The following is a 55578-nucleotide window of genomic DNA, read 5'->3' on the forward strand; positions in this document are numbered from 1 at the left end:
CTGGGTCGATTTCCCGGCGCCCTCGCCGCCTTCGAAGGTGATGAACCGACCGCGTGCCACGCGGCCAAATTGGCCGGTTCGCCGGCTTTGTCCAGCGCCCTAGAAGGGCCGAACGACGCGGGCCTCGGCGAAGCCGTAGGAGGCCACGCGGTCGCGCACGCTCCAGGCCTCGCCCTCGTCGGCGCCGCCCGCCAGCATGACCCGATAGAGCGTCACCCCGTCGGCGCGCTGGACCGGCTCGATGGTGGCGTCTCCGGCGCCGGCCAACTGGTCGGCGACCCGCCGGGCGTTGTCATGGTCGGAAAAGGCTCCGGCCTGGACGCGATAGAGGCCCGAGGCGGCGGCCTTGGCCGGTTGGACGGCGGCGATAGGCGCCAGCGGCGTGGAGCTCACCGCGATCGGGGCCGCCAGGCCGCTATAGGGGATCGGCGCGGCCGGCAGGGTCGCGCTGGGCGCAGGCGTTCCCGTGTAGGACGCATAGCGCAGGCCTGCGTCGGGCGGGCCAAGTTCGGCGGGGCCCACATACCGCACGCGGACATTGGCCGTGCCCTGGCGGTCATAACCCAACTGGCGCGCGGCCTCCCGCGACAGGTCGATCACTCGCCCGCCGACGAACGGCCCGCGGTCATTGACCCGCACCTTGATCGCCTTGCCGTTGTCCAGGTTGGTCACCTCGACGATGGACGGCAGCGGCAAGGTCGTGTGCGCGGCCGAGGCCACGGTCATGTCGAAAATCTCGCCATTGGCGGTCGGCTTCATGTGGAAGGCGTCGCCGTACCAGGAGGCGATCCCCTGCTGGTCGTAGGACGGCTCTTCCTTTGGCGCGTACCAGATGCCGGCCACCTGATAGGGCGCGCCGATCTTGTAGCGGCCGCCCGCTCCGTTGGGCGTGTTCGATGTGTTCGGCGTCGCGATCGACGGCGCGCCGGGGCCGCTCGGCCGCGCGGCGTAGCGCGGATGCGGCGTGGCGCAGGCGGCGAGCGCCGCGCTCCCCATCAGCACCAGGGCCAGGTTTCGCGCTTGGATGTGATCGTGGATGCGGATCATGACCGCCCTTCCCTGTGTCGAACGCTCCCCAGCGCCGTGCTCAGGGGCGAAGATGGGCGCAAGGGTTTGAGCCAGGGTTAAGGAACGCGGTTAATCCGTTAAGGCTGTCGCCCCCCATTGGAGGTCGCCGCCCGGCCCTGCTATAGGCCCGGGTCCGGATGGGTGGCCGAGTGGTTTAAGGCAGCGGTCTTGAAAACCGCCGTGGGTGAAAGTCCACCGTGGGTTCGAATCCCACCCCATCCGCCACGATCGCGCCGGCCAACCCACGCGATCCGTCTCTGTCGCAACAACTTCAACGTGCTAATCTAGTCTCGGCTCGAAAGACCGGGGCAAGGGCACGCACATGGACCTTCAGTCGACGGGTATCGAACGCTGGATGGAGGCCGCGCCCGCAGCGGCTTCGTTCGCGGCTGTCGGCGGACCGCCGATGGCGAGGCGCTTCAAGTTCCTGACCGCCGACGGTCAGAGGGCGACGCCGCTCGAGCAGGAGGCTCTGCTCGGAACCAACGACCTGGTGGAGGCGAGCTTCCTCGCCCGCTGCGCCACCGTGATCGGCTGCATCGGGCGCGTGCGGTTCCACACGGCCAAGGGCCGGGGCTATGCCACCGGCTTCCTGATCGCGCCCGGCCTGATGATGACCAATCATCATGTGTTCGGCGACGAGAGCGCCGCCCAGGGCGCCAGCCTAGAGTTCGGATACCAATACGACATCGCCGGCCAGATCCCGCCGACCGAGGAATACGACATCCAGCCCGGCGTGTTCTTCGCCGCCGACAAGGACCTGGACTTCGCGGTGGTCGCGGTGGCCCCGAGCTCGACGACCGGGACGCGGCTCGACCGGCGCGGCTATCTGCGGCTCAACCCGGAGTCCGGCAAGGCCGCCAAGGGCGACTTCGTCACCATCATCCAGCACCCCGACGGCGAGCCCCTGCGCATCGCCCTGCGCGAGAACGAGGTGCTCAACCTGCTGCAGGATCCGCCGGTCATCTGGTACCGCGCCGACACCGCGCACGGCTCCTCCGGCGCGCCGGTGTTCAATGACAGCTTCCAGATCGCGGCCCTGCACAGTTCGGGCCGGATCAAGCGCAACGAGGCCGGTGAGTTCCTCCGCACCAACGGCGAATGGGTCGCCGACCTGGGGGGCCTGGGCGAGGGCGACGTGGTCTGGGAGGCCAATGTCGGCATCCGGATCAGCAGTATCTGCGCCGAGCTGCTGCGCCAAGCCAAGGCGCGGTCGCCCGCCCATTGCGCGACGCTGGAGAAGGCCATGCAGGGCGGAGACGTCCTGGCCGCGGCGATCGACCGGATCAAATCACACGCCGCTGAAGGCGAGGCCAAACGGGGAGACGAAGGCATGGGGCAGTCTGATGGGCGCGGCGCGCCAAGCGTCTCGCGCGGGAGTGACCTCGTCATCCCGCTTCAGCTCAGGATTTCGCTGGAGATCGGCGGCGCCGTAGCGGCCCCGGCGACGACGGTCAGCGCGCCGCAGGGTCTCGTCAACGACCTTGAGGTCGAGGCGATCAAGATGCGTATTCCGGTCGTCCATGACGGGCTCAGCCAACGCAAGGGCTTCAACCGCAAGTTCCTGGACCTCGCGGGCGGCAAGAGCGCGCCCGCCCCGGCCCTGACGGCCGTGGGCGAGGCGCTCGTCGCGCCCCTGCTCGACGGCTCGGGGATGGAGGTGAAGTACCACAAGTTCTCGATCTGGATGCACAAGGAGCGCCGGCTGGCGCTCCTGACCGCCGCCAATGTCGACTGGCGGGCCCGCAAGGCGGTGGTCGACGGCCAGAAGACCAACCGCAAGACCCTGGCCGGTTTCCCGCCCACGGGCGTGTTCGCCGAGCAGTGGGTCACCGATGCGCGCATCGCCGCCGGCCACCAGCTTCCGGACATCTTCTACACCGAGGACAACCAGGCGTTCGACAAGGGCCACATCGTGCGGCGAGACGACGTGGCCTGGGGGAACACCTTTCTCGATATTCAGAAGGGCAACGGCGACACCTATCACGTCACCAACTGCTCGCCGCAGACCAGCGTCTTCAACCAGGGCGACGACGGCGTCGACAACTGGGGCGACCTGGAATCCCACGTCCAGAAGGCAGCCAAGACCGACCAGGAGAAGGTGGTGATCTACGCCGGCCCGATCTTCACCCCGACCGATCGCTGGTTTCGCGGCAAGGACGACAGCGGCCCGCTGCGCGTCCAGATCCCGAACCGGTTCTGGAAGGTGGTGGTGAGCAAGGGCGAGGCCGGGGTCGAGGCCTATGGCTTCGTCATCGAGCAGGACGTCCGCGCCATCACCGAGACGGAGTTCTTCGTCACCGAGAACTGGATCGGCGAGATGAAGCGCATCTCCGAGATCGAAGACGCCCTGCGTGGCTGGGTGTCGCTGGAGGCCCTGAAGCCCCACGACCAGTTCGACAAGGTGCAGGCCCAGGCCTGAGAAGCCTTGTTCTCCGTACGCGTAGTTCCAGATTGGCGCCGCCCCTTCACGCGCGGCGCTATCTGCTGCGACGTACCTAAATGTACATCCCTCAACCAAGACGATAAGTTTTGCCGGCCCAGACCTCTAGATGAGGAAGCTGTGCATGAGGGGTAAGTGATGAGGCTACTGAATCTTGCTGCTATTGCGGCTATCAGCGTGAGTCTTGGTGGCTGCGCTTACAACGCTCCGGTGGGCGTTTCGCCAAACTTGAACGTCTATTCGTCGTACGGCGAAAAGGTGCCCGGGCGGTTTGCATTGTTCGTCGATTCAGAAGCCTTCAACACGACGGTTCGACCAACTGGATTGAACTGCGCCGCACACAGCTTTCCTTTGGATCTCCGCCAGTCTTTCGAAGCGTCGACGGTATCGACCATGCGTCAACTGGTCGACGAGGTCCAAGTCGTCGAGCGGCCAATTCCTGCTACCCAGCTGGCCGCCCAGGGCTTGGCGGGGCAAGTGACCGTTTCTGCGGAAACAGTTACCGCGCGCGTCCAGGTGATTTCTGGATTCTGGAGCTCTACGGCCGACTCGGTGGTCGAGTTGTCAGCGGGCCTTCTTGTGGACAGCCCTACAAGCCGTGTTCTGGGAACGACTGCTCAGGGGTTTGGAAATGCTCAACAGGATGCGGGCGCTTTCTGCGGCAACACCGCGAATGCCATTGGGGTTGCGACGGAAAAGGCCATGCGACAACTCCTCGGTCAGTTGGGAGAACGGATGAGCAATTCAGAACGTTTGCGCCGCGTGGCCATTGCGCCCGCCAACCCGACCGCCCCGCGGCTTCCCCAGGAGGTCCGCGAAGCCACCCCCGTTCTTGCGGCGTCACCACCTAAACCCCGCAAGGGCGGGTGCGTGCGAGTAACGACCGATCCGTCTCAAAACCGCTGCTAAGAGATCGCCCAGTGGTTGATATGGCCATGCCAAGGACGGTCCCGGCGCCCCATAACGCCCAACCTGTGACGTCGCTTCACGTCCGCTGGGCGTCGCGGCTCAGCTCCAGCCCCGGCATTCCGCCGTCGACGCGCCATTCCTCCAAGAGTTTGACGAAGGCGATGGAGCCCTTGCCGTAGGCGCCGTTGCGGATGGCCAGCTCCGAGGGCTTGCCCTCGTTGTTGTAGTAGCCGGGGGTGCATTCCTCGGCGAACTTCTGCCGCATGACCGCGGCGTCGAGGATGGTCTGGACCCAGGCCGCCTCGGCCTCGGCTTCCGCCTCGATCCGGGTCACGCCGTCTTCCAGGCAGCGGCTGATGATGTAGGCCGCGTGCTTGCTCTGCTCGTTCAGCAGGTGGGGATAGTTGGCGGTGAACCCCGACTGGATGTTGCTGAAGATCAGGCAGTTGGGGAACTCGCGCACGTGCATGCCGTGCAGGGAGGACGCCCCGTCCGCCCACTTCCGGGTCAGGCTCAGGCCGTCGCGACCAATGAGTTCGTAGCCGGCGCGACGGGAATATTCCGTGCCCACCTCGAACCCGGTGGCGTAGATCAGGCAGTCGATCTCGTACTCGACGCCGTCGACGACGACGCCCTTTTCCGTGATGCGCTCGACCCCCTGCCCCTGCGTGTCCACCAGCTTCACGGTCGGACGGTTGAAGGTGTCGAGATACTCGTCGTGGAAGCAGGGCCGCTTGCAGAACTGGTTGTAGTAGGGCTTCAGCGCCTCGGCGGTCGCCGCGTCCTGGACGACGGAATCCACCCGGGCGCGGATCGATTCCATCTTCTGGAAGTCGGCGAGCTGGACGAGCGCGCCCGGATCGGCCGGCGCGGCCCCTGCCCCGCCGCCTTCGGCCATGCGCTTGCGCGCGATCAGGCCCAGATTGCGGATGATGTCGGTCCAGCCGTCATTGACCAGGTCCTCCTCGGCGAAACCGCCGGAGACCAGGATGTTGAAGTTGTCCATCCGGTGCTGCTGCCAGCCCGGCGGCAGGCTCTTGGCCCATTCCGGATCGGTGGGCTTGTTGGCCCGCACGTCGATGGACGAGGGCGTGCGCTGGAAGACGTACAGCTGGGCCGCCGTGGCGCCGACGTGCGGCACGCACTGCACGGCCGTGGCCCCGGTGCCGATGATCCCGATCCGCTTTCCGGCCAGGCCCGTCAGGCCGCCGTTCGAATCCCCGCCCGTATAGGCGTAGTCCCAGCGGCTGGTGTGGAACGAGTGGCCCTTGAAGGTCTCCACGCCGGGGATGCCGGGCAGCTTGGGCCGGTGCAGCGGCCCATTGGCCATGCACACGAAGCGGGCCTTCATCCGGTCGCCGCGGTTGGTCTCGATGACCCAGCGCGAGGCGTCGTCGTCCCAAGCCATGCCAGTGACTTCAGTCTGGAAGCAGGCGTTGTCGTAGAGCCCGTACTTCTCCCCGATGGCCCGGCTGTGGGCCAGGATCTCAGGCGCGCGGGTGTACTTCTCCTTCGGCACGTAGCCGATCTCTTCCAGCAGCGGTAGGTAGACGTAGGACTCGATATCGCAGGCCGCGCCGGGATAGCGGTTCCAGTACCAGGTGCCGCCGAAGTCCCCGCCCTTCTCGATGACGCGGAGGTCCTTCACCCCGGCCTCGCGCAACCGCGCGCCGGCGAGCAGGCCGCCGAAGCCGCCTCCGATCACCACCACCTCGACCTCGTCGGTCAGCGGATCGCGGGTGAAGCCCGGCTCGACATAGGGATCTTCCAGGTAGTGGGCGAAGGCCCCGGCGATCTCCTGGTACTGGGCGTTGCCGTCGGCGCGCAGGCGCTTGTCGCGCTCGGCGCGGTACTTGGCGCGCAACGCCTCGGGATCGAACCCCAGATCGTCCGGCGTTGTCCGCGCCTTATCTTCGATCGCACCCGAATCCGCCATGAACCCCTCCCTCGACATACCGGATCATCTAAAGTCAGATTGCCCGTGGGGAATGCAAGGGGCGTGCACGCCACGCGCAGACGCCAGCATTTTCCGGGACTTCCGTCGGGTCCACGTGGCGCGGATCGCACGGTTCCTCTACCGTCGCTGGGACGCCTGCGCGAACGCGGCGACGGAACGGCCGACGGACGCCTCGACGCGGCCGCGGGAACGATACGGAGGAAGAGATGCACTACAAGGAGCTGAAACAGGCCTGGGCCGAGCTCACCGCGCCTGGCGCGCCGTTCGAGATCGCTCCGGTCGAGGTGCGCGGGCAGATGCTCCGGGCCTTCCGCCACGCCCCGCCCTCCGTGCGCGAAATCTGGCTCTCGACCCTGCAGTTCGCCGACCGCGACTACCTGATCTACCAGGACGAACGCCTGACCTACGGCCAGGCCCACGCCAAGGTGAACGCCATCGCCGCCTGGCTGACCGCACAGGGCGTCGTCCCGGGCGACCGGGTGGCCATCGCCATGCGCAACTATCCGGAATGGATGCTGATCTACTGGGCCTGCGTGTCGCTGGGCGTCGCCGCCGTGGGCATGAACGCCTGGTGGGTGACCGAGGAGATTGCCTACGCCGTCAAGGATTCCGCGCCGAAGGTGATCTTCACCGACTCCGAGCGCCTCCCCCGCATCCTGGAACGGCCTGAGATCGCGCAGGACACCCTGCTGGTGGCCGTGCGCACCGATCCGGTTCCGGCCGGGGTCATCCCCTGGGCCGATGTCCTGGCCAACGGCGGCGACATGCCCGCCGTGAGCGTCGATCCCGACGCCGACGCCTGCATTTTCTACACCTCGGGCACGACCGGATTCCCCAAAGGCGCGCAGCTCACCCATCGCGGCTGCGTGGCCAATCTGATGAACTTGATGTTCTCAGGCCAGGTCCAGGCGCTGGCGACCGCGCGAGCCACCGGTGTCATGCCCGACCCAGACGCTGCCCCGCCTACTCCGGTAGGCTTGATCACCACGCCGTTGTTCCACGTCACGGCCAACAACTGCGCCGCCTACGCGATCAGCGCCGGCGGCGGGAAGATGGTGCTGATGTACCGGTGGGACGCCGGCGAGGCCCTGAAGCTGATCGAACGCGAGGGCGTCACCGCCATGAGCGGCGTGCCGACCATGGCGCGCGAGCTGATCTCCCACGCGGATTTCGCCACGACCGACACCTCCAGCCTGATGACCCTGGGCGGCGGCGGCGCGCAGCTCCCGCCGGACCTGGTGGGCAAGATCGACGGCCAGGTGAAGACCGCCCGGCCCAATACAGGCTACGGCATGACCGAGACCTGCGGGATCATCACCGCGGTGGCCGCCGACTTCTACGTCGACAAGCCCTCGAGCTGCGGCCCGGCCATGCCGACCTTCGAGGTAAAGGTGGTCGACGACGATGGAAACGCCTTGCCCTCCGGCCAGGTCGGCGAGCTTTGGGTCAAGGGCACGCCGGTGATCAAGGGCTACATCAACCGCCCCGACGCGACCGCCGAATCGATCAGCCAGGGCTGGCTGAAAACCGGCGACGTGGCCCGGATCGACGATGACGACTTCATCTTCATCGTCGACCGCAAGAAGGACATGGTCCTGCGTGGCGGGGAGAACGTCTATTGCGCCGAGGTGGAGGCCACGATCTTCCGCCATCCCGCAGTGGCCGAGACCTGCGTGTTCGGCGTTCCTGACGCCCGTCTCGGCGAGGAGGTCGGGGCGGCCGTGGTGTTACGGCCGGGCGAGGTGCTCAGCGCGGCGGACCTCCGCGCCCACTGCGCGGCGATCAGCGCCAAGCACAAGATCCCGCGCTACCTGTGGTTCCTCGACGATCCCATTCCCCGCAACGCCAGCGGGAAGTTCCTCAAGCGGCAGCTTCGCGAGACGCTGGCGGTCGAGGTAGCTGTCTAGCAAACGATTGGCCGCGGGACGGATGACCCTGAACAAGCTAGTCCTTGGCGTTCAGGGGATCGTGCACGACGCGGTGCGCGGCGAATCGCCCGTCAGGCTTGTATTTCGGGCCTGCGGCGGCGACTGTCTCTCTGGGCGTTCAGGGCGCAGCTTCGGCGGCGTCTGAGTTGAGTACATCCTGTCGAGTTCGCTCGCGTGGGAAGGGGCGGTCTTGGATCGAGAATCGGACGTCAGAGGTGAGGTCGTCATCGCGCGGCTGCACGCCCTGGTCCGCGCGGGCTACCGGCCGGATGTTGGCGTGGAGCGCACCAAGGGCGCGGTCACGTTCAAGCATCCGCGCAAGGCCGCCGAGGTCACCCTGTGGGGCGACGGCCGCGTCGTCGACGGCGCGCCCTCGTTCATCGCCAACGACAGCAACCAGACCGTGATCGAAGCCTCCGACACCACGGGCTTCGAGCGGTTCATCGCCGACTCGCCCTCCCCCATCGCGGTCCGCAAGGTGGGGTCCAGCCTGCTGGAGACGGTCATCCTGGCCGCCGCGGCCTGGGCGATCCTGATCGGCGCGGTCTACAGCTTCTGGCGGCTGTCGCAGTTCGTCCTCGGCGCCGTCATCCAGGCCGTCACCTCCGGCTGAGCAAGGAGCTTCCCATGGCCGATCACGCCGCCGAAATCGCCGCGGCCATGGCTTGCCTGGACGACTTCATGGCGGCCTTCAACGCCCGCGACGTCAAGGCGTTCGAGGCCACTTTCAACTTGCCCAGCGTGCGCCTGGCGTCGAACACGCTCACCATCATCGAGGCGGGCTATCACCAGCCCCAAATGTTCGAACGCGGCCCGCTGGCCGAATGGGACCACTCGGCCTGGGAGCGGCGCGAGGTGATCCATGCCGGCGCCGACAAGGTGCACATCGACACCCGCTTCACGCGCTATCGCGCCGACGGCGGCGTCATCGGCGGCTTCGACTCCATCTATGTGGTGACCTGCGAGAACGGCCATTGGGGCGTCAAGGCCCGGTCCAGCTACGCGCCCTAAGCGGCGCGGCGCCGCGAGGTCGAGATGGCGCCGCGCTTGGAGACCTCCAGGAAGTCCGGCAGCTCCACGGCGGGCCCCGCGGCGGTGGCCCGGGCGCGCGCGATGCGCTCGGCCATCGGGGCGGTCCCCTGGAACAGGATCCGGTAGGCGCGGCGCAGGGCCGAGATATCGCCCGCGGGGAAGCCCGCGCGCCGCAAGCCCTCCAGATTGAGCGAGACCAGCCGCGCCCGGTCGCCCTGGACCAGGCAGAACGGCGGCACGTCCTGGGTGACGATGGAGCCGCCGGCGACGAAGGCGTGCCGCCCGATCCTGACGTGCTGATGCACGGCGCTCAACCCGCTGACCCAGGCGAAGTCGCCCACCACCACATGGCCGCCCAGCACCGCGCCGTTGGCCAGCTTGATGTCGTCGCCCAGCAAGCAATCGTGCCCGATGTGGGCTGCGGCCATGATGAGGCAGCGCGAACCGACGGCCGTCACAGTGTCGGCCGCGGCGTGCACCGTCACGGACTCCCGGAAGACATTGTGCTCGCCGATCGTCAGCCGCCCGGGCGCGCCGGACCATCCGCTGACCTGTGGACCCGCGCCGATGGAGCAGAACTGCAGGAACCGGTTTCCGGCGCCGATGGTGGTCAGGCCCTCGATGACCGCATGGGGTCCGACCACATTGCCCGGGCCCAGCCGGACGCCTGCCCCGATCACCGCGTAGGGCCCGATCTCGCAGGCCTCGCCGATCTCGGCGTCTGGGGCGATCACGGCGGTCGGATGTATGTGAGCCATGACCTGACCCTAGGCGGGCGACCGCGATGTCCGAATTCAACTTTGATGACCGTTTGCGTCGGCACTTGAGCTTGGTCGCCGGTCGTGGCGATCTAGGCCCGGGGGGAACAGACGAGAGCAGACCCATGTTCAGACCCGTCGCCGTCGCCGTCGCCGCCATCGCCGCGGCCCTCACCTTCCCGGCCGCGGCCTACGCGCACCATGGCTGGAGCTCCTACGACGCCGCCAAGCCCATCAAGCTCACCGCGCCTCTGTCCGGCGTGAGTTGGGGCAATCCGCACGGCACGGCCAAGGTCCGCTACCAGGGCAAGACCTGGGACGTGGTCCTGGCCCCGACGGCGCGCATGGAGGCTCGCGGCCTGACCCAGGCCATGGCGGGGTCCGGCCGGCCGGTGACCCTCGAAGGCTATCCGCGCAAGGACGGGGTGACCGAAATGCGGATCGAGCGCCTGACCGTCGACGGCAAGACCATCGAGCTGCGCTAGGCCTTGGAGTCGCTCGCGGCCTTCGCTGGGACGCTGGAGGTATCGCCCTTCGGCGTCTGGGCGAGCGGTTCCTCGATGGCCTATCCGGTGGCCAACCTGGTCCATCTCCTGGGCCTGGTGATGCTCGTGGGCGGCATCGGCCTGCTGGACCTGAGGTTGGCAGGCCTGTTCCGCGCCGTGCCGGTCGAGCCGCTCTGGCGATACCTCACGCCCGTGGGGATCGCCGGGCTGGGGCTCATGGCGCCCAGCGGCCTGGTGATGTTCGCCGCCGACGCCGTGAGCCTGGCCGGGTCGGAGACCTTCGGCCGCAAGCTGATCATCATCGCCCTGGCCCTGACCAACGCGCTGGCCTATCGGCTTGCCTGGCGGCGCAAAGTCGCCGATTGGGACGCCTCGGCCCCGCCTGTGGCGCGGGCGCTGGCCCTGACCTCGCTGTTGCTGTGGCTGACAGTGGCGGCGCTGGGCCGGCTGATCGCCTACACATAGGTCTCGATTCCCTCCAGCGGACGCCCGCCACTTGCCCACCGCCATCTATGGATCGCCGCCGCGCGACGTCATCGAACCGCCCGCCGGAGCGATCCAGGTCTCGCCCCTGGTTCCCGGGTCGCAGGACCTCGCTGCGATCGCGCAAGCGAGCCTGGACGAGATCGCCGTCCTGGTCCCGCCCGGCGCCGTCGAGGCCCGTCACGTCCTGGCTCAGGCCCTGCGCGCTCTGCGCCCCGGCGGCCTGCTCACCGCCGCCGCGCCGAAGGACAAAGGCGGCCTGCGCCTGAAGAAGGTGCTCGCCGCCCTGGGCTGCGAGGTCGCCGAGACGGCGCGCCGCCATCACCGCATCTGCACCGTGACGCGGCCCGAGGATCTTGCCGGCCTGCAGGCCGCTCTCGCCGAAGGCGAGCCGCGCCAACTTGCCGACGGGCTCTGGTCGCAGCCGGGCATATTCAGCTGGGACCGGCTCGACCCCGGCAGCGCCCTGCTGCTGGCCCATCTCCCGGCCCTCAGCGGTTCTGGCGCCGATTTCGGCTGCGGCGTCGGGTGGCTGGCGCGGGCCGTACTGACCTCGCCGGAGGTCACCGACCTCGTCCTGATCGACCTGGACCGCCGGGCGGTGGAGGCGGCGCGGCGCAATATCGACGACTCGCGCGCCGCCCTCCAGTGGACCGACGTGCGCCAGGCCGCGTCGAGCCTGACCGGCCTCGACTTCGTGGTGATGAACCCGCCGTTCCATGATGGCGGTGTCGAGGATCGCACCCTGGGCCAGGCCTTCATCCGCGCCGCGGCCGGGTCGCTCCGGAGCGGCGGAACGTTGTGGATCACGGCCAATCGCCATCTGCCCTACGAGGCGGCGCTCAAGGCCGCGTTCAAGTCCGTGCGGCCCGTGGCCGACTCCGGAGGCTACAAGGTGTACGAAGCGCGCAGATGACCAAGACCCCGACCATGCGGCTGGACCGCCTGCTGGCCAATCTGGGCTATGGCAGCCGCAAGGAGATGCACGGCCTGGTCGCCGACGGCGAAGTGGTCCTGGACGGCGTGGCGCTGTCGGACGCCGGCGCTCGCATCGCTATCGGCCCCGACCTTCCGGGCCGAATGACCATCCTGGGCGCGCCCATCGATCCGCCGCCGCCGGTGATCGTCATGCTGCACAAGCCGCTGGGCGTTGTCTGTTCCCACAAGGAGGCCGGGCGCAGAATCTACGACCTGCTGCCGCCGCGCTGGCGGGTGCGCGATCCGGCGCTCTCCAGCGTCGGGCGGCTGGACAAGGAGACCTCGGGCCTGCTGCTGATCACCGACGACGGTGGCTTCCTGCACCGGGTGATCTCGCCCAAGCGGCACGTGGCCAAGAGCTATGTCGCCACCCTCGACCGCCCCCTGACCGGCGTGGAAGCCGAGGTGTTCGCCGCCGGGACCCTGATGCTGGAGGGTGAGGACAAGCCCCTGATGCCCGCGATCCTCGAACCGCTGGGCGAGCGCCAGGCGCGGCTGAACATCGAGGAGGGCCGCTATCATCAGGTCCGCCGGATGTTCGCGGCGATTGGCAACCACGTCACCGCCCTGCACCGCGACCGGATCGGCGGTCTCGTCCTGCCGGACGACCTGGCCGCCGGGGACTATCGCGTGCTCACCGCCGCCACAGCAGAGACAGTGTTCGGAGCCTAGGCCTCACCACAGGGTCTTGGCGGCGCGCCCGGGCCATTCGGCGTCGTAGGCCGCCCCGTCAACCCGCGCCCCGCTGCGTTCCTCCAGGATCTGACCCGCGGTCGGCAGGGTGGCCGGATCGACGTGCCGCTCCGGATTCCACAGCTCGGAGCGGACGATGGCCCGCGCGCACTGAAAATAGACGGTCTCGACAGTGATCACGACGACCGAACGCGGCGCATGACCCTTCACCGCGAAGGACGCCAGAAGGTCCGGCGCGACCGAGACCTGGGCCTGGCCATTGATCCGCAGGCAGTTCCCCGAGCCCGGGATCAGGAACAACAGGGCCACGCGGGGATCGCGCACGATGTTCCGCAGCGAGTCGCAGCGGTTGTTGCCGCGCCGGTCGGGCATCAGGACCGTCCGATCGCCCTCGATCCGCACCACCTGGCCGTCATCGCCGCGCGGCGAGCAATCCAGGCCTTCCGGGCCGGCGGTGGCGAGCGCGACGAAGGGCGAGGCCTCGACGAGGGCCCGGTAATGAGGGGTGATCCAGTCCGCCTCCTTGACCGTCGAGCTCTCGTTGGTGGCGCCGTAGATCGCCTCAAGCGCTTCAATGGTGGTGATGACCGTCATGACGCTCCCCGTAACCGACGGTGGGTTTCTATCCGGACAGCCGGGAGGAGTCAGCCCGTCAGGCGACGTCGGCCTGGAGCGGGTGATCCTCGCGCGCCGCGATGGCGTCCACGATGGCCTCGATCAGCGCCGCGGCCCGGATGGGCTTGGACAGGTGCTGGTCGGCGCCGGCGTCCTGGCTGGCGCGGATGTGTTCGTCCAGGGCGTTGGCGGTCAGCATGATCACCGGCGTGCGCGGCAGGTTCTGGACGCTCTCGAACTCACGCAGCAGCCCGGTGGCCGAAAGGCCGTCCAGTTCCGGCATCTGCATGTCCATCAACACCACGTCGAAACGCTTGGCCTTGAGCAGGTCCAGCGCCAGGGCGCCGTTCTCGACGATCACCGGGTCGACGCCGACGGACTGCAGGATGAGTTGCACGACCTTCTGGTTGGTCGGGTGGTCCTCAGCCAGCAGGATCCGGCGCCCCGCCAGGTCAAAGGCTTCGGTATGGCGTTCGGCGGCGACGGGCGCCTCGGCCGCGGCGCGTTCCAGAGGCAGAACGAAGCCGAAGGCCGATCCCGCGCCCGGTCGGGATTCCACGTCGATTCGACCGCCCATCAGCTCGACCAGCGAGCGGCTGATGGCCAGGCCCAGCCCGGTGCCGCCGAACCTGCGCCGGATCGAGGCGTCGGCCTGCTCGAAGCGGCGGAACAGGCGTGCTTTCACCTCGTCGTCGAAGCCGATGCCGGTGTCGGACACCGTGAAGTGGATGGCCGCGCCATAGGGCCGGACCTCGAGACGGACCGAGCCGGCCTCAGTGAACTTGACCGCGTTGGACAGCAGGTTGGACAGCACCTGAGTCAGGCGGACCTGGTCGCCCATGAACCGGCCCTCGGTGACGGGATCGACGTTCCAGGTGAGCTCCAGACCCTTGGCCTCGGCCGACGCCCGGTGCAACTCGGCGATCCGGCCGACGATGCTGCTCATGGCGAAGGGTTCGTTGGAGAGCTTGATCTCACCCGCTTCGATCTTCGAGAAGTCGAGGATATCGGTCAGCACCTGCTCCAACAGGCGGCCTGACGACACGATCAACTCGGCCAGTTCGCGGCTCTTGGCGGTCGTCTGCTCGGCTGCAAGGGTTTCGGAAATGGCGATAACGCCGTTGAGGGGCGTGCGCAGCTCGTGACTCATATTGGCCAGGAACCGCGACTTCTCGGCGTTGGCCCGTTCAAGCTGGGCGGTGCGCTCCTGCACACGGTCCTCGAGCGACGACAGGACAATATCGACCTTCTCGCGTTCGCCGCGCAGGGCCTTTGCCAGCACGCCGATCTCGTCGTTGCGAGCCTCGACCAGGGAGACATCGGGCCGCTCGCGCTCTCCGAACGCCTCGGGCTCGCAGGACGCCGCCAGGCGGCGCAGGGGCTGGACAATGGTTCGCCGGGCCAGGGCTACGACCATCAGCATCTGGGCGACCGCGGCCACCAGGCCGAGCAGGAGCACCCAGGACGCTGACTTCGCCGCTGACCAGGTGACGGCGGACTTGGGATAGGCGAGCAGCAGGTACCAGTCCGGCCCGGTCAGCTTGCCATAGGCGATGATCTCGCGGCCGCTCGGGCTGGTGATGACGCCGTGGAGCTGGCCGTCTGCCTGGATCGCCCGGACCACGGCCTTGATCCCCAGCTTGCGCTCGTATTCAGCGATGGTTGTCTCGGATGCGCGGCCGGGGGTCTCGAACCCCGGATAGGCGATCAACTCGCCCTTGCCGGTGACCACAAGGTTCGAAGCGCCCGGCAGGGTGTGGCGGATGGCGTTCAGGAAGAAGCCTGTGAGCTCGATCGAGGAGCCGAAGGCGCCGACGAACTTGCCGCCCACATAGACCGGGGTCATGCACCCCGTGGCCATCCGCTCCGCCGGGCTTTCCCTCTCCTGGATCAGGCGCTGCAGGTTGGTGCATCGGGTGACCCGCTCTGGATTGTTCTGCGGAAGGACGATGTGCGACATCTCCTCCTTGCTGATGTCCAGGTCGGCGGGGGCGTCCTGCCGGTAGAACATCAGCCGGTCCTGACGGTCCGGCCCGAACATCACCAGTCGCGTGGACGGCGTGAAGAAATAGAAGTTGTCGTACTCGCGATAGGCCGCCTGGCCGAAGTCGGAGACGATCTCGAAGGCCGAGACCAGGGCCGCCTTCTCGAGCGCCGGAATCTCCGCGCCCCGCGAGATGAAGGCGCCCATCCCGTAGGTCACCTCGCCTGAGGTGCTGGTGTGGCCGTCGAAATACTCCGCACGGCTGCGTCGGGTGCCGTCGGCGCGAAGGGGATAGTAGGTGTCGGCGAGACGGTCGATGTCGGCGGGCGAGAGGCGCTTGACCCGCCGCTCCAACTCGGTGGCGGCGGCCTTGTGCAGGTTCTCGAGGTTGGAGAAGCGCTTATCCACATTGGTGCTGCGCTCCTCGACATAGTCGGCGAGGTAGGTGATCTGTCGGTTCGACAGCTCGCGCTGGAACACGAAGAAGGCTCCCACGGTGCCCAGGGCCGTGAGGATCAGGGACAGCACCCCGAGACTGACCTGGAACCTGTGGGAAAGTGATTGCATCGCCGCCTCGACCCCCATCGATCAGCAAGCAGTAGCCCAGACTCGTTTCGCCGAGGTTTACGCGTTTTTCCAAGTGCTTGCGTCGTCCGGACGCGCGACCATCAGGCCGCGCGTAATCCTCCGTCCACCCGCAGATCCTCACCGGTGACATAGCTGGCGTCGTCGGAGGCGAGGTACATGACCGCGCGTGCGATCTCCTCCGGCTGGCCAGCTCGGCCGGACGGCGTTCGCTTGCCCGAGGCGTCGGCCGCGCCGCCCCCCATCATCGGGGTGTCGATCGGACCCGGCGAGACCGCGTTGACCCGGATGTTGTCGCGGGCGAGTTGAAGGGCCGTGCTGCGGGTCACGCTGAGCACCCCGGCCTTGGAAAGGCTGTAGGACAGGGTCTGCGCGTTGCCCGCGTAGCCCAACACCGAGGCGGTGTTGATGATCGCCCCGCCGCCCCGCGCCCGCAATGCCGGGACTTCCCGGTCCATGGCGCGCAGCACGCCGTTGAGGTTGGTCTCCATCAGGTTGTTGTGCGCCTGCCAGTCCATGGAGCCCATCACCGCGCCGCCTTGGCCGATCCCGGCGTTGTTGAAGGCGATGTCCAGGCCGCCGTGCGTCTTGACGCAGGCGTCCACCAGGGCGGCGACCTCCTCGTCGATGCGGACGTCGGCCTTGCGGAAGGTGGCGTCGCCGCCGGCGGCGCGGATCGCAGCCTGGACCTCCGCGCCCAGCGCTTCGCGCCGCCCGCAGAACACCACCTTGGCGCCCTCCATGGCGAAGGCGTGCGCAGTCGCCTTGCCGATCCCGGAGGTGGCTCCGGTGATCAGCACGACCTTGCCGGCGAACCGTCCGACCGCCGCCTTGCGCCCCACGGCTGTCGGGGCGGACTTCAGGTCGGCCGCCGAGGCGGCGCTGGCCGCGAGACCCGCCAGACCGACGCCAAGCGTCAGCATCGCGCGCCGAGATGCGGTCTCGCCGTCGTTTCTAGGATCGCCCATGTTGTCCTCCCGTTCCCCGGCTCCATAATGCCGCAAAGCTCGAGCCCTGGGGGAACAAGATGACGGTCGCCGGCGAGGCCTTCGAGCAGCTCATGGCCTTGGCCGGTCGCGACCACCCCGACTTCGTCTCCTTTGACGAAGGCCCCTCCGGCATGAAGACCCGCTTCCACGCCGAGGCCGCCGCCGCCGCCGCCCTGGCGGCCACGGGAACTCTGGCGGCCGACCTCTGGAATCAGCGGTCGGGACAAGGCCAGACCGTGCGCGTCTCCACCCGCGAAGCCGGGGCGGCCATGATAAGCTTCGCCTTGCAGACATTCGAGGACCCGTCGCGCGCGCCTCCCATGCGCCCGGACGACGCCGGTGGCGGCGGGCGCGGCACGCCCGCCATGGGGTTCTTCCCCACCAAGGACGGCCGCTGGGTGTTCCTGCATCCCAGCTTCCCGTCCAGCGCGGCCAAGCTGCACGAGCTGATGGGCTCTCCGGCCGACACCGCGGCCGTCGCCGCCACGGCGTTGACCTGGAACGCGCTGGACCTGGAGAACGCCATTGCGGCGGCCGGCGTTTGCGGGGCGATGGTGCGAACGCCACAGGAGTGGGACGACTCTGAGCAGGGTCGGATCCTCGCCGCCCGACCGGTGGTGGAGGTGGTGAAGATCGCCGACGGCCCGCCCATGCCCCTGCCCTCCGGGGGCGAAGCGGCGCTCTCGGGCGTCCGCGTGCTCGACCTGACCCGGGTGCTAGCCGGCCCGACCTGTGGCCGGACCCTGGCCCAGTACGGGGCCGACGTGCTGTACGTCGCCTCGCCGCGGCTGCCGGCCACCGAGTTTTTCATCAGCGACGTCAACCACGGCAAGCTCTCGACCTGGCTCGACCTCACCGAGGCCGCCGACAAGACGAAGCTCCTCGAGCTGCTCGCGACCTGCGACGTGTTCAGCCAGGGCTACCGCCTTGGATCGCTCGAGCGCATGGGCCTGGGGCCCCTGGACCTGGCGCGCCTGCGACCGGGGATCATCTACACCTCCATCAACGCCTATGGCCACGAAGGCCCGTGGGCCAGTAGGCCGGGTTGGGAGCAGCTCGCCCAGACCGTGACCGGCCTGGCCCATGTTCACGGCGGCTACGCCTTCGACGGGGCGAAGGGCCCCCAGCTCCAGCCCGGCGCCGTCACCGACTACACGACCGGTTTCCTGGCGGCGTTCGGGACAATGGTCGCCCTGGATCGGCGCGCGCGGTTCGGCGGCAGCTACATGGTGCGGGTCTCGCTGGCTCAGACCGCCATGTGGTTGCGTAGCCTGGGCCTGGCGGCGCCCGAACATCTGCAGACCGTCCAACCTCCCGCGCCGGAAGAGATCGACGGCTGGCGAGTCGACAGCGACTCCGGGTTCGGGCGGGTGCGCCACCTTCGCGCGCCGGTTGCTTTGTCGGCGACCCCAGCCCGCTGGCGCCGGCCGACCATGCCGCTGGGCGCCCATGAGGCGGCCTGGCCTGACTGAGACTTGGGTTCGACGCGGAGACGGGTTATGGCCCGATCATGTCCGCTCCCGAAATCCTGCTCGATGCTCGCGGCCACCGCTGTCCGGTGCCGACCCTGCGCCTGCGCCGCGCCCTGGAGAACGCCCCGGCCGGAACGCGGGTGCGCCTCCGGGCCGACGATCCGATGGCTCGCATCGACGTGCCACACTTCGCCGCCAACGGCGGGTTCATCGTCCTGGAGGTCACCGAGGAAGCCGGTGTCCTCGACTTCGTGGTCGCTAAGCCGGCCTAGACCCATTCCGCGTCGGATGGAAACTTCCGCTCGGATGCAATGAGTTTATATTCAAATGCTTAGAGCGAGACGGATGCCTGAACCGGCGTTCGCTTCAGGCTGTCACGCTCTAGCTATGGCGCTGATCGAGTAGCAGTTTCATAGGCCGGCGCTCGTACAGCAGGATCTCGATCTCCGTCGCCAGCGCTCCGCCCAGGAACACGGCGTTGACGTTCCAGGACAGCCAGATCAGGAACACCACCACGGCGGCGACCGAGCCGTAGGTCGCGCCCAGCTCGGCGATCTGTTCGACATAGATGGCGCTGGCCCAGGACGCGAACAGGCACAGGAACGCCGCGGCGATTCCTCCGATGATCGAGGCGCGCCAGGCGACCGGCGCGCTGGACATGGCGAAGCGGTAGATCAGGCTCATGGCCACCGTCAGGCCGACGCTGGCCCAGGTCCACTCGCTGTAGAGCCAGGTCACCCCGGCCAACGGCTTCAGGTCGAAGGCCGCGGCGACGAAGCGGAAGTAGAAGAATACCGCGGAGAAGAAGGCCAGCATCGCGAAGGCCGCGACCAGGACGATCAGGGCCATGACGTTGAACCCGACGAAGCCGCGCGGCGCGTCCTCGTCATGGATGAAGGACAGGCCCGCCAGCAGCGCCTTGAACCCGCGGTGCGCGGCGTAGCCGCCGATGACCAGGGCCACGCCGCTCTGGGTCGAGACCACCTGGAACGGCGCCTGGGCCAAGCGGGTCAGTTCGCTGGTGAACAGGGTCTGGGCGCCGGCCGGCATCATGGTCGCCATGAGTTCGGCCTGATGCGCGGCCGCGGTCGGATCGGCCAGCAGGCCATAGACGCCGATGGTGATCGCCAGGGCTGGGAACACCGCCAGCATAACGAAGAAGGAGACGCCGCCCACATAGAGCATCACGTCCCGACCCCAGAGCCTGGTGAGGGCCTTGCCACTGATGAGCAGGGCCAGGCGCAACCAGTGGGTCGGGTCCCAGTCCATCTGGCGCAGGCGCTGGAATTCCCGACGGATCGACATGGCGCGGAAAGTGCTGAAGGTCGCGTCCCGGCGCAAGCGGTCTTGGCGTCGCGCACGTCGAAGCGGCGCGCCGGTCCCTTGCGGGAGCCGACGCGCCGCCGATGGGCGTGTCGTTCCATCGGGCTGTCAGCCGCGTCGAGGGACGGGAGATAGCGGCGTTCAACCTGACTGCAGAATCGCGCCAAACGGCTGAACCCCACCTGAACGGTGATCACGCCCCCCTGTTCACCGCCCAGATCGTCATCGAACTTTCACGCAAGCGGCTATAACCGACGAGAGCCGCGAATTCTGAACCTCGACCGGAGCCGTCCGATGAAACCCTTCGCCTATCTCGCCGTCGCCGCCATCGCCCTGTCCGCCTGCGGCCAGAAGACCGAGGGTGAGGCCGCCAAGGCCGGTCCCAGCGCCAGCGGCCGTGACCAGGTCTGGGCGGCGGGCTCCTCCACCGTCTTCCCGTTCGCCACCCGCGTGGCCGAAAACGTGGCCCGGACTGGCGGTGGGAAGGCCGCCAAGGTCGAATCGCTGGGCACCGGCGGCGGCTTCAAGCTGTTCTGCGGCGGGACCGGCGCGGCCTTCCCCGACGTCGCCAACGCCTCTCGCCAGATGAAGAAGTCCGAGTTCGAGCAGTGCGCCGCCAACGGCGTCGTCGACATCGTCGAGATCAAGATCGGCTTTGACGGCATCGTAGTGGCCAACGCCAAGGGCGGACCGACCTACAATTTCAAGCTCGACCAACTCTATCGCGGCCTGGCCGCCGAGCTCCCGGCCGGGGCGGGCTACGCCAAGAACACGGCCAAGAGCTGGAAGGACGTCGACGCCGCCCTCCCCGCCCAGGCCATCCTGGTCTACGGCCCGCCGCCGACCTCGGGCACCCGCGACGCCTTCGCCGAACTGGCCCTGGAGAAGGGCGCCCGGAAGATTCCGACGCTGGAAACCCTGCGCGGGGCCGACGAGGACGCCTTCAAGGCCAAGGCGCACACGATCCGCAACGACGGCGCCTGGGTCGACGCGGGCGAGAACGACAACGCCATCGTCCAGACCCTGACCAAGACGCCCAACGCCCTCGGCGCCTTCGGCTACTCGTTCCTCGAGAACAACATGGACACGGTCAAGGCGGCCACGGTCGACGGCGTCGCCCCGAGCTTCGAGACCATCTCCAACGGGACCTATCCGATCTCGCGCTCGCTGTTCATCTACGTGAAGAAGGCCAATATCGGGGTGATCCCGGGCCTGCGCGAATACGTGAACGCCTTCGTCTCCGACACCGCCACCGGCAAGGGCGGCTACCTGCAGCAGCGCGGTTTGATCCCCCTGGGCGCGGAGGAGCACGCGGCGCAGAAGGCCGCGGCGACGGAACTCACGCCAATGGCGGCGCCTGCGAAATAGCGGTTCAGCCCGCCAGCGCCCCAGAAGCCTTCAGGGCGTCGATGTCGGCGCCCGAGAAGCCCCAATCGCTCAAGGCCTCGGTGTCGTGGGCGCCGATGGCGGGCGGCGGACCCTGGATTGCGCCTGGCGTGGCGGAGAACCGCGGCGCGGGCGCGGGCTGGGTGACCCCCTCGACCTGGACGAAGGTCTGGCGCGCCACGTTGTGGGGGTGCTTGGGCGCCTCGTCGAGGTCCAGCACCGGAGCGAAGCAGACGTCGCTGGCGTCCATGACCTCGCACCACTGGGCCTGGGTCTTCTTGGCGATGACCTGGCCAAGCTTGCCGCGCAGCGAGTCCCAGCTCCCCCGGTCCATTTGCTTGGCGAACTCGGGGTCGTCGATCCCGGTCTTCTCCAGCAGCAGGGCGTAGAACTGCGGCTCGATCGAGCCGATCGATATCCATTTGCCGTCCGCGCACTGGTAGGTGTCGTAGAAGTGCGCGCCCCCATCGAGCAGGTTGGCGCGCCGCTCTTCCTTCCAGGCGCCGCCGGCCTTGAAGCCGTAGAACATGGCCATCAGCGAGGCCGCGCCGTCGCTCATCGCCGCGTCGATCACCTGGCCCTGGCCGGTGGCGCGCGCGTGGATCACGCCGGCCATCAGGCCGAACGCCAGATAGAGCGCCCCGCCGCCGAAATCCCCGACCAGGTTTAGGGGCGGGATCGGCTTGTCCTTGGTTCCTATGGCGTGTAGCGCGCCGGTGATGGCGATGTAGTTCATGTCGTGGCCGGCGGCCTTGGCGTAGGGCCCGAACTGCCCCCAACCGGTCATGCGCCCGTAGACCAGCTTCGGATTGCGCGCCATGGCCACGTCGGGGCCCAGGCCCAGCCGTTCCATGACCCCGGGACGGAAGCCTTCGAACACTGCGTCGGCGCCCGCCATCAGCTTCAGGCAGGTCTCGATGGCCGCAGGGTTCTTAAGGTCCAGAGCCACCGAGCGACGCCCGCGGGCCGTGATGTCGGCGGGCGACGAACGCCCAGACCCCTTGCGGTCGATCCGCACGACGTCGGCGCCGAGGTCCGACAGCAGCATGCCGCAGAACGGACCGGGCCCGATCCCGGCGAATTCGACGACCTTCAAGCCGGTCAGCGGTCCCTGGCGCATGGAAACTCTCCCTAGATTCCGACCATCCTGCCCCGCTGACGCCCCGTCAGCCAACCGTCAGCCGCCGCCGGGCAGCGACTGTCCGTCATCGATGGTGATCAGGGTTCCGGCGATGGCGCGGGCCCCCGGGCCGCACAGCATCATCAGGGTGGCGTCCAGATCGGTCGCCTCCATCAGGCGGCGGCGGGGGAAGCCCTTGAGCTGCTTCTGTCCACCCTCGGTCGCCCACCAGTCGGCGTTGATGTCGGTCTCGATATAGCCCGGAGCGATGGCGTTCACCGCGATCCCACGCCGCGACCACTCCCGCGCCAGACTCTTGGTCAGCATGGCCACCGCGGCCTTCGAGGCGTTGTAGGCGGAAAGCCCCGGCAACACCGTGTGGCTGGCGATCGAGGCGATGTTGACGATCCGGGCGGTCCCGGCGTCCGCCACGCCCGAGGCGAACATGCGCTTGGCCGCCTGTTGGGCGGCGAAGAACACCCCGCGCACATTGACGTCGAACGTGCGGTCCCATTCCTCGATCGTCAGGTCCAGGGCCAGCCCCTCGCCGCCGACCCCGGCGTTGTTGACCAGGATCGAGATCGGCCCCAGGGCCGTCTCGATCGCATCGAAGGCTGGACCGATGGAGTGGGCGTCGGCCACGTCCAGGCTCATCGCCATGGCCCGTCCGCCTTGCGCCGTGATCTCTCCAGCCAGCGCCTCGACCATGTCCAGGCGCCGGGCGGTGAGCGCGACCGCGGCGCCGTTTTGCGCCAGCAACCGGGCGAAATGCGCCCCCAGCCCACCCGACGCGCCAGTGATCACGGCGACCCGTCCTGCCAACACCTGTTCCATCCCCTGTCTCCTTCACCCTGTGACGCGGCCGCGCTGTCGTCCGCGCGCGCCGCCTGTATAGTCTGCGGGCGCTTCGATTCCCGTCCATCCTGGGCGTGAACATCGAAGGGGGTTGCGTCAAGGGTTCTAGGAATGGCGGCAAGCGTCCAGGCGCGGGTCCTGATTGTCGCGCGCGATGACGCCCTGGCGGGACCGCTCGCCGAGGGCCTCGATCGGCTGGGCTGGCGCACGGTCACGGCGCGCGGCCCCTATGCGGCGCTCGCGGCGTTGGGCGACCTCAATATCGAGGCCGCCATCATCGACCTGGCCAGCGGCGGCCACGAGGCCCTGACCATGGCGAGGCGCCTGAAGGCCGCCTGCGCGCCGCGCCGCCTGCCGGTCGTCGCCATCGGCGATCCGGAGCCCGAACTCGAGAGCTACGATTTCGACCTGACCCTGGCCGCGCCCATCCACCCGGCCCAGGCCGTGCTGCGTCTGGAGACCCTGGTCCGTACCGCGGTGGCCGAGGAGGAGTTCGAGCTGCGGCGCGAGAGCTTCAGCGAGCGCGGCGGCTGGCTGGACCTGCCCGAGCCCGACACCAGTCCCTTCCAGGTCCTGGCCATCGGCGAGCCCGCGCCGCAGTTCCTGGCGCTCTCCAATGCGTTGGCCGGTTCCGGCGCCGAGATCGTGGGAGCCTTCACCGCCTATACGGCCTTCGACTACCTGCACGAACGGCCCTTCGACGCCGTGGTGCTCTGGGCCGGAGACAATAGCCAAGAGGCGCTTTCCATCGCCGCCGGCATGCGCCGCAACACCCGCCTCTATCACACGCCCGCCCTGCTCTACATGCGCCAGGAGAGCTATGTGACCATGTCGGAGGCCTATCATCGCGGCGTATCCGACGTGGCCTCGCCCGAGACGCCCGAGGTGGAGACCGCCAAGCGGGTGATCGAGCTGGCCCGCAGCTATCGCCGCCAGACGGCCGTCCGCAAGGCGTTGGAAAAGGCGCGCTCCTCGGGGCTGATGGACGCCTCGACCGGCCTCTTCACCCGCGACCTGTTCGCCCACCACTTGAGCCGCCTCGCCCAGGCTTCGCGCCTGCGCAACCGGCCGCTGTCGGTCTGCGTGCTGAAGGTGGCCGAGAAGCAGGACATCAGCGCGGCGCGCGCTGGGGGCTGGCTGGACCGCGCAATCCCACAGATCGGTTCGATGATCGGCCGGCTGGTCCGCGTCGAGGACACCGCCGCGCGGCTCAGCCCCGAGGTCTTCGCCCTGGCCCTGCCCGCCACCCCGCAGGCCGCCGCCCGCGCCGCGGGAGAGCGGATCGCCGCGGTGATCGGCTGCACGGCCTTCGAGGCCGGCGACGGCAAGCCGCCCTTCGTCATTGAGTTCGATATTGGCGTGGCCGAGGTCGGTGGCGCGGAGGGCGCCGGCAGGGCGCTCGAAGAGGCCGCCGCCCGCGCGCATCAGCAGGCGGGTTGAGCCGTGGCCGGGGCGACGCGGACGCGGCCTGCATGACGGAGCCGGCGTCCCTCTGCGTCAGCGCTCTGCAAGATGGCAGGCTGGGGCGCGATCTCGCATCCTTTGCGCCGACCCACGTGGTGTCGCTGCTCGACCCGACTCTGCGCCCCGACCCTGCGCCCCGACCGGGTTCCGGCCTTCGCGCCGCACCTGAAGGTCTTCCAGAGAGACTTCTACGATCTCGAGGACGCAACGGCTGACGGACCTGTCCGCCGCGTCATCCACGAGATGGTCGACTTCCTCCAGGACTGGACGGAGGGCGCTCCGGGCGCTCGCTTGCTGTGCCATTGCCACATGGGCGCCAGCCGCAGCACGGCCGCCGCGTTCATCGCGCTCTGCATACGGCGGGGCAAGGGGATGGAAGCAGAAGCTTTCGAGACCTTCCTGCGGGTCGTCAACAAGCCCTGGCCTAACCTGCGGATGGTGACGCTGGGAGACGATATTCTCCAGCGCCAGGGCGCCATGGTCGCCGCCCTGGAAACCTATCGCGCAACCTATCCGCGCCGCATCCTGGCCTATCGCCGCCTGAACGCGCGGCGCGGGATTTACCAGTAGGCGCTTAAGCGGCCGTCAGTTTCGCCAGCTCCGACAGGACCCGCTCGGCGGCGCCCAGGCGCTGCTCGGGGGTCTCCCATTCGCCCTTCACAACCACCTTGTGGTCGGGACGGATCCGCCAGGCCACCTGGTTCTTCTGAATGAAGCCCACGAGACCCATGGGGTTCTTGAACTCGTCGCCGCGGAAGGTGACGACCGCGCCCTTCGGCCCCACGTCGATCTTGGCCACATTGGCTTCGCGGCACAGGCCCTTGATGGCCACAACCTTGAGCAGTTGTCCGGCTTCCGGCGGCAGCGGACCGAAGCGGTCGATCATCTCGGCGGCCAGGGCTTCGCGGTCGCCCGACTTCTCGGCGTCGGACAGGCGGCGGTAGAGCGACAGGCGGACATTGAGGTCCGGCACATATTCCTCGGGGATCAGCACGGCCGCGCCGGTGTTGATCTGCGGCGACCAGCCGCGATCGGTGGCGCCGTCGCCCTTGCCGGCCAGGGCCTTCAGCTCGTTGACGGCGTCCTCCAGCATCTGCTGGTAGAGCTCGACCCCGATCTCGCGGATGTGCCCCGATTGCTCCTCGCCCAGCAGGTTGCCGCCGCCGCGCTGGTCCAGGTCGTGGCTGGCGAGCTGGAAGCCCGCGCCCAGGCTGTCGAGGGACTGCAGCACCTTTAGACGCCGCTCGGCCGACAACGTGATCTGCTTCTCCGGCGGCGTGGTCAGATAGGCGTAGGCCCGCGCCTTGGCCCGGCCGACCCGCCCGCGGAGCTGGTACATCTGGGCCAGGCCGAACATGTCGGCCCGGTGGATGATCATGGTGTTGGCGGTGGGGATATCCAGTCCGCTTTCCACGATGGTGGTCGAGAGCAGCACGTCATACTGGCCCTCATAGAAGGCGCTCATCACGTCTTCGAGCTGGGTCGGGGCCATCTGGCCGTGGCCGACTACGTAGCGGACCTCCGGGGTTTGCTCGCGCAGGAACCGCTCCAGCTCCGGCAGGTCGCTGATCCGCGGGGCGACATAGTAGGCCTGGCCGCCGCGGTACTTCTCGCGCAGCAGGGCCTCGCGGATGACCACGGGATCGAAGGGCGTGATGTAGGTGCGCACGGCCAGGCGGTCGACCGGCGGGGTGGCGATGATCGACATCTCGCGGATGCCCGACAGCGACATCTGCAGGGTGCGCGGGATCGGCGTGGCGGTGAGCGTCAGCATGTGCACGTCGGTGCGAAGCTCCTTGAGCTTCTCCTTGTGCTTCACCCCGAAGTGCTGCTCCTCGTCGACGATCACCAGGCCCAGGTTCTTGAACCCGACCTGCTTGGACAGCACCGCGTGGGTGCCGACCACGATCTCGACCTCGCCGTTCTTCAGCGCCTCGCGGGTCTCGTTGGCCTCCTTGGCGGGAACCAGGCGCGACAGGCGGGTGACCTTGACCGGCCAGCCTTGGAACCGCTCGGAGAAGGTCTTGTAGTGCTGGCGCGCCAACAGTGTCGTTGGCGCGACGATCGCGACCTGCTGGCCGCACATGGCGACCACGAAGGCCGCGCGCAGCGCGACCTCGGTCTTGCCGAACCCCACGTCGCCGCAGATCAGCCGGTCCATCGGCTTGCCGGCCGAGAGGTCCTCCAGCACGTCGCCGATGGCGCTGAGCTGGTCGTCCGTCTCCTCATAGGGGAAGCGGGCGCAGAACTCGTCGAACACCCCGTGCGGCGGGACGACGGGATCGGTGGTCTTGGTGGCGCGTTCGGCGGCGATGCCGATCAGGCCCATGGCCATGTCGCGCAGGCGTTCCTTGGCCTTGGCCTTGCGCGCCTGCCACGCCGCCCCGCCCAGGCGGTCGAGTTGCACGCCCTCCCCGTCCGAGCCGTAGCGGGTCAGGAGGTCGATGTTCTCCACCGGCAGGTACAGCTTGGACTCGCCGCCGTAGTGAAGCTCAAGGCAGTCGTGCGGCGCGCCCTGGACGTCGAGGGTTTTCAGGCCCTCATAGCGGCCGATGCCATGATCGATATGGACCACCAAGTCGCCCTGGGTGAGCGCGCTGGCCTCGGCCAGGAAGTTGGCGGCCCGCCGGCGGCGGCGCGGACGGGCCAGCCGGTCGCCCAAGATGTCGGTCTCGGAGATGACCGCCAGGGTCTCGGTCTCGAAGCCGGTCTCCAGCGGCAGCACCACCCGCTGCGGGATCTTGGGATCGGCGGCCTTGGCCGCGTCCCAATAGGGCGCCAGCGAGATGTTCTTCAGGCCGTGGTCGGCCAGCATGGCGCCCAGGCGGTCGGACGAGCCATCGGACCACGAGGCGAACAGCACCCGCTTGCCCTTGCTCGCCAAAGCCTTGGCGTGGTCGGCGGTGGCCTCGAACAGGTTGACGCTGTCACGCTGGCGCTCGGCGATGAAGCTGCGGCCCTGTCGGGCGCCCATGTCGACGACGGTGTCGCCCTCGGCCTCCTGGAACGCGGAAAACCGGCGCGTCGCGCGGCGGGACAAGCGTTCGCGCCACTCCTCGCCGGTCATGTAGAGCTGGTCGGGCGCCAGCGGGTGGTAGTGGACCCTGCGGTCGGCCTGGGCGCGGGCGTCGTAGGCGTCGGCGATCATCGCCAGGCGTTCGTCGCGGGATTCGCCGGCCAGATGGTCGGTGGCGATCAGGGCCTCGGCCGGCAGGTAGTCCAGCAGGGTCGCCATGTCCGGGTAGAACAGCGGCAGCCAGTGCTCCATGCCCGCTCGGCGGCCGCCGCCGCTGACCGTCTCATAGAGCGGATCGCCGCCCGGGGCCCCGAAAGCCTCCACATAGCCGCGCCGGAACCGAGTGATGCTGTCCTTGTCCAGCAGCACCTCGCTTACCGGCAGCAGGGAGACCTCCTTAAGCTGACGGGTTGAGCGCTGGGTTTCCGGATCGAAGGCGCGGATGGACTCCAGGGTGTCGCCGAACAGGTCCAGCCGCACCGGCTCCTCGGCGCTGGGCGGGAAGACGTCGATCACCCCGCCGCGGATGGCGAACTCACCGCGTTCCGAGACCGTCGAGGCCCGCTGATAGCCGTTGATGGCGAAATAGCGCTCCAGGTCGCCGATCTCGACCACGTTGCCGGTGCGCGCCGAATAGGCCGCGCCCTCCACGACCGCCTTGGGCGGAACCCGCTGCAGCAGGGCCGGGACCGTGGTGACCAGCAGCGTCGGCTTCTTGGCGTCGAGCCCGTGCGCCAGGCGCCCGAGGGTGGTCATCCGCCGCGCCGCCGCGCCCGCCGACGGGCCGATCCGGTCATAGGGCAGGCAATCCCAGGACGGGAACTGCATCACCTCGACCTGGGGGGCGAAGAAATTGAAGGCGTCAACGAAGGCCGAGAGGCGCGATCCGTCACGGGCCACGAAGACCGACAACCCGCCGCGGGCCTTGACGATGTCGGCCATCACCAAGGCGTCGAAGCCCTCCGGCGCGCCGACAAGGTCGAGGCGTCCGGGGTCCTGGGCGATGCGTCGGTGGTCGGCCGCCGTCGGCGCACGCGCGCCGTCAGCCGCCATGATCGTCGCCTCGGGCTTCATGAGCTTCGAACCGGAACGCCTTGATCCGGTTCAGGACCGGCCCGTCGAATTCAGGCGGCGTGGGGATCTGCCCGACGATCCACTGGTACAGATCGTGGTCCGGCTGATCGAGGAGAACCTCGAACACGTCGAGCTCGGCGGGGCTCAGGCTGGAGACATGGTTTTCCGCGAACGGCCCCAGAATGAGGTCCGCTTCCCTGAAGCCACGGTGCCAGGCCCGGTACTTCAGCTTTTTCAGCCGGGTTTCTTCGCTCGTCATGGAGAGCGGCGGATATAGGCCTACCCGCGCTCAGGCGCCAGCGGGTTCGTTCAGTCGCCGCCACGCCAGGTGAAGGTGACGGTCTTGAACGGGGTGTCGCCCACCTGCAGCGCGCCGGTGATCACCGGCGGGGCGTCCTTGCCCTTGAGCTGCGCGGTCTTGAGGGCCGCTGCGTCGATCTTGGCGTCGAGGCGCACCTCGCCCAGCTTGTCGTCCTTGCCGACGAAGCGGACCATCTCGTCGTTCAACGCATAGGCGGTGGGCAGCACCCGCAGCTTCACCGAATAGCTGGTGTTGCCGAGCGCGTTGGTCCGCGCCGGGCTGGTGATGTCCTGGAACTCCATCATCACCGGGCCGTAGGTCTTGGTCCGCTTCCCGGCCACCCAGTCGCCGAAGCCGATGGGACCGGCGATATGCAGGTGGTCGAGCTTGTACTTGCCCCCGACTTTCACCTCGCCAGTCGGGTAGTAGTACCCGAACAGGTCCTGCTTCTGATCGTGCTTGAACCCGGTGAACGTCGGGTCGGCGGGGACGGCGGGCGGGGCGACGGGCCCCGCGGCCTCTTCCTCGGTCTTTGCAGAAGGACCGCTGCAACCGGATAGGCAAACGGCCGCAAGCGTGGCGAGCACGATCGAGCGCATCTGATTCCCCCCAATTTATGCATGGAGATCATCATGGGCGCGCAGAGCTGTCCATGGTCGCGCTATGCTGCGCCATGCGGCCCGAGATTCTGTTCCCGCTCTATGCGCCCGTCACCTCGCTGAAGGGGGTGGGCGCGCGCGTCGCGCCCCTGCTGGAGAAGCTCGCCGGGCCGGTGGTGCGCGACGTGCTCTACCTGCGGCCTCATTCCGTGGTAGCCAGAACCCGCGCCACCGCCAACACCGCCGTCGAGGGCGCGGTGCAGATCTTCGAGGTGCAGATCGACGCGTACAAGCCGCCCCGGGCGCCGCAGCAGCCCTGGCGCATCGAGACCTATGACGGCACGGGCGTCCTGACCCTGGTGTTCTTCGGCAGCTTCGGCGGCCAGCTTCCCGCCAAGCATCCGCTGGGGTCCCGGCGTGTGGTCAGCGGCAAGGTCGAGCGCTTTGGCCTCAACCTCCAGATCGCCCATCCCGACTACATCCTGCCGCTGGAGAAGGCCGGAGAGATCCCCTTGTTCGAGGCGGTCTACCCCGCCACCGCCGGCCTGCCCGCGCGCACGGTCCGCAAGTTCGCCCTGGAGGCCCTGGAACGCGCCCCGAACCTGCCCGAGTGGCAGGACGCCGCCTGGCTGGCCCGGGAGAAGTTCCCGCCCTGGCGCGAAGCGCTCGCCCTGGCCCATGCGCCGACCAGCGAGACAGACATGGCGCCGCAGACGCCTCACGCCCGGCGCCTGGCCTATGACGAACTGCTGGCGCACCAGTTGGCCATGGCCCAGCGCAAGGCCGAGCGCCGCGCCGAGCCCGCCTCCCCCATCCAGGCCTCGCTCCTGGCGCAGAAGGTCCGCGCCGACCTGCCGTTCAGCCTCACCGGCGCCCAGGAGCGGTCGCTGGCCGAGATCCGCGCCGACCTCGCCGCCGGCGAGCGGATGAGCCGGCTGATCCAGGGCGATGTCGGTTCGGGCAAGACCGTGGTGGCCATGCTGGCCATGGCCGACGTGGCCGCGGCGGGCGGCCAGAGCGCCCTGATGGCGCCGACCGAGATCCTGGCCCGCCAGCACTTCGAGACCGTGTCGGGTCCCTTGTCGGAACACGGAATCACCGCGGTCCTGCTGACCGGCCGCGACAAGGGCCTGGCGCGGGCCGACAAGCTGCGGGCGCTCGCCAGCGGCGCGGTCCAGGTAGCGGTCGGCACCCACGCCCTCTTCCAGGACGAAGTGGCTTTCCAACGCCTGCAGTTGGCCGTGGTCGACGAACAGCACCGCTTCGGCGTGGCCGAACGCCAAAGGCTGCAGGCCAAGGGCGAGGCTGTCCACCTGCTGGCCATGTCCGCCACGCCCATCCCGCGCACGCTGGAACTGACGGTCTACGGCGATCTCGACGTCTCGCGCATCGACGAGAAGCCCCCCGGCCGCACGCCGGTCGCCACCCGCGCCGTGCCCATGGGCCGGGTCGAAGAGGTCGAGGCTCGCCTGCGCGACGCCATCGCCGGGGGGGCCCAGGCGTTCTGGATCTGCCCGATGGTCTCTGAGTCCGAACTGGTCGACCTGAAGGCCGCCGAGCAGCGGTCCGCCGAGCTGCGCCAGAAGATCGGCCCCGGCGTGGGCCTCGTCCACGGCAAGATGACCGGGCCGGAGAAGGACGCCGTCATGGCCGACTTCGCCGACGGCAAGATCAGTCTGCTGGTGGCCACCACGGTGGTCGAGGTCGGGGTCAACGTGCCCAACGCCACCATCATGGTCATCGAACAGGCCGAGCGCTTCGGCCTGGCGCAGTTGCACCAGCTCCGCGGCCGGGTCGGCCGTGGCCGCCGCGAGAGCGCCTGCGTGCTGCTCTACGATCCGCCGCTCTCGGAAACGGCCCAGAGACGGCTCGACATCCTTCGCAAGACCGACGACGGCTTCGTCATCGCCGAGACCGACCTGGAGCTGCGCGGCGGCGGCGACGCCCTGGGTCTGCGGCAGTCGGGATTCCCGGCCTATGTGTTCGCCGACCCCTTCGCCCACCGCGACCTGATCGCCGCGGCCGGGGACGACGCGCGGATGATCGTGGCGCGGGACCCGGACCTCACCTCGGAGCGCGGCAAGGCCCTTCGCATCCTGCAGGAGCTGTTCGACTGGCGGGCCGGCTCGCCCTTGAAGGACGCCGGCTAGCTCACCTTGACCATCCGCTTGCCACGGTTCTCGCCGGCGAGCAGGCCGACCAAGGCGGCCGGTGCGTTCTCCAGGCCCTCGATGACGTCCTCCAGCACCTTGAGCTTGCCGGTTTCCACCCAGGACTTGAGCTCCGCCAGCGCCTCGTCGCGCTTGTCGTCGAAGTCCGAGACGATGAAGCCGCGCAGGTTGAGCCGCTTGGTGACGATCAGGCCGGGCACGCCGCGCGGTCCGTGCGGCGGCGCGGTCCCGTCGTACTGGGAGACCGCTCCGCAGCAGGCGATGCGGCCGAAATTCTTCATGTTGAACAGGCAGGCTTCGAAGATGTCCCCGCCCACATTGTCGAAATAGACGTCGATCCCGTCGGGACAGGCGGCCCGGATGGCGCGGCGGACGTCGCCGGCCTTGTAGTCGACGGCCGCGTCGAAGCCGAGCTCATCAATGAGCCAGGCGCACTTGTCCGCCCCGCCGGCGATCCCCACGACCTTGCAACCCTTGAGCTTGGCGATCTGGCCGACGAGGGAGCCGACGGAGCCCGCCGCGGCGGAGACCACCACGGTCTCGCCAGGTTGGGGCTTGCCGCATTCCAGCAGGCCGAAATAGGCGGTCAGCCCGGCCACGCCGTAGACGCTGATCAGGTGGGTCACCGGCTTGAAGTCCGGCAGCTTGTGGAGCCGCTTGCCGGGCAGGACCGCATAGTCCTGCCAGCCGGTGTCGGCGAACACCATGTCGCCCGGCGCGAGGTTTGGGGACTTGCTCTCGACCACCTCGGCCACCGAGCCGCCGGCCATGACGTCGCCGGCCGCCAGCGCCGCCCGATAAGTGGCGCCCTGCATCCAGGCGCGGTTGGCGGCGTCCAGGGAGATGTAGCGCGTGCGCAGCAGCACCTCGCCGTCGGCGGGGCTGGGGCGCTCGCCCTCCGTCAGCCGGAAGTGTTCGGGCGTCAGCTTGCCCTGCGGAAGCTGGTCGAGAACGATCTGTCGGTTGGCCATGGCGCATCTCCCATCGCGCTCTTCGGGCGCGTGGCGCGACGATGGGCCTCTCGAGCGATCCCGGTCAATCGATCCTGGGTTTCGGCAAGGCGTGATGGGCCAGCAGGGCCTCGACCCGGCCGAGCGCGTCGGTCTCGAGATCGGCGTAGAACAGGTTGTAGGCCGGCGCCTTGCGACGGTCAGTCCACGACCCCGACGGCTTCAGCGAGGCCGACTTCGGCCGCGAGACGCGCACGACCCCGCCCACGCAGCGCGCCGAGACCTGGCGGGTCAGGAAGGCGGGCCTGGCGCCCCATTCCAGGCCGGTGGCGTTGGCCGCCCCCTGGTTCAGTTTCGCCGGCGCCTCGGCCGTGCTGACCGCGCCCAGCAGCGGATTGAAGCAAATCGGAACCCGGCCGTGCAGGTTCACCAGCTGACCGGAGGACCAGACCAGCGAGCGGTCGAGGATCATCTGCGCCCGCTCCGGCTCGTTCTCGAAGGCCTGCGCCCAGGCCGCCATGCATCCGGGCTGGCGCGGAGCCAGGCATGGCGCGATCGGCGGAGCGTCGGCGGGGACCACGGTGTCGATCAGATAGGCGCCGGCGAGCCTGGCCATGACCGCCGGATCGGTGGCCACCTCCTCCGCCAGCAGCCGTGAGGCCAGGGTGCCGCCCTGCTCCACCCCCACGATCACGAACGGACGGCCCCGGTTGTCGTTGGCCAGGTAGTGGCGGAAGGCCGCGGCCACGTCGCCATAGGCGAACCGCCGGGCTTCCTTGGCGTCGTCGCGCAGGGTCATCAGCGTGTAGAGGCTGGCCTGGCGGTAGCGCGGCGCGAAGATCCGCCCCACCCGCACGAAGGGACCCGCATAGTTCGGCGCCATGACCTGGCGAAACAGCCGATCGGCCTTGGGATCGTCGATCGGCGCGTTCCAGTGGCGGCCGCCGTCGAAGAGGGTCGGCCCCACGAAGAACACATCGGCCTTGGGGGCCGAGGCGGGCGGGACCGCGGGGTTCTCGGGCATCAGCGCCCAGGCGGCGCGCAGGCGGTAGTCCGGGGCCGCCGGTGGATCGTAGGTCTGAAATGGCTCCTTGGGGTCCAGGCTGGTGCGCAGAATGTCGTCGCGCCAGACGAAGGCCGCCGCCGCGATCAAGGCGGTGAAGACCAGCACGCTCGCGAACACCAGCCTCTTGAAGCCTTTGGGACGAGCCGCCATGCCCGCCCTCGCCTACCGGTAGGGATCAGGCTGGGAGAGGTAGCGGGTCACGTACTCCCCAACCCCGTCCTCCAGACTGGTCATCGGCTGGTTGTAGCCGGCGGCCCGCAGCCGCTCCATCTTCGCCTGGGTGAAGTACTGGTACTTGTCGCGGATCGCCGGCGGCATTGGGGTGTACTCGATCTGAGGCGCGCGGCCGGCGGCGTCGAACACAGCCTTGGCCATGTCCTCGAAGGTCCGCGCCTGGCCCGAACCCAGGTTGTAGACCCCGTTGACCTGCTCGCTGGCGGCCAGCCAGGCCACCACGTCGGCCACGTCGCGGACATAGACGAAGTCGCGGGCCTGGCCGCCGTCGGCGATCCCTTCGCGATAAGATTTGAAGAGCTGCACGGCGTGCCCGTCGCGGACCTTGGGCCAGACCTGCGAGGCCACCGACTTCATCGAGTGCTTATGCTCCTCGTTAGGGCCGTAGACGTTGAAGAACTTCAGCCCGACCCATTGCGGCGGCGCATAGTCGCGCGCCGCCTGACGGGCCGCGAAGAGGTCGAACAGGGCCTTGGACCAGCCATAGGCGTTCAGCGGCCGCAGCGCGGCGAGACTCTCCACGTCATCGGCGTCGTCGAACTCCGCGACATCGCCGTAGGTCGCGGCCGACGACGCGTAGACGAACCGCCGCTGGCGGTCGGCGCACCAGCGGAACAGGTCGCGGCTGAGACCGAAGTTCGTATGGATGATCTTGTCGGCGTCCGGTTCCGTGGTGGACGAGATCGCGCCCATGTGGACCACCAACTCGACGTCGCGCCAGCGCTTCTCCAGCCAGTCGAACATGTCTTCCGGCGCCACGAAATCCCCAATGGGATGCTTGGCGATATTGCGCCACTTGCCCAGGTCGGCCTCGTGCAGGTGGTCGCAGATCACCACGTCGAGGCTCGGGTCCTCGGCCAGCTTGGCGGCGATATTGGAGCCGATGAATCCGGCGCCGCCGGTCACGAAGATCATCCGCCGGGTCATGCCTTCTCCTTCATTCGGCTGATGGCCGCCGTGGTCGAATAGCCGTCGACGATCTCGGCCAGCCTCACCTCGCCGCCATAGGACTTCACGAAGGCGCCGCCCACCACCTCGTCTTCAGAGTAGTCCGCGCCCTTGATCAGCACGTCGGGTCGAGCGGCCTCGATCAGGGCCATGGGCGTGTCCTCATCGAAGGGCGCGACCAGGTCGACGCCGCCCAGGCCGGCCAGGACCATGGCGCGGCTTTCAAGCTCGTTCACCGGACGGCCCTCGCCCTTCAGCGCCTTGACCGAGCGGTCGGAATTCACCCCGACGATCAGCCGGTCGCACCAGGCCCGCGCTTGGCTCAGATAGGCCACGTGGCCGCGGTGGAGGATGTCGAAGCAGCCGTTTGTGAAACCCACCTTCAGGCCCTTGGCCCGCCAGCGGGCGATCTCCTCGGCCATCCGCTGGGGCGTGACGATCTTGGCCTCGGCCGGCGCCATGTGCGCGGCAAGCGAAGCCTCCATCAGCTCCTCGGGCGTGACCACGGCGGTGCCGGCCTTCCCCACCGCCACGCCGGAGGCCAGCATGGCGAACTGGATGGCGTCCTCGATCGGCACCTTGGCGGCGATGGCCAGGCCGAGCGCCGCCAGCGTCGTATCGCCTGCGCCGGAGGCGTCGAACACCTCGCGCGGCACGCCGGGGAAGTGGCGCACCGGCTCGCCGCGCACCGCCAACGAGATACCCTTGGCCGAGCGGGTCACCAGGATGGCTTTCGCCTCGCACAGCGACAGCGCGTGAGTGAGCGCCGCGGCGATCTCGTCATTGGTCGAGGTCGGCATGTCGGTGGCGTGGGCCAGTTCGGCGGCGTTCGGCTTGACGATGTCGACCGCGCCGTAGCGCGCGAAGCTGCGGGCTTTCGAATCGACGACCATGATCGCGCCCGTCGCCCGGGCCGCGGCGATGACGCCATCGGTGACCACGCCCTTGCCGTAGTCCGACAACAGAACCACGCCGACGTCCTTGGCCACGTCGCGCAGGGTGCGGATCAGGCGCTGCTCGACGTCGCCGCTGGCCGGGCCGCTGGTCTCCATGTCGACCCGCAAGAGTTGCTGGCCGCCGGAGACGAAGCGGGTCTTGAGGGTGGTCGGTCGTCCCGCGTCGGTGACGACAAAGCCCTCGACGCCTTCCTCGGCCTGGATCAGCCGCAGGGCTTCATGGCCCTCGGCGTCGCCGCCGATCAGGCCGATCAGCCGCACGTCGCCGCCCAGGGCCGCGGCGTTGCGGGCCACGTTGCCGGCGGCGCCCAGCATCACCAGCTCGCGCTGGCGCGCCAGGACCGGGATCGGCGCCTCCGGTGAGACGCGGGTCACCTCGCCATAGACGAAACGGTCGACCATCAGGTCGCCGACACAGGCGATGCGCGCGCCCCGGAGGGCGGCGAGAATTTGCTGGAGCGCCGAGAGGTCCATGGGACCTCAGGCTGCCTGGGCGCGGCGCTTGGCGAGCGCGTCATATTCGAGAAGTTCCGCCACCAGCGCCTCGAACTGATCCAATGGCACCATGTTCGGCCCGTCGGAGGGCGCGTTGTCGGGGTCTTCGTGGGTTTCCATGAATACCGCGGCCACCCCGACCGCCACCGCGGCGCGGGCTAAGACCGGCACGAACTCGCGCTGGCCGCCCGAGGTTGCGCCCTGGCCGCCAGGTTGCTGAACCGAATGGGTGGCGTCGAAAACCACCGGACAACCAATATCGGCGAGGATCGGCAAAGCACGCATGTCGCTGACCAGCGTGTTGTAGCCGAAACTGGCGCCTCGCTCGCAGGCCATGACGTTCGGATTGCCGGTGCTCAGCACCTTGGCGATCACATTTTTCATGTCCCACGGCGCTAGGAACTGGCCCTTCTTGACGTTGACGACCTTGCCGGTGCGGCCAGCCGCCAGCAACAGGTCGGTCTGGCGTGACAGAAAGGCGGGAATCTGCAGGATATCCACGACTTCGCCCGCCTGGACGCACTGATCGATTTCATGAACATCGGTCAGCACCGGCAGGCCAGTGACCTCGCGGATTTCAGCGAAGATCGGCAGGGCCTGACCAAGGCCAAGGCCGCGCTCCGTCGCCACCGACGTCCGGTTCGCCTTGTCGAACGAGGTCTTATAGATCAGCCCAACGCCAAGGCGTTGAGCCATCTCCTTCAAGGCTGTTGCGGTCTCCAGCGCGTGCTGCCGGCTTTCGAGCTGGCAGGGCCCGGCGATGATCGAAAGCCGCTCGCGATTACCGATACGCACAGTGGCGCCTGTGGGCGTAGCGATCTCGATGACGGCGTTGGGTTGGGTCACGGGCGTGGGTCCGACTGCTGGCGTAACCCGTTAAGTGGCGCGACCCCCGCCGCTTCACAAGCGCGAAAACGTGCCCATCTGAATCCTATGGCCGGCACGCGCCGTAGCTCCCCATGGCGGGGCCAGACTCGCTTGGTGTGAAAAAGCGGTGTTATGCTGGCTTCGAAATCGAGGGTTGCGACCATGAGCTTGGCGCATCAACCGAGTTTGGCGGCGCTCGCCGCCTCCCCGCGCGCCTTCGGCCGCCTGCCGGAACTCGCCGGCGCGCCCGCCGCCTTCCGCTTCGCCGCCCGCCTGATGGCCCGCAACTGGCTGACCGGAAGCCTGACCTTCGTGGTGCCCTCGGGCGGCGAACTGCGCCTGGAAGGCGCCGAGCCCGGGATCGACGCCCGCATCATCGTCCGCGATTTCCGCTTCATGCGCCGCGTCCTGGCCGCCGGCGACATCGGCTTCGCCGAGGGCTACATGGCCGGCGAGTGGGAGACCCCCGACCTCGCCGCCGTGCTGTCGGCTGTGAGCCTCAACTTCGACCGCGTGGCGAGGGTGTTCCAGGGCAATCGGCTGCTCCGCGCGGCCCATTTTGTCGGCCATGCGCTCAATTCCAACACCCGCAAGGGTTCGCGGAAGAACATCCACGCCCACTACGACCTGGGCAATGCCTTCTATTCCCGGTGGCTGGACCCCACCATGACCTATTCCTCCGCCCGCTATCAGAAGCCTGGCCAGGCGCTGGAGCAGGCCCAGGCCAACAAGTACCGCGAACTCGCGCGGTCGATGGACCTGCAGGCCGGCCACCACGTGCTGGAGATCGGTTGCGGTTGGGGCGGGTTCGCCGAGTTCGCGGCCAAGGAGGTCGGCGCCAAGGTCACCGGAATCACCATCTCCACCGAGCAATACGAGTTCGCCAGGCGACGCATGTTCGAGCAGGGCCTGACTGATCGGGCCGAGATTCGCATGGTCGACTATCGCGACGTCGAGGGTGTCTTCGACCGGGTGGCCTCCATCGAGATGTTCGAGGCCGTGGGCGAGCGCTACTGGCCGGCCTATTTCGGCAAGATCCGTGACGTCCTGACGCCCGGCGGCCGCGCCGGCCTGCAGATCATCACCATCAAGGACGAGTTCTTCGAGGGCTATCGCCGCCGTGCGGATTTCATCCAGAAGTACATCTTCCCGGGCGGCATGCTGCCCTCGGAGGAACAGCTGAGGCGACAAACCGACCGCGCGGGGCTGAGTTGGACCGGCCTCGACCGTTTCGGCCAGGACTATGCCGACACGCTCGCGGCCTGGTGCGAACGCTTCGACAGCGCCTGGGTCGACATCTCTCGTCTCGGATTCGACGAACGCTTCCGCAAGCTCTGGCGGTTCTATCTCGCCTACTGCGAGGCCGGATTTCGCACCGACCGCACCAATGTGGTGCAGCTTGGCCTCGTCAAAGCCTGAGCCCCCCCTGTTCGCAGGCGCACTGGCCGCCTAAGTAGGCGACCATGACTGTCGCCCCAAGCGTCGTGGACGCCATCGGAAACACGCCCCTGATCCGCCTGCACCATGCGAGCGAGGCCACGGGCTGCGAGATCCTCGGCAAGGCCGAGTTCATGAACCCCGGCGCGTCGGTGAAGGATCGCGCCGCGCTCTATATCGTGCGCGACGCCGAACGCCGTGGCCTGCTGCGTCCCGGCGGACGTATCGTCGAGGGCACGGCCGGCAATACCGGCATCGGCCTGGCGATGGTCGGGTCGGCGCTCGGCTACCAGACCACCATCGTCATCCCGCGCACCCAGAGCCAGGAGAAGAAGGACGCCATCCGTCTGCTCGGGGCCGAATTGGTCGAGGTGGACGCCGTCCCCTACGCCAACCCCGACAACTATGTCCGCTATTCCGGCAGGTTGGCCGAGGAACTCAACGCCAAGGAGCCAAACGGCGCGATCTGGGCCAACCAGTTCGACAATGTCGCCAACCGCCAGGCCCATGTGGAGACCACGGGCCCCGAGATCTGGGAGCAGACCGGCGGCAAGGTCGATGGATTCATTTGCGCCGTGGGATCGGGTGGCACCCTGGCCGGCGTCGCCGACGCCCTGCGCGCGCGCGACCCCCGCGTCCAGATCGGCCTGGCCGACCCGTATGGGGCGGCGCTCTATAGTTGGTACGCCGACGGCGAGCTGAAATCGGAAGGGACCTCGATCAGCGAAGGTATCGGCCAAGGCCGGATCACGGCCAATCTGGAAGGCCTCGCCATCGACCGCCCCTACCGCATCGACGACCACGAAATGCTCAAGGTCATCTTCGACCTGGTGGAGCACGAGGGTCTGGTCATGGGCGGCTCCACCGGCATCAACGTGGCGGGCGCGATCCGGATGGCCCGTGACATGGGGCCGGGACACACCATCGTGACGGTCCTCTGCGACCAGGGCGCGCGCTATCAGAGCAAGATCTTCAATCCCGAGTTCCTGAAGGAACGCGGCCTGCCGACCCCCAGGTGGCTCTAGTGGATCCGGTCATTTCAACCGAGAAGTTGGCGCAGCGCCTGGGTTCCGCCGACCTGCGCGTGGTCGACGGAAGCTGGTTCATGCCGGCCGAGGGCCGCTCCGGCGCCGAGGAGTATCTGCGGGCCCATATTCCGGGCGCGGTGTTCTTCGACATCGACGCCATCGCCGACCGGACGACCGACCTGCCCCACATGCTGCCGACGCCCGAGGCCTTCGCGCAGGCCGTGGGCGCGCTCGGCCTGTCGCGGAATGTCGATATCGTCGTCTATGACAGCCTGGGCATCCGCGCCGCCGCGCGGGTCTGGTGGAGCCTGCGGGCCATGGGCTTCACCCGCGTCTTCGTCCTCGACGGCGGACTGAAGAAGTGGCTGGCCGAGGCGCGGAACGTGGAGACGGGCGATGTCCACCCTCGCGCCGCCCAGGTCGCCCCGGCCATCGAGGCCGAGCTGGTGCGCAGCGCCGACGACGTGCGCGGCCTCCTGGCCTCGGGCGAGGCCCGACTGGTGGACGCCCGCGGCGCGGCGCGTTTCCGCGGGGAAGCGCCGGAGCCTCGGCCCGGCCTCAGGTCGGGACACATGCCCGGCGCGGCCAATGTGCCCTTCGACCAGGTTGTCGCCCCGGACGGGACCCTGCGCCCGGTCGAGGAGCTGGGCGCCATCTTCGAGGCCGCCGGGGTCGACCTTGATCATCCCATCGTCACCACCTGCGGCTCGGGCGTCACGGCCTCGGTCCTGGCGCTGGCGCTGGCGCGGCTCGGACGTGACCGCACGGCGGTCTATGACGGGTCCTGGAGCGAGTGGGGCGCCTTGGCCGACGCCCCCGCCGTCACCGGTCCTTAGCGGCCCTTCTTAGCGAATAGGCGGCGCGTACAGCAGGCCTGGCTGCGCGGCGTTCCACAGGGCGTTATGGCCGCGCTCCAGCCGCAGGGCCGAGCCCGGCCCCACATTGCGCTCGAACACCTCGTCATAGGCGCCCACCTGGACGATGGCCTGGTAGGCCCAGTCCTCGGAAAGCCCCAGCATCGGTCCGAAGGCGTCCTGGGCGCCCAGCAGCCGCCGCACCCGTACATCCGTGGAGGTCTTCAGCGCTTCCGGCGCGGACTTGGAATCGATCCCGTACTCCTCGGCCAGCATCAGGGCGTAGACCGTCCAGCGCACGATATCGGTCCAGGCGGGGTCGTCCTGGCGCACCACAGGGCCTAGGGGCTCTTTGGAGATCACCGTCGGCAGGATCACGTGGGCGCTTGGGCTGTTCATCACCGAGCGGGCCGAGGCCAGCGCCGCCACGTCGGCGGTGAAGGCGTCGCACTTCTCCGCCTGATAGGCGTTACGGGCATCGGCCTCCGAGGTCACCACAACCGGCGTGTACTTCAGGCCCCGCGCCCGGAAATAGTCGTCGAGGTTGGCCTCGCTGGCCGTGCCCGCCTGGACGCAGATCTTCGCGCCAGTCAGTTCGTCGGCGCTGGAGAGCGCCAGCACCTTGGGGACCATGAAGCCCTGTCCGTCGAAATAGGTGATCGCGGCCACGTCGAGGCCCAGGCTGGCGTCGCGCGCGAAGGTCCAGGAGGTGTTGCGCGACAGGATGTCGATCTCGCCCGACTGCAGGACCGAGAACCGGTCCTGGGCGGTGATCGGCGAATAGCGCACGGCCCTGGCGTCGCCCAGGGTCGCGGCGGCCACGGCGCGGCAGATGTCCACGTCGAAGCCGCGCCAGGTCCCCCGGTCGTCGCGGAACGCAAAGCCCGACAGCCCCGAATGCACGCCGCACTTCATGTAGCCGCGCGCCTTGACGGCCGCCAAGGTGGGGCTTGGCTTGCTCTTGTAGGCGGGCGTGGGAGCGGGCGGCTTGGCCGCCGGCGCGACGGGGGTGGGCGCCTTCTGTCCGACCTCGCCGCATCCGGCGAGGAGAAACATCGATCCGACCGCCGCCGCGAGGCGCTTCCGCATGCCGCGCTCCTTGATTGCAAAGCCCTTGGGGGCTCTAAGTGCGAGGCTGATTTTGGCTCCTGTTCGTTCCGACGCGTCAACCCGCATGGCTGAAGAAACCCGACTGATCCGCGCCGGCGCGACGCCCGGAAAGCTCGCCAAGACCGTGGGGCCGCCCATCCAAAAGGGTTCCACCGTCCTGTTGCCCAACGCCCAGGCCCTCTATGACGACGAGGCCTTCGTCACTTATGGCCGCGCGGGCCTGGCCGCGCACGAGAGCCTGAAATCGGCCCTGGCCGAGATGGAAGGCGCGTGCGGCGTCGAGCTCTACCCCTCGGGCCTGGCCGCCTTCACAGGCGCCATGCTGGCCGTGCTGAAGGCCGGCGACGAGGTGCTGGTCACCGACAACATCTACAAGCCCAGCCGGCGGTTCTGCGACCAGGTGCTGGCCAGGTACGGCGTCGGCGTCCGCTATTTCGACCCGCGCACCTCGCCGGAAGACCTGCTGGCCCTGGCGACCGACGCCACCCGGCTGATCGCCCTGGAGTCGCCGGGTTCGCTGACCTTCGAGATGCAGGACCTGGCCGCCATCGCCGCCCTGGCCAAGGCGCGGGGCATCCTGACCCTGGCCGACAACACCTGGGGCGCCGGGTTCCTGTACAAGCCCCTGGCCCATGGCGTGGACATCAGCGTCCAGGCCCTGACCAAATATGTCGGCGGCCATTCGGACGTCTTCATGGGCTCGGCCGCCGTGACCGACACCAGGCTCGCGCGCCAGCTCACCGACGGGGTGCACAACCTCGGCTGGGCCGTCTCGCCCGAGGACGCCTACCAGATGCTGCGCGGCCTTCGGACTCTGCCGGTGCGCCTGGAGCAGCAGGGCGGCGCGGCCCTGCGCATCGCCGCTTGGCTGGCCCAGCAGCCCCAGGTGGTCGAGGTCATCCATCCCGCCCTGCCCGGCGCCCGAGACCATGACCTGTGGAAGCGCGACTACAAGGGCGCCTGCGGCCTGTTCGGCTTCGTGCTGCAGCCCGCGCCGCCGAGGGCGGTGAACGCCTTCCTGGACGCCCTGGAGCTGTTTGGCCTGGGTTTCTCCTGGGGCGGGTTCGAGAGCCTGGCGATCTCCTGCGATCCTCAGCTCGGCAAGCGCAAGTCCGCGCCGAAGTTCGCCGGACCGCTCATGCGCCTGCACATCGGGCTGGAGCATCCTGACGACCTCGTGGCCGACCTGAAACGCGGGTTCGCCGCGTTCGACGCGGCGCTTTAGGGTTTCGCCATCCGGCTCATGAACAGGGCCGCGCGCTTGGTCTGCCGGTCCAGGCTCTTCAGGTCCATGGTCTCGCCGGGCGCATGCGAACCCTCTCCCGCCGCGCCGAAGCCGATCAGGCCCGGCAGCAGGTCGCCATGCAGGCCGGCGCCCGGGAATACCCCGCCCCGCCCTTCCCCAAGCAGCACCTGGCCAAGCCCGGCCTTGAGGCCGACCTGCGGCTCGCCCCCATGTATGACGCGCCTTTCTACAAGGGCTCGGAGAAGCTGAAGGACAAGGTCGCCCTGATCACCGGCGCCGACTCCGGAATCGGCCGCGCCGTGGCCGTGCTGTTCGCCCGGGAGGGGTGCGACATCGCCATCGCCTATCTCGACGAACACCAGGGCGCCGAGGTCACCAAGGAGGCGGTGGAAAAGGAAGGCCGTCGCGCCATCCTGCTGCCGGGCGACGTGGCCGATCCCGACTATGCCGAGGCCGCCGTCGACCGCAGCGACCGTCTCGTCGCGCAGGACTGGCGGGCGTGGCGGGAAATTCCAATCAGCCGCTGCTGAGACGGCGCAACGTGGCGCCGTTCAGGGTCGCGACACCTGGGGAAGCCACACCCAATGGATGGGCGACGGCGAACCACCTGTCGGCGCATCGCAGTCAGTGAGTAAGGAATTTATCATGACCAGTCCAAGAAAGTGGCTTCTAAGCCTTTGCGCAGGCGCGCTTGGCGGCGCGTTCTGCGTGTCCGGCGCCGGAGCGGCGACCTATAGCGCCTACGACCAATTCAATGTGGCGGGTGGCGCGATCACCGCCACGGACTTCGCCTTCGGCTACCTTCCCGGAGGCGATACGTTCGGTGGCGCGTTGACCGCATTCACGCGGTTCGACACCAACTGCGCCGGGAACGTCAACTTCCAGTGCGCGGCCACTTTCAGTGGCGACACCACCCCGGGCGTCTACAAGGCGGCCGGCTCTCATGCGACGGGAACCGTCGTCTTCCAGCCCGGCGAACTGAACCTCCATCCCGGATCGCAGGGCGAGCTGACCGCGGTGCAATTCATCGCGCCCATCGCAGGTCTCTACAGCTTCTCCGGGACCTTCTCGATCAACGACCTCTACCCGAACAGCGTGAGCCTGCTGACCTATGTGGGCGGGACCAACACCCATTCGTCCACCCTCAGCGGGGGGTTCGGCAGCAGCTACGCGATCAACTTCGACGCCAACCTCGCGGCGGCCCAGCGCGTGACCTTCCTGGTCGGGCCCAACGGCGCCTACAACAACGACTCCACCGGCTTCGCTCTGACCGTGTCGGCCGGCGGCGTTCCGGAACCCGCCACCTGGGCGATGATGATCCTGGGTTTCGCCGGAACGGGCGTCGCCCTGCGCCGTCAGAAGGCGATCCGGGCTGCGGCGTAGCCGAGCTGGGCAAAGCCTTTAGCGAGGCCTTGCCCAGTCCGTCGTCGGCTGCTCGAAGCCGCTATCTGGAGGGCGGATGCAGCCCCTGCATGCCCTTGCCGCTCACCTCGCGTCTCGCGATGGCCGCTCGCCGCATGATCTCGCGCGGCGAATTGAAGTACTGCCCCGGCGTCATACCCATAAAGTGACGGAAGTCCCGGTTGAAGTGGGCCTGATCGAAATAGCCGTCGTCGATCAGGCCGGACAACGGCTGGTCGAGCACGCCCCTTACACGTTCCAACGTGCGTAAAAATCGCTTCTGACGCAGGAGCGCCTTGGGCGAGAAGCCGAAGGCGCGGTCGCACAGCCGGTGCAGGGTCCGCTCCGAGACGCCGACGGCGGCGGCCAGGGTCGTCACATCGGCGTGCGGGGCGAGGAGTTCGCGGTGGACGATGGCGATGCGCGGATCGGCGGACGGCCGCGCGGCGTCGCGGGCGATGAACCAAGCGTCGAGCACCCGCACGATCCCGGCGTCGTCGGGCGCCGCCATCAGGTCCGCGTGCAGCCGCGCCGCGTCATCCTCGCCCACGAAATCGGCGAGTTCGCGCACCCGGTTGGCGAGGTCGAAGGCGTCCACGTCGAACAGCTTGGCCCAGCCGACCGGCGTTAGCCCCGCGCCCAGCATGATCGCCCGGCCGGTGGACTCGAAGATCGCCGCCCGATCGGTCGGCCCGAACAGCGCCGACTGCTGCGGCGTCGGAATGTGGACGCCGTCCGCCGTCAGGATCCACTCTCCGGACAGTTGGAACCTTACGTTTCCCGGTCCCGACAGCAGATGGTCGGAGACCACCTGGCAAGCGTCGAGGATGTAGTAGGCGTCGAGCAGCTGAGACAGCTCGGGCGCGGGACGCACCATGCGCACCGACAGCGGCGCGGTTGCGGCGGTCTCGGAACTCATGACCGGCATGCCCACTCCCAACCACGCGACGCGATTGTCGATGTTAGCGGAGGCGGTGAGTTTCGCCAGCGCCGTCGGACCGGGAACGCTCCGGACGTCATCGACGGCGCGGGCCGCGCTCAACGCCGGCTCTTGCGAGCCTGGCGCGCCCAGCAGGACTCGAACCTGCAACCGTCCGCTTAGAAGGCGGATGCTCTATCCGGTTGAGCTATGGGCGCCCGGGGGGCCCCTTCAGTGGGTCCAGGGCTGTTTGCGGCCGAAGGCGAAGTTATCGGCGTAGGCCTTGATGATCTTCTTGGGGGGCTTGGGGTCGGAGACCTGGAAGGCGATGCCGTGGGCGTTGGCGTAGGCCACCGCCTCGTCCTTGCCGTCGAAGGCCAGCTTGATCTGGCCGTCCATGTCGCCGGTCACCGTCCAGCCCATCAGGGGGTCGGCGCGTCTGGCCGAGGCGGGCTCGAATTCCAGCAGCCAGTCCTTGGTGTTGCCCTTGCCGGACTGCATGGCGTTCTTGGCCGGACGGTAGATGCGCGCAAGCATGCGGGTCGTCTCTCTCAAGTTTCCACCGGCGTGGTCGGGGCGAGAGGATTCGAACCTCCGACCCTCTGCTCCCAAAGCAGATGCGCTACCAGGCTGCGCTACACCCCGAAGAGCGCCGGTGTTGGGTGCGATATAAGGCTTTGGCCTTTCCCGCAATTGAACAAAGCCGCGCGGGCCCTCAGTCGCGGCGGTGCATCAGCTTGAAGACGCCGGTCGCCCGGATCACGTCGTGGCCGCCGACATAGGCGCGGCCCTCGACGAAGGCGACGTCCTTGGTGGCGCGGGTGACCTTGGCCTCCCCCATCACCCACTCCCCCACGCGGGCCATATGCAGGAAGTTGACGTTGAGCTGGATGGTCACCCCGGTCTGGCGGGTGGCGCGATAGGTCGCCGCGCCCAGCAGGCCGTCGATGAAGGCCGTGAGCATGCCCCCGTGCACCAGACCCAGGCCGTTGGCGTGCCTGGGCAGGGCGAAGAAGGCCTGCTCGGTCATCTCGCCCATCACCTCGCGGTGAAAATGGGGGCCGTTGTGGCTGGAGAAGGCGCCGCGTCCGGTGGAGCGGATGAACCCCGCCGGCGGCTCGGGAATGACCTCGGGCTCAGCCACCCTTGAAGATCCGGTGGACGACCTTGTCGCCGGGCAGCAGGCCGATCTCGGCCGCGCGGCCGCCGGCCAGCTCCAGCACCCCCAGGATCGGGCCGCCCGAGGGAATGGCCGCTTCCGACAGCGGCGTGGTGTTGCGGGCGATGGAGAGGACCGTGCCGTTGGCCTGGATGTAGATGATGTCCAGCGGGATCAGGGTGTTCTTCATCCAGAACGCCACCTCGCGCGGGGTGTGGAAGTCGAACAGCATGCCGCGGTCAGGCGCCATCACCTTGCGATACATGAGGCCAAGCTGGCGCTCGGGCTCGTCGTCGGCGATCTCCACGAAGAAGCGGACGCGGCCGCTGGAGGTGATCACCTCCAAGGCCTCGAAGCCCGCGGGGACCGGGGCGTCGGGCGCCGCGCCATGCGCGACCGGCGTCGGGGCCGCCATGGGCGCCTGGGCGGCCTGCTTGGCTGCGGGGGCGGGCTCGGCGGCGCAGGCGACCGCGAACAGGGCAAGCGCGCCCGCCAGCGCGGCGCGCGGGCCGTAGGTCATGCGGGACACTGTGGGACTCCGTGAGGTCTAGCTCAGACCTACAGACTCGATCTCGGCCACGACAAGCCCTTTCGGGCCCTCGGCGAAGCGGACCATGACGTCGTCGCCCGGCTGCAGGTCCTCGATGCCCGAGCGCCGCAGGGTCTCGATGTGCACGAAGATGTCGCCGCTCTCGCCGTCACGGACCACGAAGCCATAGCCCTTGGCGCGGTTGAACCACTTGACCTTGGCCCGTTCCAGCGGGCCTCGGGCCGCGCTGGGCGCCGGACGGCGTGGCGCGCGGGCCTGGTAGGCGCCTTGGGCCTCGCCACCGCGGTCATAGCCGCCGCCACGGTCAAAGGCGTCGCGGCGGAAGCCCCCGCCGTGGTCGTCCTGTCGCCTGCGGTCGGACGGCGCGGGCGCGGAGCTCTCATCGACCTCCACCACCTCGGCCACCTGCCAGCCCTTGGGCCGGCGGATCACGTCGCAGACGATGACGGCGCCCTCCAGCGCGCTTTCGCGGCCGGAATTGCGAAGACTGGTGACGTGTAGAAGAACGTCCTTCAGCCCCGTCTGACTAGGGTCGTCAGGAACAATGAAGCCATAGCCCTTGCCGGCGTCGAACCACTTAACGCGCCCGCTGATCCGCACGGATTCTTCGTGCGAATCTAATCCCTCGAATTCGTAACCAGACATTTGCCCCTCTGGCCCGGTCTCCCCCGATCCCTTCGGACTAAGGCCAACTATAACACTGTTCTGGTAACTATTGAGCCGTCAATGGGAGTTTTTCGCCCGACGCACGCATCGGTCGTATTTCGCGCGCTCCAGTGGCGGCGAAGAGGCTCGGCGTGGCAGTCCCTAGGGGAGTCGAACCCCTCTCTCCAGGTTGAAAACCTGGCGTCCTAACCGATAGACGAAGGGACCGCGTGCGCGAGAGCGGCGTCTATATCGGCGATTCAGGGCCTATGCAAGTCGCCCGATCAGCCAACGATGCGCCGGGGATCGGCGACGTCCTCGATCTCAAGTTCGACGCTCTGCCGACCCTGCCAATCGTCCGGCTTCAGACGGCCGGCGACATGCACCGCACCGCCCTCGCTCATCAGGCGTTTGCCGATCTCGGTGTCCTCCGCGCGCCAGGCCACGGCCTTGAGCCGTCCCCCGGAGCCGTCGGTCAGGGTCACGCGGACATGGCCGCCGCGCAGGGCCATGGGCCGCTCGATCCGCACGTCGGCGGCGGCGAACATCGGCTCGGGATTGCCCGGGCCGAATGGCGCCATGGCCTGGAAGGCCTGCCAGAGGCCGCGGTCGGCGCCGCCGGTGGTGACCAGGGCGTCGATGTCCAGGCCATCCTCAGCGGTCGCCGCTTCCGTCTCCGCGGCCAGACGTTCGTTGAGGAAGGCGCGCAGCTCGGGGATGGTGTCGGGACGCACCGACAGGCCCGCGGCCATGGCGTGGCCGCCGCCGGCCAGCAGCAGGCCCTCGTCGAAGGCCGCCTGCACCGCGCGGCCGAGATTGACCCCGGTCTGGGAGCGGCCGGAGCCCTTGCCGATATTGGCGGCGCGGTCGACGCCGATCACCAGGGCTGGCTTGCGATAACGTTCGCGCAGGCGGCTGGCGACGATGCCGATGACGCCGGGGTGCCAGCCGTCGGCGGCCACGAAGGTCAGGGCGGCGTCGTCCTGGTTGCTCTCGCGGTCGACGATTTGGATAGCCTGCTCGAAGATCTCGCGCTCCACCTCCTTGCGCGAGGCGTTGAGCGCGTCGAGCTCGGCGGCGAGCTCCGCGGCCTCGACGGGATCGTCGGTGGAAAGCAGGCGCGCGCCGAGGTCTGATCGCCCGATCCGGCCGCCGGCGTTGATCCGGGGCCCCAGGATGAAGCCCGCGTGGAAGACGCCGGCCGGGCCTGAGCCCTTGGCCACCTCGAGCAGCGCCTTCAGGCCCGGGTTCTTCCAGGACGACATCACCTTGAGGCCTTGGGTCGTCAGGGCGCGGTTGAAGCCCGTGAGCTGGGTCACGTCGCAGATGGCGCCCAGGGCGGCCAGATCCAGCCACTGGCGCAGGTCGGGTTCGGGCGTGGTCTCGAAGAGCCCACGCTTGCGCGCCTCGCGGTTGAGCGCCGCCAGCAGGACGAAGGCGACCCCGGCGGCGGCCAGCACCCCCTGCCCCGACGTACAGCCGGGCCGGTTGGGGTTGACCAGGGCCGCAACCTTGGGGATCTCGTCACGCATCAGGTGATGGTCGATGACCACGACGTCGAGGCCGATCTCCTCGGCATGGGCCAGGGCCTCATAAGCCGCCGCTCCGCAGTCGACCGTGACCACCAGCTCGGCGCCGCTGTCGCGGATGCGCTTGAAGGCCGCGGGCGATGGGCCATAGCCCTCCGTCATGCGGTCGGGGACATAGATGGGCAGTTCCTTGCCCAGGGTCCGGAACCAGCGGACCAGCTGGGCGGCGCTGGAGGCGCCGTCCACGTCATAGTCGGCGAAGATGGTCATCGGCCGGTCGGACACCAGGGCGTCGACCAGGATCTCTGCGGCCCGGTCCATGTCCAGGAAGGTGGACGGATCGGGAAACAGCGCCTTGAGGGTGGGATTTAGATAGTCCGCGCCGGCGTCGGGGCCGATCCCACGAGAGGCCAGGGCTCGGGCCAGGGGCTCGGAGAGACCAAGGCCCAGCTGATGACGGCGCACGGTCTCAGGATCGGCGGGACGCTCGCGCCACAGCCGCCCGGTGAGCGAGCGCGTGACGCCGAGATAGCCCATGGGCGTGGTTCCGTCGGCCATCGAACGAGTCTAGCCGGAGTCGGGGCCGCCACGAAGGCTCGCGCGCGGCCCCTACGTCCGGTTTAGACGGGGCGCTTCATCCGCACTTCACGCACCGTCTGGGTGGCGGAGTTCATGACGATAGTGTGGGTGTGGACGAAGCCGTCCTCATACTGCACGCCGTCCAGGAGGGCGCCGTTGGTGACTCCGGTCGCCGCGAAAATCGCGTCGGACCGGACCATCTCGTGCAGGTCGTACTTGCGGTCGAAATCGGTGATGCCGATCCGCTTGGCGCGGGCCTTCTCGTCGGCGTTGCGGAACACCAGGCGGCCCTGGAACTGCCCGCCCACGCACTTCAGCGCCGCGCAGGCCAGCACACCCTCGGGCGCCCCGCCCTGCCCGACATAGAGGTCGACGCCGGTCGAGGGGTCGGCGGTGTTCATCACCCCGGCCACGTCGCCGTCGGTGATCAGATAGACCCGCGCGCCCACCGAGCGGACGCTGGCGATGATGTCGGCGTGGCGCGGACGGTCCAGGATGCAGACGGTGATCTCGGAAGCCTCGACACCCTTGGCCTCGGCCATGGACTGCACGTTCTGGGCCGGCGTCTTGTCCAGATCGATGATCCCGGCCGGATAGCCCGGCCCGCAGGCGATCTTGTCCATATAGGTGTCGGGAGCGTTCAGCAGGGTGCCCTTAGGCGCCCAGGCCATGACGGCCAACGCATTGGCCATGGCCTTGGCGGTGAGCGTGGTGCCTTCCAGCGGGTCCAGCGCGATGTCGACCTTGGGGCCTTTGCCGCTACCGACCTTCTCACCGATGTAGAGCATGGGCGCCTCGTCGCGCTCGCCCTCACCGATGACGATCTCGCCGTCGATATCGAGGTCGTTGAGCGCGGTGCGCATGGCGTCCACGGCGGCCTGGTCGGCGGCCTTCTCGTCGCCCCGGCCCACCAGTTTCCAGGCGGCGATGGCGGCGATCTCGGTGACCCGGACCGCGTCCAGAACCAGCCCGCGATCCAGAACTTCAGAACTCATTGCGTCTCTCCCACGCCCCCTGCTGGAGCGTTCGATTGTCTTTACAGTCTTAGATGCGCGCGATGCGCAAGAGCCGGGGTCTATCCAGTACGGACGACAGATTCGCGATACGGTCGATCGCCGCCGTGAGCACGGACTCGGCGACCGCGTGGGTGGTGAGCACGATGGGCACGCCATCTGCATTCTCCACGGGCTTCTGGAGGAAGCTCTCGATGGAGACGCCGGCCTCGGCGAGGGTCTCGGAGACCGCGGCGATGACGCCCGGCTCGTCCTTGACCAGGAAGCGGAGATAGGCGCGGCTCATGCTCTTGGAGGGGTCCACGGGGGTGAACGGCTTGAGCGTCGAGGCCTTCGCCTGGAACACCGGCCTCTTGGCCCCGGTCATGACGTCGGCGATGTCGGCGGCGACGGCGGCGGCCGTCGGGCCCGCGCCCGCGCCGGGGCCCTGGATGAAGATGCGGCCGATCCGGACGCCTTCGATGAACAGGGCGTTGAGCGCCCCGCCCGCCTGGGCCAGCGGATGGTTCAGCGCCACCAGGGTGGGATGGACCCGCACCAGCACGCCCTCGTCCGAGCGGCTGGCTGAAGCGATCAGCTTGATGCGGTAGCCCAGGTCCTTGGCGAGCTGGATGTCCAGCAGGGCCACCTGGTCGATGCCCTCGATCTCGGCGGCGGCGTAGTTGGGCGCGCAGCCGAAGGCGAGCGCCGCCAGGATCGAGATCTTGTGGGCGGCGTCGAACCCGCCGACGTCCATGGTGGGGTCGGCCTCGGCGTAGCCCAGGCGCTGGGCCTCGGCCAGCACCTCGGCGAAGGGCCGGCCGCCCGACTCCATCTCGGTCAGGATGTAGTTGCAGGTGCCGTTGAGGATGCCGGCGACCGACCTGACGTCGTCGCCGACCATGGCCTCGCGCAGCATCTTCACCGCCGGGGTCCCGCCCATGACGGCGGCCTCGAACAGCAGCGGCACGCCCTTGGCCTCGGCCAGGGCGGCGAGTTCGGCCCCATGCTCGGCGATCAGGGCCTTGTTGGCCGTGACCACCGGCTTGCCGGCGTTGAGCGCGGCCTCGACGGCGGCCTTGGCCGGGCCGTCCGAACCGCCGATCAGCTCGACGAAGATGTCGTTGTCGGGCGAGGCGGCCAGCGCCACCGGATCGTCGAACCACGGCAGGTTGGAGATGTCGAAGGGCCTGGGCCGCGAGCGCGAGCGCGCCGAGACCCCGGTCACCGACGCTGTGGCGCCCGCCGGCGCGAAGCCCGGCCGGTCGGAAAGGAAGTTCAGCAGGCCCGCGCCCACGGTGCCGAGGCCCGCGACGCCGACGCGCCAGTCCGTCTTGCTCATTGGGCCGCCAGGGTGTTGTGGGCCCGGCCGAGGATCTCGTCGGCGTTGGCCAGGAACTTCTTCACATTGCGCGCCGCCTGCCGGATGCGGTGTTCGTTCTCGACGAGTCCAACACGCACATAGCCTTCGCCATATTCGCCGAAACCGACGCCGGGTGCGACCGCGACGCCCGCCTCCTCGATCAGCAGCTTGGCGAACAGCAACGAGCCCGCCTCCTTGAACTGTTCCGGCAGCGGCGCCCAGGCGAACATCGACGCCGGCGGCGCCGGAATATCCCAGCCGGCCCGCTTCATCGACGTCACCAAGGTGTCGCGACGGCTCTTGTAGATGGCTCGAATCTCCTCGACGCAGTCCTGCGGTCCGTTCAGGGCCGCGGCCGCGGCGACCTGGATCGGGGTGTAGGCGCCGTAGTCCAGATAGGACTTCACTCGGGCGAGGGCTGCGCAGATGCGCTCATTGCCCACCACCATGCCCACCCGCCAACCGGCCATGGCGTAGGTCTTGGACAGCGAGTTGACCTCGACGGCGATGTCCTTGGCCCCGTCGACCTGCAGGATCGAGGGCGGCGGGTTGTCGTCGAAATAGATCTCCGAGTAGGCGATGTCGGAAATCACCAGCAGATTGTGCTTCTTGGCCAGCGCCACGGCGTCCTTGTAGAAATCAAGGTCGACACACTGGGCTGTCGGGTTGGACGGGTAGGACAGGATCAGGACGCTGGGCGCGGGACTGGAGTGGCGCATCGCGGCGCTGACGCCCGACAGGTACTCCTCCGGCGACGGCGCCGGGACGTGGCGGATCACCCCGCCGGCCATGATGAAGCCATAGGCGTGGATCGGATAGGCCGGGTTCGGGCACAGGATCACGTCGCCCGGGGCCGTCAGGGCCTGGGCGAGGTTGGCGAAGCCCTCCTTCGACCCCAGGGTGGCGATCACCTCGGTGTCGGGATTGATCGTCACGCCAAAACGCCGCTTGTAGTAGCCGGCCATGGCGCGGCGCAGGCCGACAATGCCCTTGGAGGCCGAGTAACGCCCGGCCTTGGGGTCGCGGGCCGTCTCGATCAGTTTGTCGACGATGTGCTTGGGCGTCGGCATGTCGGGATTGCCCATGCCGAAGTCGATGATGTCCGTCCCCTGGGCGCGAAGCCGCGCCTTGATGCGGTTCACCTCCTCGAGGACGTAGGGCGGCAGGCGTTTGATGCGATGGAATTCGGGTGTCATGAAGAGCTCGTGCCGCGGGACGTGCGGCGGATGGGAGCTGAAGTCGCGCATGGATAGCCCCCGTCCGGGGAGCCGCCAAGCAGGTTCAAGGTGATTTGTGCCCCCGCCAGCCTCTTATCTGGGCAGCGGAGGCGGGGTAGCTCGCTCCCGAATTTGCCGCGCGAAGGCTTCAGAGGCCTCGGTGGCGGACGCGTCGTCGTCGCCCGCGGGCCCGACGATCGTCTGGGCGCGATTGACGAAGGCCTGGGTGCCGGTGAGCGTCCAGGTCCCAGGCGCGGTCTCGCGCTGCAGCTTGGCCGAGGCGAGCTCGAGCTGGTCGGCGGCGCGGCCATATTCGCGCAGCGGGCGCGCATTGGCCGGCAAGGGCGGAATTTCAGCGAAGGTCGGATAGTCGGTCCCGGCGCGGGCCATGGTGGCGACGTCGGCGGCCACGGGCGAGGCCGGATCCACCGCGGAGGTGAGGAACGGATTGCCCACGCAACCGCTCAGCAGCGCCGCCGCGCAGACGCAGGCGAAACCCCGCGGCGCGGGCCGGTTCACAAAAAGGCGAAGCAACGCGTTCATATCCCTGCCGGTCTTATGCCATGATCGCATCCGGCGAAAGAGCGTGAGCGCGCCGAAGCCCAAACCAATCGGGGTCGGGAGGAACAAGTCCATGAGCGAACAACCGTCGGCGCCGGCTAAATCCAAGGCCAAGAAGAAGCCCAAGACCGAAGGCAAGGCCGCCAAGGCCAAGGCCGCCGCCCCGCCGCCGCAGGCCGAACCGCAGCCCGCGCAAGCCAAGGCCAATGGCGGCCCGCCGCCGAACCCGGCGTTCGACACCTCGCGGCTCACCGGCGAGCAGCGCGAGATCGTCGAGAAGATGTCGGCCAACCTCGCCCGCGCCGCACTGACGGCGCAGGGCGCCATCGCCGACGCGGCGCTGCGCCAGGCCGAGCGGCCCGCCGCCCTATCCCCCGACCCCTTTCACGTGGCCCCCGCCCTCTCCGACGTGATGGGAAAGCTGGCGTCGCAGCCGGACAAGATGGTCCGCGCCCAGGCCGACCTCTTCCAGCGCTATCTGGAGCTCTGGCAGTCGGCGGCCCGCAAGGCCTCAGGCGAAACCGTGGAGCCGGTGGTCAGTCCCGGCAAGGGCGACAAGCGCTTCAACGATCCTGACTGGGCCGAGAACCCGGTCTTCGACGTGATCAAGCAGTCCTACCTGCTGACTTCGAACTGGCTGAACACCCTGGTCTCCGAGGTCCAGGACGTGGATCCGATCTCCAAGCGGCGGGTCGAGTTCTTCATGAAAATGCTCACCGACGCCTTCTCGCCGTCGAACTTCCTGGCCTCCAATCCGGCGGCCCTGCGCGAGGCCATGTCGACGCAAGGCGAATCCCTGCTGCGCGGCATGGAGAACTTCGCCTCCGACCTGCAGCGCGGCGGCGGCCAGCTCTCGATCAGCCAGACCGACTACGAGTTGTTCGAGATCGGCCGCAACGTGGCCACGGCCCCGGGCAAGGTGGTCTTCCAGAACGAGTTGCTGCAACTCATCCAGTTCCAACCCACGACGCAACAGGTCCATGAGATCCCGCTGCTGATCTTCCCGCCCTGGATCAACAAGTTCTACATCCTGGACCTGCGGCCCGAGAACTCGATGATCCGCTGGCTGGCGGACCAGGGTTTCACGGTGTTCGTCGCCTCCTGGGTCAATCCGGACCAGAAGCTCGCCGACAAGACCTTCGAAGACTACATGCGCCAGGGCATCTACGAGGCCACCGAGGCGGCCATGACCCAGGCCGGCGTGGATCGGGTCAACACCGTCGGCTACTGCATCGGCGGCACCCTGCTCTCCTCGACCCTGGCCCATATGGCGGCGAAGGGCGACAAGCGCATCGCCTCGGCCACCTTCTTCGCCGCCCAGCAGGACTTCGCCGAGGCTGGCGACCTGTTGCTGTTCACCAACGAGGACTGGCTGGGCGACCTCGAGAAGCAGATGGACGCGGCCGGCGGCGTGCTGTCGGGCAAGACCATGGCCGACACCTTCAACATGCTGCGATCCAACGACCTGATCTGGTCGTTCTTCGTCAGCAACTACCTGATGGGCAAGGAGCCCAAGCCCTTCGACCTGCTGTTCTGGAACTCCGACCAGACGCGGATGCCCAAGGCCCTGCACCTGTTCTACCTGCGCAAGTTCTACGGCGAGAACGCGCTCGCGAAGGGCGAGCTGATCATGGACAACGTCAAGCTCGACCTCTCGACCGTGAAGACCCCGGTCTATGTGCAGTCGTCGAAGGAGGACCACATCGCCCCCATGCGGTCGGTCTACCGCGGCGCCAAGCTGTTCGGCGGACCGGTCACCTTCA

At 68.5% G+C, this 55578-nt stretch carries 50 protein-coding genes and 4 tRNA genes (1 of these 54 only partly in view); 23 read left to right on the plus strand and 31 right to left on the minus strand.

The window, feature by feature from the left end; genetic code table 11:
• Positions 1-99: 99 nt before the first annotated feature.
• Positions 100-1047 carry a septal ring lytic transglycosylase RlpA family protein gene (locus Q8Q77_RS02785; protein ID WP_305580948.1) on the minus strand — a complete coding sequence of 316 codons (948 nt, stop codon included), beginning with the start codon at positions 1045-1047 and terminating at the stop codon, positions 100-102.
• A gap of 156 nt (positions 1048-1203) precedes the next feature.
• Between Q8Q77_RS02785 and Q8Q77_RS02790 the strand changes: the two genes are divergently transcribed.
• The 3 genes from Q8Q77_RS02790 (at position 1204) to Q8Q77_RS02800 (ending at position 4420) form a co-directional block, all read left to right on the plus strand.
• Positions 1204-1293: transfer RNA gene (locus Q8Q77_RS02790), tRNA-Ser, on the plus strand.
• 97 nt (positions 1294-1390) lie between these two features.
• Positions 1391-3490, plus strand: a complete 2100-nt coding sequence (locus Q8Q77_RS02795) for a DNA/RNA non-specific endonuclease (protein ID WP_305580950.1) — start codon at positions 1391-1393, stop codon at positions 3488-3490.
• 159 nt (positions 3491-3649) lie between these two features.
• Complete coding sequence (locus tag Q8Q77_RS02800) at positions 3650-4420, plus strand: hypothetical protein (RefSeq protein WP_305580952.1); 771 nt, start codon at positions 3650-3652, stop codon at positions 4418-4420.
• Positions 4421-4496: 76 nt separating this feature from the next.
• Here the strand turns inward: Q8Q77_RS02800 and Q8Q77_RS02805 are convergent, their stop codons facing one another.
• A complete protein-coding gene (locus tag Q8Q77_RS02805) occupies positions 4497-6356 on the minus strand; it encodes an NAD(P)/FAD-dependent oxidoreductase (RefSeq protein WP_305580954.1) in 1860 nt (619 codons plus the stop codon).
• A gap of 227 nt (positions 6357-6583) precedes the next feature.
• Here Q8Q77_RS02805 and Q8Q77_RS02810 point away from each other — a divergent pair, with 227 nt between their 5' ends.
• From Q8Q77_RS02810 to Q8Q77_RS02820, 3 genes are all read left to right on the plus strand, one after another.
• On the plus strand, positions 6584-8284 hold the full coding sequence (locus Q8Q77_RS02810) for a class I adenylate-forming enzyme family protein (protein ID WP_305580956.1): 1701 nt from the start codon (positions 6584-6586) through the stop codon (positions 8282-8284).
• Between the two features lie 211 nt (positions 8285-8495).
• Entirely contained in the window at positions 8496-8918 is a 423-nt protein-coding gene (locus Q8Q77_RS02815) for a hypothetical protein (protein ID WP_305580958.1), read from the plus strand.
• A gap of 14 nt (positions 8919-8932) precedes the next feature.
• A complete protein-coding gene (locus Q8Q77_RS02820; RefSeq protein WP_305580960.1) occupies positions 8933-9316 on the plus strand; it encodes a hypothetical protein in 384 nt (127 codons plus the stop codon).
• Here Q8Q77_RS02820 and lpxA read toward each other — a convergent pair.
• Positions 9313-10095, minus strand: a complete 783-nt coding sequence (gene lpxA, locus Q8Q77_RS02825) for an acyl-ACP--UDP-N-acetylglucosamine O-acyltransferase (RefSeq protein WP_305580962.1) — start codon at positions 10093-10095, stop codon at positions 9313-9315. The two genes, Q8Q77_RS02820 and lpxA, sit on opposite strands and share 4 nt — an antisense overlap.
• A gap of 125 nt (positions 10096-10220) precedes the next feature.
• Between lpxA and Q8Q77_RS02830 the strand changes: the two genes are divergently transcribed.
• Genes Q8Q77_RS02830 through Q8Q77_RS02845 form a run of 4 tightly spaced genes read left to right on the plus strand, consistent with a single transcriptional unit; the run spans position 10221 to position 12734 of the window.
• A complete protein-coding gene (locus Q8Q77_RS02830; RefSeq protein WP_305580964.1) occupies positions 10221-10580 on the plus strand; it encodes a DUF6152 family protein in 360 nt (119 codons plus the stop codon).
• A 3-nt stretch (positions 10581-10583) separates the two neighbouring features.
• Entirely contained in the window at positions 10584-11066 is a 483-nt protein-coding gene (locus Q8Q77_RS02835) for a DUF6644 family protein (protein ID WP_305580966.1), read from the plus strand.
• 31 nt (positions 11067-11097) lie between these two features.
• A complete protein-coding gene (locus Q8Q77_RS02840; RefSeq protein WP_305580968.1) occupies positions 11098-12000 on the plus strand; it encodes a class I SAM-dependent methyltransferase in 903 nt (300 codons plus the stop codon).
• Complete coding sequence (locus Q8Q77_RS02845; RefSeq protein ID WP_305580970.1) at positions 11997-12734, plus strand: 16S rRNA pseudouridine(516) synthase; 738 nt, start codon at positions 11997-11999, stop codon at positions 12732-12734. Before Q8Q77_RS02840 ends, Q8Q77_RS02845 begins: the two co-directional genes overlap by 4 nt.
• 3 nt (positions 12735-12737) lie before the next feature.
• Here the strand turns inward: Q8Q77_RS02845 and Q8Q77_RS02850 are convergent, their stop codons facing one another.
• The 3 genes from Q8Q77_RS02850 to Q8Q77_RS02860 all read right to left on the minus strand — a co-directional run bounded on the left by Q8Q77_RS02850 (position 12738) and on the right by Q8Q77_RS02860 (position 16907).
• On the minus strand, positions 12738-13349 hold the full coding sequence (locus tag Q8Q77_RS02850) for a pyridoxamine 5'-phosphate oxidase family protein (protein ID WP_305580972.1): 612 nt from the start codon (positions 13347-13349) through the stop codon (positions 12738-12740).
• A gap of 58 nt (positions 13350-13407) precedes the next feature.
• The gene (locus Q8Q77_RS02855) at positions 13408-15921 is read right to left on the minus strand and encodes an ATP-binding protein (RefSeq protein ID WP_305580974.1); all 2514 of its coding nucleotides are present in this window, start codon (positions 15919-15921) and stop codon (positions 13408-13410) included.
• Positions 15922-16022: 101 nt separating this feature from the next.
• Positions 16023-16907, minus strand: a complete 885-nt coding sequence (locus Q8Q77_RS02860; protein WP_305580977.1) for an SDR family NAD(P)-dependent oxidoreductase — start codon at positions 16905-16907, stop codon at positions 16023-16025.
• A gap of 59 nt (positions 16908-16966) precedes the next feature.
• Between Q8Q77_RS02860 and Q8Q77_RS02865 the strand changes: the two genes are divergently transcribed.
• Together Q8Q77_RS02865 and Q8Q77_RS02870 are read left to right on the plus strand one after the other, a co-directional pair.
• A complete protein-coding gene (locus Q8Q77_RS02865; protein ID WP_305580980.1) occupies positions 16967-18400 on the plus strand; it encodes a CoA transferase in 1434 nt (477 codons plus the stop codon).
• 38 nt (positions 18401-18438) lie between these two features.
• The gene (locus Q8Q77_RS02870; protein ID WP_305580982.1) at positions 18439-18672 is read left to right on the plus strand and encodes a sulfurtransferase TusA family protein; all 234 of its coding nucleotides are present in this window, start codon (positions 18439-18441) and stop codon (positions 18670-18672) included.
• Positions 18673-18781: 109 nt separating this feature from the next.
• On the opposite strand, the gene Q8Q77_RS02875 is transcribed toward Q8Q77_RS02870, so the two are convergent.
• On the minus strand, positions 18782-19741 hold the full coding sequence (locus Q8Q77_RS02875; protein WP_371130391.1) for a YihY/virulence factor BrkB family protein: 960 nt from the start codon (positions 19739-19741) through the stop codon (positions 18782-18784).
• Between the two features lie 276 nt (positions 19742-20017).
• Here Q8Q77_RS02875 and Q8Q77_RS02880 point away from each other — a divergent pair, with 276 nt between their 5' ends.
• The gene (locus tag Q8Q77_RS02880; RefSeq protein WP_305580984.1) at positions 20018-21091 is read left to right on the plus strand and encodes a substrate-binding domain-containing protein; all 1074 of its coding nucleotides are present in this window, start codon (positions 20018-20020) and stop codon (positions 21089-21091) included.
• A gap of 4 nt (positions 21092-21095) precedes the next feature.
• Here Q8Q77_RS02880 and Q8Q77_RS02885 read toward each other — a convergent pair whose 3' ends face one another.
• Both Q8Q77_RS02885 and Q8Q77_RS02890 read right to left on the minus strand, forming a co-directional pair.
• Positions 21096-22229 carry a CaiB/BaiF CoA-transferase family protein gene (locus tag Q8Q77_RS02885; protein WP_305580986.1) on the minus strand — a complete coding sequence of 378 codons (1134 nt, stop codon included), beginning with the start codon at positions 22227-22229 and terminating at the stop codon, positions 21096-21098.
• A gap of 57 nt (positions 22230-22286) precedes the next feature.
• Positions 22287-23063: an SDR family NAD(P)-dependent oxidoreductase gene (locus Q8Q77_RS02890; protein ID WP_305580988.1), complete on the minus strand. Its 777-nt coding sequence runs from the start codon at positions 23061-23063 to the stop codon at positions 22287-22289.
• A gap of 132 nt (positions 23064-23195) precedes the next feature.
• On the opposite strand from Q8Q77_RS02890, the gene Q8Q77_RS02895 reads away from it, so the two are divergent.
• Both Q8Q77_RS02895 and Q8Q77_RS02900 read left to right on the plus strand, forming a co-directional pair.
• Complete coding sequence (locus Q8Q77_RS02895; protein WP_305580990.1) at positions 23196-24524, plus strand: diguanylate cyclase domain-containing protein; 1329 nt, start codon at positions 23196-23198, stop codon at positions 24522-24524.
• A gap of 102 nt (positions 24525-24626) precedes the next feature.
• Complete coding sequence (locus tag Q8Q77_RS02900) at positions 24627-25118, plus strand: hypothetical protein (protein WP_305580992.1); 492 nt, start codon at positions 24627-24629, stop codon at positions 25116-25118.
• Positions 25119-25122: 4 nt separating this feature from the next.
• Here the strand turns inward: Q8Q77_RS02900 and mfd are convergent, their stop codons facing one another.
• From mfd to Q8Q77_RS02915, 3 genes are read right to left on the minus strand one after another with little or no spacing between them, the layout of a single operon-like run.
• The gene (gene mfd, locus Q8Q77_RS02905; protein ID WP_305580994.1) at positions 25123-28617 is read right to left on the minus strand and encodes a transcription-repair coupling factor; all 3495 of its coding nucleotides are present in this window, start codon (positions 28615-28617) and stop codon (positions 25123-25125) included.
• The gene (locus tag Q8Q77_RS02910) at positions 28607-28897 is read right to left on the minus strand and encodes a succinate dehydrogenase assembly factor 2 (protein ID WP_305580996.1); all 291 of its coding nucleotides are present in this window, start codon (positions 28895-28897) and stop codon (positions 28607-28609) included. Before Q8Q77_RS02910 ends, mfd begins: the two co-directional genes overlap by 11 nt.
• A gap of 50 nt (positions 28898-28947) precedes the next feature.
• The gene (locus tag Q8Q77_RS02915; RefSeq protein WP_305580998.1) at positions 28948-29538 is read right to left on the minus strand and encodes a hypothetical protein; all 591 of its coding nucleotides are present in this window, start codon (positions 29536-29538) and stop codon (positions 28948-28950) included.
• A 74-nt stretch (positions 29539-29612) separates the two neighbouring features.
• Here Q8Q77_RS02915 and recG point away from each other — a divergent pair, with 74 nt between their 5' ends.
• Positions 29613-31688 carry an ATP-dependent DNA helicase RecG gene (recG, locus tag Q8Q77_RS02920; RefSeq protein WP_305581062.1) on the plus strand — a complete coding sequence of 692 codons (2076 nt, stop codon included), beginning with the start codon at positions 29613-29615 and terminating at the stop codon, positions 31686-31688.
• Here recG and Q8Q77_RS02925 read toward each other — a convergent pair.
• From Q8Q77_RS02925 to kdsA, 5 genes are all read right to left on the minus strand, one after another.
• Positions 31685-32680, minus strand: a complete 996-nt coding sequence (locus Q8Q77_RS02925) for an NADP-dependent oxidoreductase (RefSeq protein WP_305581000.1) — start codon at positions 32678-32680, stop codon at positions 31685-31687. The two genes, recG and Q8Q77_RS02925, sit on opposite strands and share 4 nt — an antisense overlap.
• A 64-nt stretch (positions 32681-32744) precedes the next feature.
• Positions 32745-33875, minus strand: a complete 1131-nt coding sequence (locus tag Q8Q77_RS02930) for a DUF3089 domain-containing protein (RefSeq protein ID WP_305581002.1) — start codon at positions 33873-33875, stop codon at positions 32745-32747.
• A gap of 12 nt (positions 33876-33887) precedes the next feature.
• The gene (gene rfaD, locus Q8Q77_RS02935; RefSeq protein ID WP_305581004.1) at positions 33888-34886 is read right to left on the minus strand and encodes an ADP-glyceromanno-heptose 6-epimerase; all 999 of its coding nucleotides are present in this window, start codon (positions 34884-34886) and stop codon (positions 33888-33890) included.
• On the minus strand, positions 34883-36337 hold the full coding sequence (gene rfaE2, locus Q8Q77_RS02940) for a D-glycero-beta-D-manno-heptose 1-phosphate adenylyltransferase (RefSeq protein WP_305581006.1): 1455 nt from the start codon (positions 36335-36337) through the stop codon (positions 34883-34885). Before rfaE2 ends, rfaD begins: the two co-directional genes overlap by 4 nt.
• 6 nt (positions 36338-36343) lie before the next feature.
• Positions 36344-37204 (minus strand): 3-deoxy-8-phosphooctulonate synthase, encoded by an 861-nt coding sequence (gene kdsA / locus Q8Q77_RS02945; RefSeq protein ID WP_305581008.1) that lies wholly within the window; start codon positions 37202-37204, stop codon positions 36344-36346.
• Positions 37205-37387: 183 nt separating this feature from the next.
• On the opposite strand from kdsA, the gene Q8Q77_RS02950 reads away from it, so the two are divergent.
• From Q8Q77_RS02950 to sseA, 3 genes are read left to right on the plus strand one after another with little or no spacing between them, the layout of a single operon-like run.
• Positions 37388-38644, plus strand: a complete 1257-nt coding sequence (locus Q8Q77_RS02950; protein ID WP_305581010.1) for a cyclopropane-fatty-acyl-phospholipid synthase family protein — start codon at positions 37388-37390, stop codon at positions 38642-38644.
• Between the two features lie 44 nt (positions 38645-38688).
• Entirely contained in the window at positions 38689-39687 is a 999-nt protein-coding gene (locus Q8Q77_RS02955) for a cysteine synthase A (RefSeq protein ID WP_305581012.1), read from the plus strand.
• On the plus strand, positions 39687-40526 hold the full coding sequence (sseA, locus tag Q8Q77_RS02960) for a 3-mercaptopyruvate sulfurtransferase (protein WP_305581014.1): 840 nt from the start codon (positions 39687-39689) through the stop codon (positions 40524-40526). The genes Q8Q77_RS02955 and sseA overlap by 1 nt, the downstream gene beginning before the upstream one ends.
• Positions 40527-40535: 9 nt before the next feature.
• On the opposite strand, the gene Q8Q77_RS02965 is transcribed toward sseA, so the two are convergent.
• Positions 40536-41633, minus strand: coding sequence for an amino acid ABC transporter substrate-binding protein (locus Q8Q77_RS02965; RefSeq protein WP_305581016.1), 1098 nt, complete (start codon positions 41631-41633; stop codon positions 40536-40538).
• Positions 41634-41718: 85 nt separating this feature from the next.
• Here Q8Q77_RS02965 and metC point away from each other — a divergent pair, with 85 nt between their 5' ends.
• From metC to Q8Q77_RS02980, 3 genes are all read left to right on the plus strand, one after another.
• Positions 41719-42879 carry a cystathionine beta-lyase gene (gene metC / locus Q8Q77_RS02970; protein WP_305581018.1) on the plus strand — a complete coding sequence of 387 codons (1161 nt, stop codon included), beginning with the start codon at positions 41719-41721 and terminating at the stop codon, positions 42877-42879.
• 83 nt (positions 42880-42962) lie between these two features.
• The gene (locus tag Q8Q77_RS02975; RefSeq protein ID WP_305581020.1) at positions 42963-43430 is read left to right on the plus strand and encodes an SDR family NAD(P)-dependent oxidoreductase; all 468 of its coding nucleotides are present in this window, start codon (positions 42963-42965) and stop codon (positions 43428-43430) included.
• A 178-nt stretch (positions 43431-43608) separates the two neighbouring features.
• Positions 43609-44283: a PEPxxWA-CTERM sorting domain-containing protein gene (locus tag Q8Q77_RS02980; RefSeq protein ID WP_305581022.1), complete on the plus strand. Its 675-nt coding sequence runs from the start codon at positions 43609-43611 to the stop codon at positions 44281-44283.
• Positions 44284-44344: 61 nt separating this feature from the next.
• Here the strand turns inward: Q8Q77_RS02980 and Q8Q77_RS02985 are convergent, their stop codons facing one another.
• The 13 genes from Q8Q77_RS02985 to Q8Q77_RS03045 form a co-directional block, all read right to left on the minus strand.
• Complete coding sequence (locus tag Q8Q77_RS02985) at positions 44345-45229, minus strand: helix-turn-helix domain-containing protein (RefSeq protein ID WP_305581024.1); 885 nt, start codon at positions 45227-45229, stop codon at positions 44345-44347.
• 132 nt (positions 45230-45361) lie between these two features.
• Positions 45362-45438, minus strand: a tRNA-Arg gene (locus Q8Q77_RS02990).
• Positions 45439-45451: 13 nt separating this feature from the next.
• Positions 45452-45757 carry an ETC complex I subunit gene (locus tag Q8Q77_RS02995; protein ID WP_305581026.1) on the minus strand — a complete coding sequence of 102 codons (306 nt, stop codon included), beginning with the start codon at positions 45755-45757 and terminating at the stop codon, positions 45452-45454.
• 31 nt (positions 45758-45788) lie between these two features.
• A tRNA-Pro gene (locus tag Q8Q77_RS03000) sits at positions 45789-45865 on the minus strand.
• A gap of 70 nt (positions 45866-45935) precedes the next feature.
• Positions 45936-46364: a PaaI family thioesterase gene (locus Q8Q77_RS03005; protein ID WP_305581028.1), complete on the minus strand. Its 429-nt coding sequence runs from the start codon at positions 46362-46364 to the stop codon at positions 45936-45938.
• Positions 46357-46899, minus strand: coding sequence for a DUF192 domain-containing protein (locus tag Q8Q77_RS03010; protein WP_305581064.1), 543 nt, complete (start codon positions 46897-46899; stop codon positions 46357-46359). The genes Q8Q77_RS03005 and Q8Q77_RS03010 overlap by 8 nt, the downstream gene beginning before the upstream one ends.
• Positions 46900-46926: 27 nt before the next feature.
• Positions 46927-47574, minus strand: a complete 648-nt coding sequence (locus Q8Q77_RS03015; RefSeq protein ID WP_305581030.1) for a cold-shock protein — start codon at positions 47572-47574, stop codon at positions 46927-46929.
• A 153-nt stretch (positions 47575-47727) separates the two neighbouring features.
• Positions 47728-47802, minus strand: a tRNA-Glu gene (locus Q8Q77_RS03020).
• Between the two features lie 56 nt (positions 47803-47858).
• A complete protein-coding gene (gene recJ / locus Q8Q77_RS03025) occupies positions 47859-49661 on the minus strand; it encodes a single-stranded-DNA-specific exonuclease RecJ (RefSeq protein ID WP_305581032.1) in 1803 nt (600 codons plus the stop codon).
• Between the two features lie 62 nt (positions 49662-49723).
• Positions 49724-50677 carry a class II fructose-bisphosphatase gene (gene glpX / locus Q8Q77_RS03030; protein ID WP_305581034.1) on the minus strand — a complete coding sequence of 318 codons (954 nt, stop codon included), beginning with the start codon at positions 50675-50677 and terminating at the stop codon, positions 49724-49726.
• Positions 50678-50726: 49 nt separating this feature from the next.
• Positions 50727-52016 (minus strand): homoserine dehydrogenase, encoded by a 1290-nt coding sequence (locus Q8Q77_RS03035; RefSeq protein ID WP_305581036.1) that lies wholly within the window; start codon positions 52014-52016, stop codon positions 50727-50729.
• Positions 52013-53233 carry an LL-diaminopimelate aminotransferase gene (locus Q8Q77_RS03040; RefSeq protein WP_305581038.1) on the minus strand — a complete coding sequence of 407 codons (1221 nt, stop codon included), beginning with the start codon at positions 53231-53233 and terminating at the stop codon, positions 52013-52015. The genes Q8Q77_RS03035 and Q8Q77_RS03040 overlap by 4 nt, the downstream gene beginning before the upstream one ends.
• A 114-nt stretch (positions 53234-53347) precedes the next feature.
• A complete protein-coding gene (locus Q8Q77_RS03045) occupies positions 53348-53788 on the minus strand; it encodes a hypothetical protein (RefSeq protein WP_305581040.1) in 441 nt (146 codons plus the stop codon).
• 100 nt (positions 53789-53888) lie between these two features.
• Between Q8Q77_RS03045 and phaC the strand changes: the two genes are divergently transcribed.
• A protein-coding gene (gene phaC, locus Q8Q77_RS03050) for a class I poly(R)-hydroxyalkanoic acid synthase (RefSeq protein WP_371130392.1) crosses the window boundary here: on the plus strand, positions 53889-55578 show its 5' portion. Its footprint extends 263 nt past the window's final position; 1690 of the gene's 1953 nt are visible here — the first part of the coding sequence; it begins with the start codon at positions 53889-53891; its stop codon lies beyond the right edge, outside the window.

It is taken from the genome of Phenylobacterium sp., assembly GCF_030698145.1.
Lineage (GTDB): Bacteria > Pseudomonadota > Alphaproteobacteria > Caulobacterales > Caulobacteraceae > Phenylobacterium.

Excerpts from the sequence above, each read along its gene's own strand:
- Q8Q77_RS02785 (WP_305580948.1), bottom strand. The coding sequence starts at position 1,047 with ATGATCCGCATCCACGATCACATCCAAGCGCGAAACCTGGCCCTGGTG.
- Q8Q77_RS02795 (WP_305580950.1), top strand. The coding sequence starts at position 1,391 with ATGGACCTTCAGTCGACGGGTATCGAACGCTGGATGGAGGCCGCGCCC.
- Q8Q77_RS02800 (WP_305580952.1), top strand. The coding sequence starts at position 3,650 with ATGAGGCTACTGAATCTTGCTGCTATTGCGGCTATCAGCGTGAGTCTT.
- Q8Q77_RS02805 (WP_305580954.1), bottom strand. The coding sequence starts at position 6,356 with ATGGCGGATTCGGGTGCGATCGAAGATAAGGCGCGGACAACGCCGGAC.
- Q8Q77_RS02810 (WP_305580956.1), top strand. The coding sequence starts at position 6,584 with ATGCACTACAAGGAGCTGAAACAGGCCTGGGCCGAGCTCACCGCGCCT.
- Q8Q77_RS02820 (WP_305580960.1), top strand. The coding sequence starts at position 8,933 with ATGGCCGATCACGCCGCCGAAATCGCCGCGGCCATGGCTTGCCTGGAC.
- lpxA (WP_305580962.1), bottom strand. The coding sequence starts at position 10,095 with ATGGCTCACATACATCCGACCGCCGTGATCGCCCCAGACGCCGAGATC.
- Q8Q77_RS02830 (WP_305580964.1), top strand. The coding sequence starts at position 10,221 with ATGTTCAGACCCGTCGCCGTCGCCGTCGCCGCCATCGCCGCGGCCCTC.
- Q8Q77_RS02845 (WP_305580970.1), top strand. The coding sequence starts at position 11,997 with ATGACCAAGACCCCGACCATGCGGCTGGACCGCCTGCTGGCCAATCTG.
- Q8Q77_RS02850 (WP_305580972.1), bottom strand. The coding sequence starts at position 13,349 with ATGACGGTCATCACCACCATTGAAGCGCTTGAGGCGATCTACGGCGCC.
- Q8Q77_RS02855 (WP_305580974.1), bottom strand. The coding sequence starts at position 15,921 with ATGCAATCACTTTCCCACAGGTTCCAGGTCAGTCTCGGGGTGCTGTCC.
- Q8Q77_RS02860 (WP_305580977.1), bottom strand. The coding sequence starts at position 16,907 with ATGGGCGATCCTAGAAACGACGGCGAGACCGCATCTCGGCGCGCGATG.
- Q8Q77_RS02865 (WP_305580980.1), top strand. The coding sequence starts at position 16,967 with ATGACGGTCGCCGGCGAGGCCTTCGAGCAGCTCATGGCCTTGGCCGGT.
- Q8Q77_RS02870 (WP_305580982.1), top strand. The coding sequence starts at position 18,439 with ATGTCCGCTCCCGAAATCCTGCTCGATGCTCGCGGCCACCGCTGTCCG.
- Q8Q77_RS02880 (WP_305580984.1), top strand. The coding sequence starts at position 20,018 with ATGAAACCCTTCGCCTATCTCGCCGTCGCCGCCATCGCCCTGTCCGCC.
- Q8Q77_RS02885 (WP_305580986.1), bottom strand. The coding sequence starts at position 22,229 with ATGCGCCAGGGACCGCTGACCGGCTTGAAGGTCGTCGAATTCGCCGGG.
- Q8Q77_RS02890 (WP_305580988.1), bottom strand. The coding sequence starts at position 23,063 with ATGGAACAGGTGTTGGCAGGACGGGTCGCCGTGATCACTGGCGCGTCG.
- Q8Q77_RS02895 (WP_305580990.1), top strand. The coding sequence starts at position 23,196 with ATGGCGGCAAGCGTCCAGGCGCGGGTCCTGATTGTCGCGCGCGATGAC.
- mfd (WP_305580994.1), bottom strand. The coding sequence starts at position 28,617 with ATGGCGGCTGACGGCGCGCGTGCGCCGACGGCGGCCGACCACCGACGC.
- Q8Q77_RS02910 (WP_305580996.1), bottom strand. The coding sequence starts at position 28,897 with ATGACGAGCGAAGAAACCCGGCTGAAAAAGCTGAAGTACCGGGCCTGG.
- Q8Q77_RS02915 (WP_305580998.1), bottom strand. The coding sequence starts at position 29,538 with ATGCGCTCGATCGTGCTCGCCACGCTTGCGGCCGTTTGCCTATCCGGT.
- recG (WP_305581062.1), top strand. The coding sequence starts at position 29,613 with ATGCGGCCCGAGATTCTGTTCCCGCTCTATGCGCCCGTCACCTCGCTG.
- Q8Q77_RS02925 (WP_305581000.1), bottom strand. The coding sequence starts at position 32,680 with ATGGCCAACCGACAGATCGTTCTCGACCAGCTTCCGCAGGGCAAGCTG.
- Q8Q77_RS02930 (WP_305581002.1), bottom strand. The coding sequence starts at position 33,875 with ATGGCGGCTCGTCCCAAAGGCTTCAAGAGGCTGGTGTTCGCGAGCGTG.
- rfaD (WP_305581004.1), bottom strand. The coding sequence starts at position 34,886 with ATGACCCGGCGGATGATCTTCGTGACCGGCGGCGCCGGATTCATCGGC.
- rfaE2 (WP_305581006.1), bottom strand. The coding sequence starts at position 36,337 with ATGGACCTCTCGGCGCTCCAGCAAATTCTCGCCGCCCTCCGGGGCGCG.
- Q8Q77_RS02950 (WP_305581010.1), top strand. The coding sequence starts at position 37,388 with ATGAGCTTGGCGCATCAACCGAGTTTGGCGGCGCTCGCCGCCTCCCCG.
- Q8Q77_RS02955 (WP_305581012.1), top strand. The coding sequence starts at position 38,689 with ATGACTGTCGCCCCAAGCGTCGTGGACGCCATCGGAAACACGCCCCTG.
- Q8Q77_RS02965 (WP_305581016.1), bottom strand. The coding sequence starts at position 41,633 with ATGCGGAAGCGCCTCGCGGCGGCGGTCGGATCGATGTTTCTCCTCGCC.
- metC (WP_305581018.1), top strand. The coding sequence starts at position 41,719 with ATGGCTGAAGAAACCCGACTGATCCGCGCCGGCGCGACGCCCGGAAAG.
- Q8Q77_RS02975 (WP_305581020.1), top strand. The coding sequence starts at position 42,963 with ATGCGAACCCTCTCCCGCCGCGCCGAAGCCGATCAGGCCCGGCAGCAG.
- Q8Q77_RS02985 (WP_305581024.1), bottom strand. The coding sequence starts at position 45,229 with ATGCCGGTCATGAGTTCCGAGACCGCCGCAACCGCGCCGCTGTCGGTG.
- Q8Q77_RS02995 (WP_305581026.1), bottom strand. The coding sequence starts at position 45,757 with ATGCTTGCGCGCATCTACCGTCCGGCCAAGAACGCCATGCAGTCCGGC.
- Q8Q77_RS03010 (WP_305581064.1), bottom strand. The coding sequence starts at position 46,899 with ATGACCTACGGCCCGCGCGCCGCGCTGGCGGGCGCGCTTGCCCTGTTC.
- Q8Q77_RS03015 (WP_305581030.1), bottom strand. The coding sequence starts at position 47,574 with ATGTCTGGTTACGAATTCGAGGGATTAGATTCGCACGAAGAATCCGTG.
- recJ (WP_305581032.1), bottom strand. The coding sequence starts at position 49,661 with ATGGCCGACGGAACCACGCCCATGGGCTATCTCGGCGTCACGCGCTCG.
- glpX (WP_305581034.1), bottom strand. The coding sequence starts at position 50,677 with ATGAGTTCTGAAGTTCTGGATCGCGGGCTGGTTCTGGACGCGGTCCGG.
- Q8Q77_RS03035 (WP_305581036.1), bottom strand. The coding sequence starts at position 52,016 with ATGAGCAAGACGGACTGGCGCGTCGGCGTCGCGGGCCTCGGCACCGTG.
- Q8Q77_RS03040 (WP_305581038.1), bottom strand. The coding sequence starts at position 53,233 with ATGACACCCGAATTCCATCGCATCAAACGCCTGCCGCCCTACGTCCTC.